The organism is Bradyrhizobium sp. Ses1 (assembly GCF_059512365.1).
Genome location: NZ_JCAMOQ010000001.1, coordinates 169,602 through 225,188, shown reverse-complemented (window position 1 = coordinate 225,188; position 55,587 = coordinate 169,602). Strand labels below are relative to the sequence as shown.

General features: G+C 63.4%; 53 protein-coding genes and 1 pseudogene (2 of these 54 running past the window's edge). 24 read left to right on the top strand and 30 right to left on the bottom strand.

Annotation, left to right across the window (positions count from 1 at the left end; translation table 11 throughout):
• Window positions 1-344, bottom strand: the 5' portion of a protein-coding gene (locus AC5ZG5_RS01045; RefSeq protein ID WP_456640750.1) for a copper chaperone PCu(A)C. Its footprint begins 124 nt before the window's first position; only the first 344 of its 468 coding nucleotides appear in the window; the start codon lies at window positions 342-344; the stop codon falls past the left edge of the window.
• A 460-nt stretch (window positions 345-804) separates the two neighbouring features.
• A pseudogene (locus AC5ZG5_RS01040) lies at window positions 805-1,501 on the bottom strand (Bug family tripartite tricarboxylate transporter substrate binding protein); the annotation flags it as partial.
• Window positions 1,502-1,538: 37 nt separating this feature from the next.
• Between AC5ZG5_RS01040 and AC5ZG5_RS01035 the strand changes: the two are divergent.
• Both AC5ZG5_RS01035 and AC5ZG5_RS01030 read left to right on the top strand, forming a co-directional pair.
• A complete protein-coding gene (locus AC5ZG5_RS01035) occupies window positions 1,539-2,156 on the top strand; it encodes an integrase core domain-containing protein (RefSeq protein ID WP_456640749.1) in 618 nt (205 codons plus the stop codon).
• 149 nt (window positions 2,157-2,305) lie between these two features.
• Window positions 2,306-2,749, top strand: coding sequence for a hypothetical protein (locus AC5ZG5_RS01030; RefSeq protein ID WP_456640748.1), 444 nt, complete (start codon window positions 2,306-2,308; stop codon window positions 2,747-2,749).
• 488 nt (window positions 2,750-3,237) lie between these two features.
• Here AC5ZG5_RS01030 and AC5ZG5_RS01025 read toward each other — a convergent pair whose 3' ends face one another.
• Complete coding sequence (locus tag AC5ZG5_RS01025; RefSeq protein ID WP_130227602.1) at window positions 3,238-4,818, bottom strand: porin; 1,581 nt, start codon at window positions 4,816-4,818, stop codon at window positions 3,238-3,240.
• Between the two features lie 370 nt (window positions 4,819-5,188).
• Here AC5ZG5_RS01025 and AC5ZG5_RS01020 point away from each other — a divergent pair, with 370 nt between their 5' ends.
• Window positions 5,189-5,671 carry a MarR family winged helix-turn-helix transcriptional regulator gene (locus AC5ZG5_RS01020; RefSeq protein WP_130227603.1) on the top strand — a complete coding sequence of 161 codons (483 nt, stop codon included), beginning with the start codon at window positions 5,189-5,191 and terminating at the stop codon, window positions 5,669-5,671.
• A 77-nt stretch (window positions 5,672-5,748) separates the two neighbouring features.
• On the opposite strand, the gene AC5ZG5_RS01015 is transcribed toward AC5ZG5_RS01020, so the two are convergent.
• The 3 genes from AC5ZG5_RS01015 to AC5ZG5_RS01005 all read right to left on the bottom strand — a co-directional run bounded on the left by AC5ZG5_RS01015 (window position 5,749) and on the right by AC5ZG5_RS01005 (window position 9,190).
• The gene (locus AC5ZG5_RS01015; RefSeq protein WP_456640747.1) at window positions 5,749-6,876 is read right to left on the bottom strand and encodes an alpha/beta hydrolase family protein; all 1,128 of its coding nucleotides are present in this window, start codon (window positions 6,874-6,876) and stop codon (window positions 5,749-5,751) included.
• A gap of 548 nt (window positions 6,877-7,424) precedes the next feature.
• Window positions 7,425-8,081 (bottom strand): pyridoxamine 5'-phosphate oxidase family protein, encoded by a 657-nt coding sequence (locus tag AC5ZG5_RS01010; RefSeq protein WP_456640746.1) that lies wholly within the window; start codon window positions 8,079-8,081, stop codon window positions 7,425-7,427.
• 8 nt (window positions 8,082-8,089) lie between these two features.
• Window positions 8,090-9,190, bottom strand: coding sequence for an Ldh family oxidoreductase (locus AC5ZG5_RS01005; protein ID WP_456640745.1), 1,101 nt, complete (start codon window positions 9,188-9,190; stop codon window positions 8,090-8,092).
• 212 nt (window positions 9,191-9,402) lie between these two features.
• Here AC5ZG5_RS01005 and AC5ZG5_RS01000 point away from each other — a divergent pair, with 212 nt between their 5' ends.
• The gene (locus tag AC5ZG5_RS01000) at window positions 9,403-10,626 is read left to right on the top strand and encodes an ABC transporter substrate-binding protein (protein ID WP_496165428.1); all 1,224 of its coding nucleotides are present in this window, start codon (window positions 9,403-9,405) and stop codon (window positions 10,624-10,626) included.
• A gap of 124 nt (window positions 10,627-10,750) precedes the next feature.
• Entirely contained in the window at window positions 10,751-11,356 is a 606-nt protein-coding gene (locus tag AC5ZG5_RS00995; protein WP_456640743.1) for a helix-turn-helix domain-containing protein, read from the top strand.
• Between the two features lie 98 nt (window positions 11,357-11,454).
• Here the strand turns inward: AC5ZG5_RS00995 and AC5ZG5_RS00990 are convergent, their stop codons facing one another.
• Window positions 11,455-11,655, bottom strand: a complete 201-nt coding sequence (locus tag AC5ZG5_RS00990) for a hypothetical protein (protein WP_165435342.1) — start codon at window positions 11,653-11,655, stop codon at window positions 11,455-11,457.
• A gap of 211 nt (window positions 11,656-11,866) precedes the next feature.
• Here AC5ZG5_RS00990 and AC5ZG5_RS00985 point away from each other — a divergent pair, with 211 nt between their 5' ends.
• From AC5ZG5_RS00985 to AC5ZG5_RS00960, 6 genes are all read left to right on the top strand, one after another.
• A complete protein-coding gene (locus AC5ZG5_RS00985; protein ID WP_130227609.1) occupies window positions 11,867-12,187 on the top strand; it encodes a helix-turn-helix domain-containing protein in 321 nt (106 codons plus the stop codon).
• Window positions 12,188-12,437: 250 nt separating this feature from the next.
• Entirely contained in the window at window positions 12,438-13,178 is a 741-nt protein-coding gene (locus AC5ZG5_RS00980; protein WP_028164404.1) for an outer membrane protein, read from the top strand.
• 257 nt (window positions 13,179-13,435) lie between these two features.
• The gene (locus AC5ZG5_RS00975) at window positions 13,436-15,580 is read left to right on the top strand and encodes a methyl-accepting chemotaxis protein (RefSeq protein WP_456640742.1); all 2,145 of its coding nucleotides are present in this window, start codon (window positions 13,436-13,438) and stop codon (window positions 15,578-15,580) included.
• Window positions 15,581-15,785: 205 nt separating this feature from the next.
• Window positions 15,786-16,847 (top strand): MBL fold metallo-hydrolase, encoded by a 1,062-nt coding sequence (locus AC5ZG5_RS00970; protein ID WP_130230471.1) that lies wholly within the window; start codon window positions 15,786-15,788, stop codon window positions 16,845-16,847.
• Window positions 16,848-17,107: 260 nt separating this feature from the next.
• Entirely contained in the window at window positions 17,108-18,337 is a 1,230-nt protein-coding gene (gene hemA, locus AC5ZG5_RS00965; protein ID WP_456640741.1) for a 5-aminolevulinate synthase, read from the top strand.
• A 118-nt stretch (window positions 18,338-18,455) separates the two neighbouring features.
• Window positions 18,456-21,965 carry a hybrid sensor histidine kinase/response regulator gene (locus tag AC5ZG5_RS00960; RefSeq protein WP_130230467.1) on the top strand — a complete coding sequence of 1,170 codons (3,510 nt, stop codon included), beginning with the start codon at window positions 18,456-18,458 and terminating at the stop codon, window positions 21,963-21,965.
• Window positions 21,966-21,977: 12 nt separating this feature from the next.
• On the opposite strand, the gene AC5ZG5_RS00955 is transcribed toward AC5ZG5_RS00960, so the two are convergent.
• Together AC5ZG5_RS00955 and AC5ZG5_RS00950 are read right to left on the bottom strand one after the other, a co-directional pair.
• On the bottom strand, window positions 21,978-22,706 hold the full coding sequence (locus AC5ZG5_RS00955; protein WP_456640740.1) for a class I SAM-dependent methyltransferase: 729 nt from the start codon (window positions 22,704-22,706) through the stop codon (window positions 21,978-21,980).
• Window positions 22,707-22,836: 130 nt separating this feature from the next.
• Entirely contained in the window at window positions 22,837-23,511 is a 675-nt protein-coding gene (locus AC5ZG5_RS00950) for a response regulator (RefSeq protein ID WP_028164398.1), read from the bottom strand.
• Window positions 23,512-23,860: 349 nt separating this feature from the next.
• Here AC5ZG5_RS00950 and AC5ZG5_RS00945 point away from each other — a divergent pair, with 349 nt between their 5' ends.
• A complete protein-coding gene (locus AC5ZG5_RS00945; RefSeq protein WP_456641008.1) occupies window positions 23,861-25,486 on the top strand; it encodes an MFS transporter in 1,626 nt (541 codons plus the stop codon).
• 238 nt (window positions 25,487-25,724) lie between these two features.
• On the opposite strand, the gene AC5ZG5_RS00940 is transcribed toward AC5ZG5_RS00945, so the two are convergent.
• The 3 genes from AC5ZG5_RS00940 to AC5ZG5_RS00930 all read right to left on the bottom strand — a co-directional run bounded on the left by AC5ZG5_RS00940 (window position 25,725) and on the right by AC5ZG5_RS00930 (window position 27,483).
• Entirely contained in the window at window positions 25,725-26,189 is a 465-nt protein-coding gene (locus AC5ZG5_RS00940) for a secondary thiamine-phosphate synthase enzyme YjbQ (protein ID WP_456640739.1), read from the bottom strand.
• Between the two features lie 115 nt (window positions 26,190-26,304).
• Window positions 26,305-26,823 (bottom strand): hypothetical protein, encoded by a 519-nt coding sequence (locus tag AC5ZG5_RS00935; protein ID WP_456640738.1) that lies wholly within the window; start codon window positions 26,821-26,823, stop codon window positions 26,305-26,307.
• 36 nt (window positions 26,824-26,859) lie between these two features.
• Window positions 26,860-27,483 carry a 2-hydroxychromene-2-carboxylate isomerase gene (locus tag AC5ZG5_RS00930; RefSeq protein WP_456640737.1) on the bottom strand — a complete coding sequence of 208 codons (624 nt, stop codon included), beginning with the start codon at window positions 27,481-27,483 and terminating at the stop codon, window positions 26,860-26,862.
• Window positions 27,484-27,755: 272 nt separating this feature from the next.
• Here AC5ZG5_RS00930 and AC5ZG5_RS00925 point away from each other — a divergent pair, with 272 nt between their 5' ends.
• The 5 genes from AC5ZG5_RS00925 (at window position 27,756) to AC5ZG5_RS00905 (ending at window position 30,343) form a co-directional block, all read left to right on the top strand.
• On the top strand, window positions 27,756-28,127 hold the full coding sequence (locus AC5ZG5_RS00925; protein ID WP_027581444.1) for an AtpZ/AtpI family protein: 372 nt from the start codon (window positions 27,756-27,758) through the stop codon (window positions 28,125-28,127).
• A gap of 71 nt (window positions 28,128-28,198) precedes the next feature.
• Window positions 28,199-28,948, top strand: a complete 750-nt coding sequence (locus tag AC5ZG5_RS00920) for a F0F1 ATP synthase subunit A (RefSeq protein WP_028164393.1) — start codon at window positions 28,199-28,201, stop codon at window positions 28,946-28,948.
• 52 nt (window positions 28,949-29,000) lie between these two features.
• A complete protein-coding gene (locus AC5ZG5_RS00915) occupies window positions 29,001-29,231 on the top strand; it encodes a F0F1 ATP synthase subunit C (RefSeq protein ID WP_027537362.1) in 231 nt (76 codons plus the stop codon).
• 57 nt (window positions 29,232-29,288) lie between these two features.
• Window positions 29,289-29,858, top strand: coding sequence for a F0F1 ATP synthase subunit B family protein (locus AC5ZG5_RS00910; RefSeq protein WP_130227298.1), 570 nt, complete (start codon window positions 29,289-29,291; stop codon window positions 29,856-29,858).
• Window positions 29,858-30,343 carry a F0F1 ATP synthase subunit B family protein gene (locus AC5ZG5_RS00905; RefSeq protein ID WP_028164391.1) on the top strand — a complete coding sequence of 162 codons (486 nt, stop codon included), beginning with the start codon at window positions 29,858-29,860 and terminating at the stop codon, window positions 30,341-30,343. Before AC5ZG5_RS00910 ends, AC5ZG5_RS00905 begins: the two co-directional genes overlap by 1 nt.
• A 252-nt stretch (window positions 30,344-30,595) precedes the next feature.
• On the opposite strand, the gene AC5ZG5_RS00900 is transcribed toward AC5ZG5_RS00905, so the two are convergent.
• The 5 genes from AC5ZG5_RS00900 to AC5ZG5_RS00880 form a co-directional block, all read right to left on the bottom strand.
• Window positions 30,596-31,261: a hypothetical protein gene (locus tag AC5ZG5_RS00900; protein WP_130227296.1), complete on the bottom strand. Its 666-nt coding sequence runs from the start codon at window positions 31,259-31,261 to the stop codon at window positions 30,596-30,598.
• Window positions 31,262-31,348: 87 nt separating this feature from the next.
• Window positions 31,349-31,936, bottom strand: coding sequence for a GNAT family N-acetyltransferase (locus AC5ZG5_RS00895; RefSeq protein WP_028167927.1), 588 nt, complete (start codon window positions 31,934-31,936; stop codon window positions 31,349-31,351).
• 152 nt (window positions 31,937-32,088) lie between these two features.
• Window positions 32,089-33,378 carry a M16 family metallopeptidase gene (locus AC5ZG5_RS00890; RefSeq protein ID WP_456640736.1) on the bottom strand — a complete coding sequence of 430 codons (1,290 nt, stop codon included), beginning with the start codon at window positions 33,376-33,378 and terminating at the stop codon, window positions 32,089-32,091.
• Window positions 33,375-34,793, bottom strand: coding sequence for a threonine synthase (gene thrC, locus AC5ZG5_RS00885; RefSeq protein ID WP_165435315.1), 1,419 nt, complete (start codon window positions 34,791-34,793; stop codon window positions 33,375-33,377). Before thrC ends, AC5ZG5_RS00890 begins: the two co-directional genes overlap by 4 nt.
• Before the next feature lie 506 nt (window positions 34,794-35,299).
• Complete coding sequence (locus AC5ZG5_RS00880; RefSeq protein ID WP_028167930.1) at window positions 35,300-35,944, bottom strand: response regulator transcription factor; 645 nt, start codon at window positions 35,942-35,944, stop codon at window positions 35,300-35,302.
• An 82-nt stretch (window positions 35,945-36,026) separates the two neighbouring features.
• Here AC5ZG5_RS00880 and AC5ZG5_RS00875 point away from each other — a divergent pair, with 82 nt between their 5' ends.
• Window positions 36,027-37,358, top strand: coding sequence for a histidine kinase (locus AC5ZG5_RS00875; RefSeq protein ID WP_456640735.1), 1,332 nt, complete (start codon window positions 36,027-36,029; stop codon window positions 37,356-37,358).
• A gap of 24 nt (window positions 37,359-37,382) precedes the next feature.
• On the opposite strand, the gene AC5ZG5_RS00870 is transcribed toward AC5ZG5_RS00875, so the two are convergent.
• From AC5ZG5_RS00870 to coxB, 8 genes are all read right to left on the bottom strand, one after another.
• A complete protein-coding gene (locus AC5ZG5_RS00870) occupies window positions 37,383-38,150 on the bottom strand; it encodes an SURF1 family protein (RefSeq protein WP_456640734.1) in 768 nt (255 codons plus the stop codon).
• Window positions 38,147-38,536: a DUF983 domain-containing protein gene (locus AC5ZG5_RS00865; protein WP_130227290.1), complete on the bottom strand. Its 390-nt coding sequence runs from the start codon at window positions 38,534-38,536 to the stop codon at window positions 38,147-38,149. The genes AC5ZG5_RS00870 and AC5ZG5_RS00865 overlap by 4 nt, the downstream gene beginning before the upstream one ends.
• 74 nt (window positions 38,537-38,610) lie before the next feature.
• Window positions 38,611-39,507 (bottom strand): cytochrome c oxidase subunit 3, encoded by an 897-nt coding sequence (locus tag AC5ZG5_RS00860; RefSeq protein ID WP_028167934.1) that lies wholly within the window; start codon window positions 39,505-39,507, stop codon window positions 38,611-38,613.
• 49 nt (window positions 39,508-39,556) lie between these two features.
• The gene (locus tag AC5ZG5_RS00855; RefSeq protein WP_456640733.1) at window positions 39,557-40,198 is read right to left on the bottom strand and encodes a cytochrome c oxidase assembly protein; all 642 of its coding nucleotides are present in this window, start codon (window positions 40,196-40,198) and stop codon (window positions 39,557-39,559) included.
• A 12-nt stretch (window positions 40,199-40,210) separates the two neighbouring features.
• Window positions 40,211-40,375 (bottom strand): cytochrome c oxidase system small membrane protein, encoded by a 165-nt coding sequence (locus tag AC5ZG5_RS00850; RefSeq protein ID WP_028167936.1) that lies wholly within the window; start codon window positions 40,373-40,375, stop codon window positions 40,211-40,213.
• 18 nt (window positions 40,376-40,393) lie between these two features.
• The gene (locus AC5ZG5_RS00845) at window positions 40,394-41,329 is read right to left on the bottom strand and encodes a heme o synthase (RefSeq protein ID WP_456640732.1); all 936 of its coding nucleotides are present in this window, start codon (window positions 41,327-41,329) and stop codon (window positions 40,394-40,396) included.
• A 68-nt stretch (window positions 41,330-41,397) separates the two neighbouring features.
• Window positions 41,398-43,008, bottom strand: a complete 1,611-nt coding sequence (ctaD, locus tag AC5ZG5_RS00840) for a cytochrome c oxidase subunit I (protein WP_456640731.1) — start codon at window positions 43,006-43,008, stop codon at window positions 41,398-41,400.
• Between the two features lie 91 nt (window positions 43,009-43,099).
• The gene (gene coxB, locus AC5ZG5_RS00835) at window positions 43,100-43,939 is read right to left on the bottom strand and encodes a cytochrome c oxidase subunit II (RefSeq protein WP_130227287.1); all 840 of its coding nucleotides are present in this window, start codon (window positions 43,937-43,939) and stop codon (window positions 43,100-43,102) included.
• A 498-nt stretch (window positions 43,940-44,437) separates the two neighbouring features.
• Here coxB and AC5ZG5_RS00830 point away from each other — a divergent pair, with 498 nt between their 5' ends.
• From AC5ZG5_RS00830 to AC5ZG5_RS00810, 5 genes are all read left to right on the top strand, one after another.
• Entirely contained in the window at window positions 44,438-44,974 is a 537-nt protein-coding gene (locus AC5ZG5_RS00830; RefSeq protein WP_028167940.1) for an invasion associated locus B family protein, read from the top strand.
• Between the two features lie 103 nt (window positions 44,975-45,077).
• Window positions 45,078-46,505: a metalloprotease TldD gene (gene tldD / locus AC5ZG5_RS00825; RefSeq protein WP_456640730.1), complete on the top strand. Its 1,428-nt coding sequence runs from the start codon at window positions 45,078-45,080 to the stop codon at window positions 46,503-46,505.
• Window positions 46,502-47,272 (top strand): signal peptidase I, encoded by a 771-nt coding sequence (lepB, locus tag AC5ZG5_RS00820; protein ID WP_130227285.1) that lies wholly within the window; start codon window positions 46,502-46,504, stop codon window positions 47,270-47,272. The genes tldD and lepB overlap by 4 nt, the downstream gene beginning before the upstream one ends.
• 120 nt (window positions 47,273-47,392) lie before the next feature.
• The gene (locus tag AC5ZG5_RS00815) at window positions 47,393-47,734 is read left to right on the top strand and encodes an MmcQ/YjbR family DNA-binding protein (protein ID WP_456640729.1); all 342 of its coding nucleotides are present in this window, start codon (window positions 47,393-47,395) and stop codon (window positions 47,732-47,734) included.
• 102 nt (window positions 47,735-47,836) lie between these two features.
• The gene (locus tag AC5ZG5_RS00810) at window positions 47,837-48,406 is read left to right on the top strand and encodes a nucleotidyltransferase family protein (protein ID WP_456640728.1); all 570 of its coding nucleotides are present in this window, start codon (window positions 47,837-47,839) and stop codon (window positions 48,404-48,406) included.
• Between the two features lie 6 nt (window positions 48,407-48,412).
• Here the strand turns inward: AC5ZG5_RS00810 and AC5ZG5_RS00805 are convergent, their stop codons facing one another.
• The 3 genes from AC5ZG5_RS00805 to AC5ZG5_RS00795 form a co-directional block, all read right to left on the bottom strand.
• A complete protein-coding gene (locus AC5ZG5_RS00805; RefSeq protein WP_028167944.1) occupies window positions 48,413-48,967 on the bottom strand; it encodes a PAN domain-containing protein in 555 nt (184 codons plus the stop codon).
• Window positions 48,968-49,151: 184 nt separating this feature from the next.
• Window positions 49,152-50,522 (bottom strand): glutamate--cysteine ligase, encoded by a 1,371-nt coding sequence (locus AC5ZG5_RS00800; RefSeq protein ID WP_456640727.1) that lies wholly within the window; start codon window positions 50,520-50,522, stop codon window positions 49,152-49,154.
• Window positions 50,523-50,618: 96 nt separating this feature from the next.
• Complete coding sequence (locus tag AC5ZG5_RS00795) at window positions 50,619-51,107, bottom strand: MarR family winged helix-turn-helix transcriptional regulator (protein ID WP_028167946.1); 489 nt, start codon at window positions 51,105-51,107, stop codon at window positions 50,619-50,621.
• A 145-nt stretch (window positions 51,108-51,252) separates the two neighbouring features.
• Here AC5ZG5_RS00795 and gstA point away from each other — a divergent pair, with 145 nt between their 5' ends.
• Window positions 51,253-51,864 carry a glutathione transferase GstA gene (gene gstA, locus AC5ZG5_RS00790; RefSeq protein WP_130227282.1) on the top strand — a complete coding sequence of 204 codons (612 nt, stop codon included), beginning with the start codon at window positions 51,253-51,255 and terminating at the stop codon, window positions 51,862-51,864.
• A 137-nt stretch (window positions 51,865-52,001) separates the two neighbouring features.
• On the opposite strand, the gene AC5ZG5_RS00785 is transcribed toward gstA, so the two are convergent.
• Together AC5ZG5_RS00785 and AC5ZG5_RS00780 are read right to left on the bottom strand one after the other, a co-directional pair.
• On the bottom strand, window positions 52,002-54,227 hold the full coding sequence (locus AC5ZG5_RS00785; RefSeq protein WP_456640726.1) for a 3-hydroxyacyl-CoA dehydrogenase NAD-binding domain-containing protein: 2,226 nt from the start codon (window positions 54,225-54,227) through the stop codon (window positions 52,002-52,004).
• Window positions 54,228-54,391: 164 nt separating this feature from the next.
• On the bottom strand, window positions 54,392-55,587 hold the 3' portion of the coding sequence (locus AC5ZG5_RS00780; protein WP_282532448.1) for an acetyl-CoA C-acetyltransferase. It continues 13 nt past the right edge of the window; 1,196 of the gene's 1,209 nt are visible here — the last part of the coding sequence; its start codon lies beyond the right edge, outside the window; the stop codon is at window positions 54,392-54,394.

The following is a 55,587-nucleotide window of genomic DNA, read 5'->3' as shown; positions in this document are numbered from 1 at the left end:
CCGTCGCGCTTGAGCTCGGTGGTCTTGTTTTCCGGAATCGGAATCGACTTGATCTCGCGCATGGCCGGCGCACCCTCGCCACGATCGACGGTGTGCTTTTCGGAGAAGTTCGCGAACGGACAGCGGACCCGCAGTATCGCGTCGGGCTCGGTCGCATCGTTCCTGATCGTCATCAGTAGCGGGAGATTAATGCCGATCTCGTCGGCTGCGGGCACGCGGGCGTTGGTCACCTGCAGCGCAACATCCGCTGCGGCGGCACCGGGTGTCAGCCAAGTTCCGACGGCAACCAACCCAATCGCAAGGATTCCCGAACTGCGGGACAACGATGTCGCTATGGCGATCATCGGCTAGGTCCTGGCGGAAGCGTGATCCTGCGAGTGCCCTGTCGGCAGCAAGCGACAGGTAATGGATGCCCAAACGAAATACTTCGTCCGACTCATCGGCGCATTCCTCCCAAGATCATTCTTTTTTCTTAGCGAGCGACGTTACGCTCGTTGCAAAAACAAATCATCCCAAAATATGGCGACGAGAGGACCGATGTCTGGAAAAGGATTCCAATGAATGATGCACTTCACGCTTTTCATTCCAACGATGCGCACAGAGACACGGCGCGATCGTGCCTGCGCGCGAGGCAGGTGTTCGTGAGTGCTCAACCAGCGCGGTGCAAGCGCACTGGTACATTGGATTCCAAGTGGGCCATGATGGCCCTGAAGCGACCCAGTACGTGTCGATCAAGCTTTGCTCAAATCACTCGAAGACTTCTTTGCACCGCAACAGCCGTGGCCGGCAAAAGCGTTGTGATCCTCATTCTCCTTTGAGGCCGGCGTCGCGGATCAACTGGCCCCATTTGCTCGTTTCCGCGTCGATGAACGTGCCGAACTCCGCGGCCGTGCTGCCGCGGACTTCCAGCCCCTGGCCGAACAGCTTTTGCTTCACGTCGGGATCGGCAAGGATGCGGACGATCTTGTCCTGCAGACGATCCACGATGGAGCGCGGCGTGGCCGCCGGCGCCATGAAGCCGTACCAGCCGGCCGCGATCACGTTGGGCAGACCTTGCTCACGCAAGGTGGGAGCGTCCGGATAGATCGGGCTGCGATCGACTGACGCCACACCCAGCACACGGAACTTGCCGCTTTGGATATAAGGCAAGGCCGTGCTGATCGCGGTCAACGTGGCATCGACGCGGCCGGCCAGCAATTCCGTGTAAGTGCGAAACACCGCCGCGGGCGCGGAATAGCCGTTGGCATTTGCCGATCCGGCTGCGCACGAAACCAAGCTGGTCGAACTCGATAGGAAGGACATCGAGCAACCGGAACACCGCCTCGGTCAATGCGAGATCGATCTCTTCGCCGGGAGCATCCGGATCCCGCGCCCGCTTCCACAACGCCGCGAGCACGCCGACCGCGCCGAACAGGCCGCCGATGGAGTCCCCGATCGGGTAGCCGGGATCGGTGGGCTCGCCATCGGCTTCGCCAGTGATGTAGGTCAGCCCGCCCATCGCCAGGGCCGGGATACCGTCGCCCTCGACCATCTACCGGGTGCTGCGGCGCTACCAGCTGGACCGCCGCACGGTGGCCATGCGCGAGGAGAAACGTCGCATTATCAAGGACAAGATCGGCGAGCTCGGCCATGTCGACCTGCACCAGTTGTGCCGCGACATGTTCCTGGTGCCGCCGCCGAGCCCTGCCTATATCGTCAGCCTCGTCGACAGCTGCTCGCGTCTGGCCTGGGCCGAGGTCCTGACCTCGAAAAAAGCGCTGCCGGTCATGTTCAAGACCTTGAAGATGATCAACACCCTCAAGGTGACCTACCGGGTTCAGTTCGCCGAAATCCTCTCCGACAACGGCGCCGAGTTCGCCTCCCGGAACACGCCCGACGAGCACCCCTTCGAGGCCATGCTGCTCGAACTCGGCATCAAGCATCGCTACACCAGGCCCTACCGCCCGCAAACCAATGGCAAGGTCGAACGCTTCTGGCGAACGTTGGACGACGACGTCATCGACGGCGCAACCTTCGACAACCTCGACCGCTTCGCAAACGAGCTCTTCGAATATCTGATCTACTACAACAACTTCAGGCCGCATCAGGCCCTGGGCGGCAAAACACCCAAGGAATTTGCTGAGGCCCAGACCCAAACCATTCGATCAGCGAATTAGTGAACATGCACAGCAATGACGACGTCGTGTGGGATTGGCCCTGTCTTTCGACGAGACGACAGCGGTGCAACGCGCGACCAGCGACGAAATAACGACGACGGAGCGAGCGTCGCGCCCAGCCAACGCGGGAATCAACACAAGGCAAATGAATGGTCGGCCGGTTTTTCCTATTCGCAGCCTGGTGCGCGCTGCTCTGGTGCCTGCAGGTCGCCCCTGGGCTTTCGCGCGATGCCGGTGCGGAAGCGGATGACATTGTCTGGACGGCGATCATTCCCGACGCTTTCCCGCACTACGTCTACACGTGGCGCATGAGTCCGGACGGCAGCTACCGCGAGGACGGGCGCGATGCCGCAAGCGGCAGGCCGATCCAGGCCACGCTTTCCGGACACTGGAGGCGCGATGGGGCGCACATGGTTCTGCGGCAGGAGGGCCACCCCTTCGTCTTCGACGGGCTGGTGGTCGGGAATGGCTATGCGGGCACGCTGCGTCTCAACGGCCGCCCCTTTTCCCGCTTCTGCGCCATCAAGGGCGAGAAGCCGCCCGAGCGCTGCGGCAGCGAGGCCGGCGTTGCGATGATGCAAAGGCAGGATTGATCGGACGATCGCGCCACAATCGTCGGAGCTTCGGTCGACCACCGCCGATACCCGAATCAGGCCGAATCAGTTGGAGCCGGGTGCGGAGCCCTGCCGCGATCGCCGTAATGAAAAACCTCCGGCAGGGCATTGCCGGAGGTTTCGGAGGTTTAGCATTAAGAGGTTCTGTCTCAGCGAGACCTAACGGGCCGACCATGCTGCGCCGACTTAAGTCCTTACTACCTTAGAAAATTACCTGAGTAAATCATATTTTTTTGATGTGCACTATGCCGAAGCTACGGAGGTGGCGAATGGCGAATGGCGAAGTGTGATGGAATGCGCGATGCCCGCTCGCATTCCCTACTCCTTGCTCCCTACTCCTTGCTCCCTACTCCCTACTCCCTACTCCCTACTCCCTATTCGCTATTCGCCACTGACCACTCACGCAAAGAAAAATCCCCGGCAGTTGCCCGCCGGGGATTCTCTAGAGATGCTTCAGATCGAGCGGATCAGAAGTTGCGCTGAACGCGGAGGTTCAGGCTGTACGTATCCTGATCCTTGTATTCGTAAAGCGTGGCCGGCTTCGGAGCGGGCACGGCGAGAACGGCACCACCAGAGAACTTCTGGTCGAGGTGGAACCACATGAATTCAGCCGAGAACGTCAGGTTCTTGACCGGGGTCCAGCGGGTGACCGTACCGAGCTGCGACACGGCGAAGTCCGGGTTGCAGCTATAGTCCGCAGTGACGACCTTGGTGCCGGTGTAGTTGGCGCAGATGAACGCCTTGGCGGTGTTGTCGTAGCTCACGGCGGCGTAGCTGCCGAACACGCTGGTCGACCAGTAGGGATCCCAGTTGTGGTTGAACGCACCACGGATACCCCAAGCCTTGGTCAGGTGGATCGAACCATCGCCACCGAACGCGGTCGGAAGATACACACCGTCAGTGGTCGCACCAAAGCCGACGCTCTGATAGGCACCGAGCCGGCTCGTGCTGCCGAACATCGCAAAGCTCGGCGAGGCCGACGAAGTCGAGATGACCTGCTTGGTGTTGCCGACGGCGTAAGTGGCGTCGATCTTGAAGTCGTCGCCGGGGCCGGTCGGGATGTTCTTGATCTGCAACGCAGCCATCACCGCACCACCCCACTTGGTGTCAGGGTGACCGGACAGTTCCGAAGCACCGGTCGGAGCCGCACCCGGCAGACCGACGCCACCGGCAGGAGCCGCAGCGGTGTTCAGCACGTTGTAGGAGCCGCTGACTTCATGCGCCGAAGCCGAAATCTGGAATAGACCCCAAGCCTGATCGATGCGGATGTTACCGACGATGTCGGGCGCATGCACGCCGGCATAGGCGTTGGAGATACCACCGGTCGCGGAGAGAGGCAGCGACAGGTTGGCAACCACGGTGCGGTTGAAGACGGTCGGATCATCGAGGCCGATGGTGCCCGAAATGCCGTTGCCGAACTGCGCGGTGTACTGGATGTTGTTCACGCCGGTGACGGTGTCATGACCGCCGAGCAGGAACGACGAGTTGTTGCCCGGATAGCCGTTCCAAGGCGTCGCGAATGCGGACGAGGACTTACCGAAGGTGAAGCCCGCGAACTGGATGAACGCATACTCGACCGCGACATAGCCGCCGCCCGGCGTGTGCAGCAGGTTGGCACCTGCGACCGGCAGGCTCTGGTTGATCGAGTTCGGGTTGTAGGTGTTGTTGCCCAGCGTATCGAACTGGAAGTCGGCCTGACCGAAGGTGCGGACGACGCCATATTCCGTTGCTGTGCGGGTATCGACCGTCAACGCCATACGAGAGCGGGCGGAGAAGTAGTCTTGATACCGGTTGCGCTGACCCGCATCACCGTTCCAGGCCGGCCCGTCGTAGATGCCGCCGTTGAACGTGGTGTCGACACGCAGATAACCACCGATCTTCATGCAGGTATCGGTGCCCGGGATGTACCAGAAACCGGCACCGTAGAGCGAACAAACCTTCACGTACTCGACCGCTTTGGCCTTGACGGGAAGATCGGCCGCCTGTGCCCCGCCCACGGCGAGCAGAGCCGCCGCTGAGCCGAGGATAAGGCTCTTTGCCACCTTCATTGTTAACCTCCAAGTAAGTGCTATGCACGAACCCCCGTGCAAAGCGGATTAGACTGCCCTCGAAAAAAACGTTGAAGATCAACGCATCTCTCAAGCCGGTGGACTGATGAGAACCACCTGAGACGAGACGGTCGGGTGCCCCCCTCCGTCGGAATGAAAGTTATGCATGTGCTATTTAGATAATCAAATTAGTTTACTCACTCATATATTGATTGCCAACGCGATGTGTCTTTTCGGCAACTGAGCGCGCCGCTACCGAAGGACCACCTGTTGCCAAATTTCCCGGGCGAATTGACATATATAACTGATTACCGGTGTCGTTTCCGCCGCACATCCGCTATGGAGTCGGAAGGGGGTGAGTACAGTGCCCATGGATGAGTCCGCCACCAAGAGCGAGAATGTCATTCGGCGATTCGCCTGGGAGATCGCGGCGATCAGCGTTCATCTCGAGGAGATTCGCTACTTCTGGGCCAAGAAGCTCGGAATCAGCGGACCGCAATGGATGATGATCGTGGCGCTTGCCGATCTCGATCAGGGCGACGGCGTGCCGGTCAACGCTGTGTCAAAAATGCTGCATGTCGATCCGTCGTTCGTCACGACCCAATCGAAGCTTCTGGAGAAGAAAGGCTTTGTCCGTCGCAAGCCGGCGAAGGAAGACGCCCGCATCGTGAAGATGTCGCTGACCGACAAGACCTATAAGCAGCTCGCTGGCCTGACCTCGCAGCAGGAAAGCCTGAACGAGTTCATTTTCGCGGAGTTCAACCCGCGCGAGCTGGATGATCTGACCAACAAACTCGCCGCCCTCAAGAGGCGGCTGGAGAAAGCCCGCCTGAAAGTGGCGGCGGATTTTTAGAGACCCGACGTCACCCGGCCTCCGTTCATCATCTCCGAAGACGCGAAGGGCGACGGCGCGCCTGCGACTAGATCCTGTTATCCTAAAGGCTGCGCCCCGATACGGGACGCGATCCAATCGAAGATGAACTCGTTGGCGAGGGTTGGATTGTCGAAGAGCCCCTGGTCTGCCGCGGTCTCCGCGCTCTCGAAGATCTCGAGCGTAATGTCCCGATCGCGCCGCCCTGCCCGCAACCGATCCGTCAGTTCGGCAACCCTGTCCGCTCTGAGTCCGCCGTGCCCGCTGGCGGCGATCAACAACGGACACCTGATGCTCCTCTGGATGCGCTCGGCTTCTAACTCAGGACACGGCTCAATGCCGAACGGCCTGTTCTGCGGATTCAGGAATGACCGTATATGCAGATCCCAAATGCCGCCGTCGCAAACGGCTGCGGCAAAGCGATGGTCGAAGGCGATACCGCGCGCGACAAAGGACGAACTCCAACCATCGGCGAGGATCGCGATCCGCTGCTCGTCGACATCGTCCCGGCCGACAAGGTAATCCATGATGGACGCAATGGCCCGCTGCGGGTTGTGGCGAAGCGATACCTCCTCGAACGACAGGCCGGTGCCATCGCCGAGGACGTCCACCGCAAGCAGCGCCATCCCGCGCTCCGAAGCGTGGCGCGCGAGCTTGAACAGGAACTCTTCCTTGTGATGTCCGGGCTCGCCGATACAGATGACCACCGGCGCACGATCGCCGCACAGGCGCGCCGGCAGATAATATCCCTGCAAGGTGAATTCGTTCAGCCAGGGTATCGAGACGACCTCGCCGACCGGCTCGCGGCAGTTGAGATAGTTCGCGGCGCATTCGCGCATCGATGCGATCGCTGACCGCCGCTTGTCCGGCGAAAGATCAAACGGACAGGTGGCGGTAAGATAATAATTGATGGCGCGAAGCCAGTTGCTCCTCGCCGTCGCCGGATGGCCCTGTGCGGCCGCGGATGAAGCCCGCTCGCGATTTGCCGCCGCGGCGGCTGTCCATTCCCGGTGCCAGGAATCGTCGCCATCGTCGCGGGTGAAATTGATGCGGCTGGCGGTGAGCCAGCATTCCGAAAAAGTCGCGCCGCCTTCCTGGACCGAAGCCAGTAGGCGCATGAACTCAAGCGAGAGATCCTCACGCTCAGGCCACCAGATCCGCCCTTGCGGGCTCAGATCAGAGTTCATGACCGGAACCGCTCCCACGCGGGAGAGATGATCGCGAGGACTGCGATCTCCATAATCGACTACCGGCAACAGCAATTAGCACGTCCCCCAAAAAGTCTCAGCCAGCGTCGACAGCCCAACAAGCGCATCACAAAGGGTTCATGCGCGCCGTTCGTTCCCCACTTCGCCCATCGAGAATGCGGCCCTTCTTTCGGCATAAATCACGATGCTGTCAAAGCAAATGGCGGGGTTGCGGCATTTTGCGACGGTTGCGGTCGATTGTGCTCACCCGTTCATCACCAAGAGAAGTTGCAATCTGCATCATGGCGGGCAGAGAGACAGCCAGCGTCAGCGATCCGGCGAGAATAGCCCGGCGAGTATGACGACAAGTTCGGCTACCGCGGCGTGTGTTGCCGTAGCAGCTTCGGGAGTCGATCAGCCGACAAATCAGACCGTGCAGCCGCGCGCGGCCTTGATGTGCACATCACTTTCACTCGCAGCGACCTGACCAACATCAATGCGCCGATCGTCATCGGCGCACGAAGCGACATACAGCTCGAATCACAGCTTCACCGGCCGCGGCGATAATTCCTCGCGTAGTCGGGTACGGCGATACCGGGTTTCAAGGACGAACAATTGCGCGGCTCGCCGGCGGTAAGCTGGAGCGGAATCACGCCCGACCAGGTGTCGAGCCGATAATCCTCTTCGGGATCCACCACGCCCTGATTCCTGATCTTGACCGAGGCTTCGGTCAGCGGAAACCGCATGAAGAGCGTGGCGGCAATTTCCTTCGGTTTCGGCGCACGCACCTGGTGGCCCGGGCAGATGTCCTCGATGAACGCCGCGACGAGGCGCTCCTTCTCGCCGGGATCGACGATCTTCTCGGCCGCCGCGAAAATCATCACGGAGCGGTAGTCCATGCTCATGCCAAACCCCGATCGTCCCGCAACGATCGAATCGATCAGGGTGACCGTGATGCAGGCGGGAGCGCCGGCGGCCAGCGCCGCGAGCGACTGATTGGCGGGGCTGCCATGGATGTAGGCGAAATCGCCGATCCTGACGATTGCGGTCGGAAGCACGCGCGGCGCGCCATCAACCACGACGCCGACGTGACAAACCAGCGCCTCGTCGAGGATGCGATACATCACCTCGCGATCATGGACGGCACGCTCCGGATGAAGCCGGACGCGGGTGCGTTCGGTCGGCGATAATGTCGAGCCTGTCATGGCTGCCCTCACATCGCGACGGCCTGACCGGCATCCTTGCGATGCGTCAGGTGATCGCCCTCATAGGCATTCCGCTCGGCTGCTTGCTTGCCTGCGATGTAAAGCTCGATCGAGTCGTGGAGCGATTTCGGCACCAACACGCCTTCGACTTCGGTGCGCTTGCGGGCCTCGTAGCGGCGATCCGAGGGCAACCGGACGCCGTCCTGTGCCAGCATCTTGCCGAACAGCAATTCGGCATGTTCGAGCTGTTTGGCGCGATCCCCGTTCGCCATGCAACGGACCGGATCGATCGCGATCACGAGTTCTCCGCCGCACGGGGCGCCCGTATTCGCCTTGTCGCGCTCGCCGGCTTCGAAGCTGAGGACATCTCCGAGCAGCGGCCCTGCCAGCAATTCCACCATCATGGCGATGTTGGAGCCCTTGAAGCCGCCGAATGGAAGCTGCGCGCCGGCCAGCGCCTGGGCCGGATCGCGGGTCGGCGTGCCGTCCGGTCCGATAGCCCAGCCGTCGGGCAATGTCTTGCCGTCGCGAAGCCGGAGCTGGATCTCGCCACGGGCGCTGGCGCTCGATGCCTGATCAAACACGACCGGAGGCTTGCCGTTTCGCGGCCAGCCGAATGCCATGGGGTTGGTGCCGAACAGCGGCCTTGTGCCGCCAGCCGGCGCGACATAGGGACTGGCAGCGACAAAGGCGAAGCCGACCAGGCCGTGCTCCGCCAGCTGCTCGACCTCCGGCCAAAGCGCGGCGACGTTGAGCGCGTTGTTCACCGCCATCGCCGCGATCCCCATCTTCTTGGCAAGGGCGGCGAGCGGCTCGGCTCCGCGCTCCAGTGCCAGCGGCGAGAAACCGTATTTCGCATCGACCTTGATGACGGCAGGCGCAAGCATGGACAGTTCGGGCTCGGCGTCGGGCGAAGCCTGACCCGCGTGCAGCCCGTTCATGTAGAAAGGCAGCCGGAACAGGCCGTGATGGCGGCACTCGTCCCGCTCGGCCATAGTCACGGTGTTCGCAATCGCATTTGCATGCGATGCACTAAATCCTTGCGCGAGCAGCGCGGCCTTGGCCGACCTGTGCACGTCAGCCAGCGACATCCGGATGGCGTCCGACATCCTCTACCTCCTATTTTCTCTTAGCTTTCCCGGCGCGGGCGGCCGGCTCGCTTAGAGAAACGGATTTTGCATATTATGCAAATTTCGTCCAGACTATTTCGTGATCAGCAAATGCCAATAATTTAACCCTGCACAAAAGTGCATGATATGCAAAACCGACTGCAAGATTTGAGCGCGCGCCGTCCCCCGAGCGAAACCAAAGGAGAAGCAAGATGCCGTCACTGATGAAATTCCTCAGCCTTGCAGCCGTGCCGATCGGCTTGGTCCTGGCCATGCAGCAGGGCCGGGCCGCCGAACCGGTGATCTCGGACGGCTTCGTCAAGATCGGCATCATGAACGACCAGTCCGGGCTCTATGCGGATCTGGCCGGTCCGGGCTCGGTGGTTGCGGCGAAAATGGCGATCGAGGAATTCGGCGGTACGGTCCTCGGCAAGAAGATCGAGCTCGTCTCCGCCGATCATCAGAACAAGGCCGACATCGGCGCGGCAAAGGCGCGCGAATGGTTCGACCGGGATGGTGTCGACATGGTCGCCGATTTCTCGAACTCGTCGGTGGGCTTTGCCGTGCAGGCCCTGGCGAAGGACAAGGACATGATCGCCATCATCATGGCGGCCTCTTCCGACTTCACCGGCAAGGCCTGCACCGCCACCTCGGCGCAATGGGTCTACACCAGCTATTCCAACGGCTACAGCCTCGCCAGGACGATGACCGACGCCGGCGACAAGAGCTGGTTTCTGCTGACGGTCGACTACGCATTCGGCCATGCGTTCGCCAACGATATCCGCAAGGCGGTGACCGAAGGCGGCGGCACCGTCGAAGGCGAAGTGCGCCACCCGCTCAATACCGCCGACCTCAGCTCTTATCTGCTGCAAGCGCAATCCTCGAAGGCCAAGGTGGTGGCGCTGGCAAGCGCCGGCGCCGACATGGCCAACGCAATCAAGCAGGCGGCGGAATTCGGCATTAACAAGAGCAAGACCTTCGTGGCGCCGATCGTCTTCATCACCGACATCCACGCAATGGGCCTCGCCAGCACCCAAGGCCTGCGCTTCGTCTCGGCCTTCTACTGGGACCGCAATCCGGAAACCCGCGCCTGGTCCGAAAAGTTCTTCAAGCTGCACAAAGCCATGCCGACGATGACGCAGGCCGGCGTCTATTCGGCGGTGCGCCATTATCTTCGCGCAATCGAAGCGACCGGTACCGATGAAGCAACCGCGGTGATGGCGAAGATGAAGGAGCTGCCGGTGAATGACATCTTCACCCACAATGGCAGGGTCCGCGAGGACGGGCTGCTCATGCACGACATGTACCTGATGCAGGTGAAGCAGCCCCAGGAATCCAAGGAGCCGTGGGACTACTACAAGATCCTAACCAGCTTGCCCGCTGACAAGGTGTTTCCACCCTTGGAAGCGAGCGCGTGCCCGCTGATCAAGAAGTGACTTGCACATTATGATATGGCGCAAGCCATAGCTTGCGCCATTTTTGCCGCTGATCTTGCGCCCGATGCAAATCACCTCTAGAGCAGGTCCCGGTAAGCCATCACGATAGCTTTCGGGAGGGGCCATGGATCAGGCGCGGCTGATCGCCCGGCAATTTGGAGCGCGAATTCGCAAAGCGCGCACGGATCGGAAGCTCACGCTGCAGGCGCTCGGCAACGATACCGGCCTCTCGGCGGCCTATCTCTCGCGGGTGGAGCGCGGCGAGGCGGCGATGTCGATCGCCAATGTGATCCTGATCGCGACCCGGCTGAACATGCCGCTCCGTGACCTGTTCGAGGATTCCGGCGACGTCCAGGCGCCCAAATACTATACGATCTCGCGCCGGCGCCAGCGCGAGACCTCTCCGCCGCACTCCGCCAACGGCTATGACTATCACTGGCTCTCGGGCGACCTCGCAGACCCCAAGCTCAGCGCCTTCGTGCTTGATTTTCCGGTCACCTCGGACCTCGACATCAAGCTGCTGTCCCACGAGGGCGAGGAAATCCTCTACGTGCTCGAGGGCAGGATCGAATTTCAGATCGGCGAGGAACGCTTCGTGCTCGACCAGGGCGATTGCGTCCATCTGTTCGGCGACCGACCGCATATGGGCCGCAATGCCGGGCTTGGACCGGCGCGATTATTGATGGTGGCCACGCCGCCCGATGTGATCGAGCATCATTCGGAAGCTTAGCCGTGATCCGGAAAAGTAGTTTTTCGAAAAATATCACGTTCAAATAGAAAACGAGGACACGAGCCGATATCCGTATGGCCGGATCATGATCCAGCCGATCAATCGGCGGCAAGCGCGCAAGACACGCAAGCGACCGCAGCCAGCGACAGCTCGTAAGCCGAGCCTTTCGTGGATCGATGGGTCATCAAGAGGCCGGCCGCAATCACCACCACTGCCATATAAAACGCGAACATGGCGCCGATCCATTTCCAGTCGATTCGGCAAGCGTCGGGTGTGAGGCTTTCAATCAAGCTGCGCATGATCTCCTCCTCATCAGGAATCGGCGTGCGGTATAACTTGCTTCCGCGATGCGCTATGTGATCTGGTTCACAAACCATCCGAATGCAGCGCCACTAAAGCGTGATGAACCGTCATTCCGCTCTATCTTTTGTGTGAGCATGATATTCCCGCAGACGCTTCGAAAGCTGGCGCCCACTTTTCCGGATCTGTTCCGGTCCCAATGAGGTATCGATGACCGGCCCAGAGCTGAAAAAGCTTCGCGAGCATCTGGGCGAGGCCATCGGCCGGCCACTCACGGTGGCCGAGATGGCGAAGCTGTGCGGACTGAAAGGGCCCGAGGGCGCCAACACCGTCCGCCGCTGGGAGGTGACGGGACCGAGCGCGCAAGTCGCCGATCTCCTGCGCGTGCTGGCGATGGCCAGCGAGCACTATCCGATCCTCGAGAAGTTCAACGTGTTCGACCGCCATGACGTCCCGGAGAAGGAACGGCCGGCGCGCAAAGCTCAGTTCCGCGAACAGATGCGCGAGGACATCAGGCGCAGGCTTGGTTAAGCAAGTCTTGGTTAAGCAAGTCTTGCCTCGTTAGGAAAGATTTCCGCAAAGGCTGCGCGCGAGGTGCAGGTTAAGCCTTCCTTCACCCTTCCTTAAGCTGCCGTTAAGCACAAAAAACAATTACCGGCCAATATGTTGGATTATCGACCGCGATCGCCCCCCGCTGACATCATTTTATTCAAATGCGGTCTTTATTCGCGCCAGGGGGCGCTGCGCGCAGCGTCTCATTTTGAATCTCCGAGGACTAGAAATGAAGAAGATCCTGCTCGCAACCGTTGCCCTCACGGCGTTCGCCGCAGCCGCGCCGGCATTCGGCGCCGACCTCGGCGCCCGCCCCTATTACAGCAAAGCCCCGGCGCCGGTTTACGCCGCGCCGATTTACAACTGGACCGGCTTCTATGTCGGCGGCCATATCGGCGGCGCCTTCACCAGCAGCGACACCTTTAACGGCTTCGCGCTCAGCGACCACAAAACCCGCTTCCTCGGCGGCGTCCAGGTGGGCGGCGACTGGCAATTCCATCCGAACTTCCTGGTCGGCGTCGAAGGTCAGTATTCCTGGCTCGGAGGCGATCAGGTCAGCGCGGCGTTCCCCGGCGGCTTCGTCTACAATAACGACCAGCGCGGGATCGGCTCGATCACCGGCCGCGTCGGCTGGACCTGGGGCCCGGGCCTGGTCTACGCGAAGGGCGGCTATGCCTATTCCGACAACAACGAGACGCTGAGGTTCGGCGGCATCCCGGTCGGATTCGCGCTGAGCGACAGGCACCGCAACGGCTTTACCGTCGGCGGCGGCATCGAATACATGTTCGCGCCAAACTGGTCGGCCAAGGCCGAGTATCAATTCTACGATTTCGGCGACAGCCGCTTCGTTGCGCCGGCCCCGCTGGTGCCGTTCGGCAGCTTCCACAATGACGAGCACACCGTGAAGGCCGGCATCAACTACCGCTTCAATTTCGGCAATTTCGGCGGGCCGGTGGCAACCGGCTACTGACCGCGATCCAAGAATCTGAACAAGAGACAAAAGGCCGGCATCTCGCCGGCCTTTTTGATTCTCGAGAGGTTGTAGGTACTGGCGTCCGGCAAGCACCGCGCGATCAATTCCGGCGTGCGGTAGAAAGCTACTTCAACGCCGCCATGCGCGCAAAAATTGCACCGCCGCGCATTCTGGTTCCCGATTTTGTTAACCCGCCATCGCGATACTGCCGCGCGAGGATTCAAGCTCAAGGACAGTGACTGCGGGGCAGGCAAATGGCGTTACGATTCCGCTTCGGTAAAATGAAACTTAAAGGCATCCGGCGCCCGCGATGGAGCGTCAGGGGCAGCCTGTTTGCGGCATTCGCCGTCATCGCCGCCATGGCGATCGTGATCAGCGCGGGCGCCGCCATGGTGTTCGAACAGCTCGGCAAGACCATGGGCGACCTTTCCGGCCGCGACATCCCGCGGCTCGCTGCGAGCCTGCAATTGTCGGCACAAAGCGCGAGCCTCGCAAGCCAGGGTCCAGCGCTGCTCGCCGCCCGCACCGAGGAGGCGCTGAACGAGCGCTCTGCCAAGATGAAGGAAACGCAGACGCAGGCGCTGCAGAAGCTCGACGAGATCATCAAGCTCGGTGCCGACAAGGCGATCGGGAAGGCGTTGACCGAGACGGTCAAGAACATCGACGACGTGATCGAGAGCCTCGGCTCGGCCGCGCGCGAGCGGCTCGAGACGGCGGCGTTGCACGACAAGCTGTATGAAACGCTGCGCAAGGCGCAGGCCGAGTTCGTCGCGGCCTCGGCGCCGGCGATGATGGACGCGCAGAGCCAGCTCCATGCCATCCTCGGCGCGGCCGAGCCGTCGTCCGACGACGCGAGCAGCGCCGCACGCGTCGTAGAGCAGCTCGGCGATGTGATCGCCAGCGGCAACCTGTTGGCCTCCAACATGGCCGCAGCGCTGTCGGCGACCAACAGCGACACGCTGGAAGCGATCGAGAAGGATTTCAAGCGGGTGCTCTCGCAGACGATTTCCAATCTGGAGATGCTGCCTAAGAATTCGAGCACAAAGACGCTAGCCGACGCCGCCACAAAGCTGCAGACGCTCGGCCAGGGCAAGACCGGCGTGTTCAAGGTCCGCCAGAAGGAATTGGACGCCACCGATTTCGGCGAGACCATCCTGGAGGAGACCCGCAAGCTCAATATCGGCCTCGGCATCAGCGTGCAGCAGCTCGTCGACGGCGTGCGGAAGGCGACCGACGCGTCCACCAGCCAGGCGCAACGGGAGATTTCGTTTGCGACCATGGTGATGCTCGCGCTCGGCATCGGCACCCTGATCGGCTCGATCCTGTTCGTCTGGCTCTATGTCGGCCGCAGCATTCTCAAGCGGCTCAAGGGCCTGCAGGACTCGATGCAGCGGCTGTCGGCCGGCGATCTCGACACCGAGATCCCTCAGAGCCGCCAGGACGACGAGATCGCCGCGATGGCTGGCGCGCTGAAGGTGTTCCGCGAAAGCATGATCGAAGGCCGCGCGCTCTCGGCCGAGCAGGACAAGGACCGCATCGCCAAGGCGGAGCGTGCTTCGCGCATGGAAGCCCATATCGTCGAATTCGAGTCCACCGTCCGCAGCGCGCTCGACAGCCTGCAGAACGCGGCCAATTCGATGCAGTCCACGGCGCAGAGCATGTCGGCGACCGCCGACCAGTCCAGCGCGCTGGCAAACACGGTCGCTTCCGCAGCGGAGGAAACCTCAGTCAACGTGCAGACGGTATCCGCGGGCACCGAGGAGCTCTCTTCCTCGATCGCCGAGATCGGGCGGCAGGTCGTGACCTCGGCCGAGATCGCGCGCAAAGCGGTGGACGAAGCCGGCCAGACCGACGTCACCATGCAGGGTCTCGCCGAGAAAGCCGGCCGCATCAGCGTGGTGGTCGACCTGATCCAGACCATCGCCTCGCAGACCAACCTGCTCGCGCTCAACGCCACCATCGAGGCGGCACGCGCCGGCGAAGCCGGCCGCGGCTTTGCCGTGGTCGCCTCCGAGGTGAAGAGCCTTGCCAACCAGACCGCGAAAGCGACCGACGAGATCCGCCAGCAGATCGTCAGCATGCAGGAAGTGACGACGACGGCGGTTTCCGCGATCCGCAATATCAGCACGACGATCGGCGAGATCAATGACGTCACCACCGCGATCGCCGCCGCGGTCGAGGAACAGGGCGCGGCGACGCGCGAGATCGCCCGCAACATCCAGCACGCAGCCGGCGGCACCAGCGAAGTCTCGAGCAATATCGTCGGCGTCAGCAGCGCTTCGGCGGAAGCCGGCACGGCCGCCGGCGACGTGCTGAGCGCTTCCAGCGAACTGCGCCGGGAGGCCGAGGTGCTGCGCGCCGAAATCGACGCGTTCCTGTCGAATATCCGCGCGGCGTAGAAACACCGTCATTCCGGGGCGCCTCGAAGAGGCGAACCCGGAATCCATCGGGCGACAAATCCTGCTGGAGAAATGGATTCCGGGTTCGATGCTTACGCATCGCCCCGGAATGACGTTCCCACGGCCAATCCATGCCCATTATCCGAACCGGCATCTGCTTTTTTGAGCTAGCGCCGGGCGGCCGGTACCGCTAAGCCGATAGACGATGCATTCGAAAACAGACAGCGTGCAGTCCTCGGCTGAGGCACTGCGATACCCCCTCGAAAATCACCCCGGCCCGGACCAGGTCGTGGAAGTGATGCCGGGCGTGCTCTGGGCGCGGCTGAAACTGCCGTTCCGCCTCAACCACGTGAACATCTATCTGCTCGCCGATGGCGACGGCTGGACCATGATCGATTCCGGCTTCGGCAACGAGGAATCGATCGCAGCCTGGACCACGCTGTTCGAAGGCCCACTCAAGGGCATGACCATCACGCGCCTGATCGTGACCCATTCGCATCCCGATCATGTCGGGCTCGCCGGATGGATCATCGAGCGGTTCGGCTGCCCGCTATACATGTCACAGGTCGAATACCTGCAGTCGGTCTATCATCAGAACCGCGGCACCGCCGAGCGATTGACCGCGCAACGTCTGTTCTTCCGCCGTCACGGCATGGACGAGGATCTGACCGACAAGCTGCTCGGCCGCGGCCAGGATTATCTGAAGCGGGTCTCGGTGCTGCCGGCGTCCTATCGCCGGCTGACCCATGGCGACGAGGTCGTGATCGGCACGCGGCGCTTCAAGGTCATCACCGGCGGTGGACATGCGCTCGACCAGGTGATGCTGTATTGCGCCGCCGACAAGCTGTTCCTCTCCGCCGACCAGGTGTTGAGCAAGATCTCGCCCAATGTCAGTGTCTGGGCCGTCGAGCCGGAACAGAATTCGCTCGGCGAATATCTGGCCTCGCTGGCGAGCCTGACCACCACGCTGCCCTACGACGCGCTGGTGCTGCCCGGCCATGGCGTGCCGTTCTACGGCCTGAAGACACGGATCAAGCAGCTCGCCGATCATCACGAGGAGCGCTGCGGGCTGATCGCCGAGGCCTGCCGGGAGACCGCCAAGACCTCCAAGGAGCTGGTGCCGGTCGTATTCCACAAGCACGTGCTGGACGCGCACCAGATGGGATTCGCCGCCGGCGAACTGATCGCCCACGTCAACTACATGCTGGTCGAGGGCCGGCTGACGGCCGAGGCAATCGACGGCGTGCTGCGTTTCCGCACCACCTGACGCTATACACTCCGGTTCGGCTGATCCGGACAATTACGGGCATCGTGCGATCGCGCAACGATGCGGCCCGAGGAGCTATCGGCCCGCATTCCGGCGACAGGTCTAGGTCGTTGATCCACATCAATATTTGCCGCGCTTCCATGGACAATCTGTCCAATGTCTGGCGCATGCCCGAACGTGGGATAGCGGATAGACATTAGAGATTGAAAAGCTCTAAGAAGAGTTGGCCGCCCCGGCCGGGTCCTGCTCCAGGTTTGCCGATGGATTACAGCCAGTTTTTCAGCGCCGCCCTCAACCGCCTCCATGACGAGCGGCGCTACCGCGTATTTGCCGACCTCGAGCGGATTGCGGGCCGCTTCCCGCACGCGATCTGGCACTCGCCGAAGGGCCAGCGCAATGTCGTGATCTGGTGCTCCAACGACTATCTCGGCATGGGCCAGCATCCCAAGGTCGTCGGCGCCATGGTCGAGACCGCGACCCGCGTCGGCACCGGCGCCGGCGGCACCCGCAATATCGCCGGCACCCATCATCCCCTGGTGCAGCTCGAAGCCGAACTCGCCGACCTCCACGGCAAGGAAGCCGCGCTCCTGTTCACCTCCGGCTATGTCTCGAACCAGACCGGCATCGCGACGATCGCAAAGCTGATCCCGAATTGCCTGATCCTGTCGGACGCGCTGAATCACAATTCGATGATCGAAGGCATCCGCCAGGGCGGCTGCGAGCGGAAAGTTTTCCGCCACAGCGACCTCGCGCATCTGGAAGAGCTGTTGCGCGAGGCCGGTCCCGACCGGCCGAAGCTGATCGCCTGCGAAAGCCTCTATTCAATGGACGGTGACGTCGCGCCACTCGAGCAGATCTGCGACCTCGCCGAGCGCTATGGCGCCATGACCTATGTCGATGAGGTCCATGCGGTCGGCATGTACGGGCCGCGTGGCGGCGGCATCGCCGAGCGCGACGGCGTCATGCACCGTATCGATGTGCTCGAAGGCACGCTGGCGAAGGCGTTCGGCTGCCTCGGCGGCTATATCGCCGCCAAAGCCGAGATCATCGATGCCGTGCGTTCCTATGCGCCCGGTTTCATCTTCACGACCGCCCTGCCGCCGGCGATCTGCTCGGCCGCGACCGCTGCGATCCGCCACCTCAAGACCTCGAATTGGGAGCGCGAACGCCACCAGGAACGCGCCGCCCGCCTCAAGGCGATCCTGAACGCGGCCGGCCTGCCCGTGATGTCGAGCGACACCCATATCGTGCCGCTTTTCGTCGGCGACCCCGAAAAGTGCAAGCGCGCGACCGACATCCTGCTCGAGGAGCACGGCATCTATATCCAGCCGATCAACTACCCGACCGTCCCCAAGGGCACCGAGCGGCTGCGGATCACCCCGTCGCCCTACCACGACGACGGCCTGATGGACGGCCTCGCCGAGGCGCTGCTGCAGGTCTGGGAGCGGCTTGGGCTGCCGCTCCGCAAGCGGTCGATGGCGGCAGAATAACCCTAACGACGCGACATCCGGGATCGGAACGGCGGCGCACGGTGCGCCATCCGCCTGATCCCGCTATACTCTCTCCCGTCACGGCCCGCTCTGAGGCCGGGAAGGGAGATCAGCAGCGATGCTGCACGACTGGGGCGTCATCGCCGCCGCGTTCGGCTATATCGGGTTCCTGTTCTTTGTCGCCAGCCGCGGCGATCGTTCGCTGCCGACGAAGCGCGGTCGCGCGGGCATGGTGATCTACCCGCTGTCGCTCGCGATCTACTGCACCTCCTGGACCTTCTTCGGCTCGGTCGGATTTGCGACCCGCACCAGCGTCGACTTCCTGGCGATCTATGTCGGGCCGGTCCTCATGATCGGCTTGTGTACGCCGCTGCTCCGCCGCGTGATCGGGCTTGCCAAGTCGCAGAACATCACGTCGATCGCCGACTTCATCGCCGCGCGCTACGGCAAGAGCCAGGCGGTGGCCGCCACCGTGGCTTTGATCGCGATCATCGGCTCGGTGCCCTATATCGCGCTCCAGCTCAAGGCGATCGCCTCCTCGCTGGAAACGATCCTGAGCGAGGACAGGGCGTTTTCCTCGGTCCCCATCCTCGGCGACATCGCGCTGGTGGTGATGCTCGCGATGGCCGTATTCGCGGTGCTGTTCGGCACCCGGCAGGCTGATGCCACCGAACATCAGCACGGCCTGATGCTGGCGGTCGCGACCGAATCCATCGTCAAGCTGGTGGCGTTCCTCGCCGCGGGCATCTTCGTCACCTTCTGGATGTTCTCACCGACCGAACTGATCGAGCGCGCGATGAAGACGCCGGAAGCGGTGCGGGCGATCGAATATGTGCCGTCGGTCGGCAATTTCCTGACCATGACGCTATTGTCGTTCTGCGCAATCATGCTTTTGCCGCGCCAGTTCCATGTCAGCGTGGTCGAGAATTCAGGCCAGGAGGAGGTCGGGCGCGCGCGCTGGCTGTTCCCGCTTTATCTCGTCGCGATCAACCTGTTCGTGATCCCGATCGCGATCGCGGGGCTCGTGACCTTCCCGTTCGGCGCCGTCGACAGCGACATGTATGTGCTGGCGCTGCCGATGGAGGCCAACGCATCGCTGCTCAGCGTCGCCGTCTTCATCGGCGGGCTGTCGGCGGGCACCGCGATGGTGATCGTGGAATGCGTGGCGCTGTCGATCATGGTCTCCAACGACATCGTGCTGCCGATGGTGCTGCAGCGAAGCCGCGAAGCGCTCGCCGGGCAGAAGGATTTCAGCGACTTCCTGCTGAGCGTGCGCCGCTTTGCGATTTTCGGCATCATGGTGATGGCCTATTTCTATTATCGCGCGCTCGGCAACACTCAGCTCGCCGCGATCGGACTGTTGTCGTTCGCGGCGATCACCCAGCTTGCGCCCGCCTTCTTCGGTGGGCTGTTGTGGCGGCGGGCGACCGCGCGCGGTGCTATGGCCGGCATGGTGGTCGGCTTTGCCGTGTGGATCTACACGCTGTTCCTGCCGAGCTTCCTGGAGAGCAGCACCACGGGGCTGATGCTGCTGCAGCACGGCCCCTTCGGCATCGAGGCGCTGCGGCCACAGGCGCTGCTCGGCACCGACCTGCCGCCGCTGCTGCATGGTGTGCTGTGGAGCCTGTCGCTGAACATCTTCACCTACCTCGTGTTCTCGCTGGCGCGCGAGCCGACCTCGATCGAACGGCTGCAGGCCGACCTGTTCGTGCCCCACACCTTCACGCCGATCGCACCGAGTTTCCGGCGCTGGCGCAGCACGGTGACGGTGCAGGACATCCAGAGCACGGTGGCGCAATATCTCGGGCCCGAGCGCGCCGGCCACGCCTTCGAGGCGTTTGCGGCCGAGCGTGGCGGCGCGCTCAACGCATCGGCGCCCGCCGGCCTCGAATTGCTGCAGCATGCCGAGCGCCTGATCGCATCCTCGATCGGCGCCGCCTCCTCGCGGCTCGTGATGTCGCTGTTGCTCCGCAAGCGCACGGTTTCGGCGAAGGCTGCGCTCAAGCTGCTCGACGATTCCCATGCGGCGCTGCATTTCAACCGCGAGATCCTGCAAACCGCGCTCAACCATGTGCGCCAGGGCATCGCGGTGTTCGACGCCAATCTGCAACTGATCTGCTCGAACCGGCAATTCGCCGAGATCCTGGCACTGCCGGCGCATCTGGTTCAACTCGGCATCCCCTTGTCGGAAATCCTCGAGTTCATGGGCGCGGTCAATCCGTCAGGCTCGGGCGACGCGCAGATCATGCTGGAGAAGCGGCTCGCCGCCTACACCACCGAGGGCGAGCCTTACCTGGAGCGGCTGCCCGACCGCCACATGGTGATCGAGGTCCGCACCAACCGGATGCCCGGCGCCGGCTTCGTCATCACCTTCTCCGACGTGACGCCGAGCTTCGAGGCGGCCGAGGCGCTGGAGCGCGCCAATGCGACGCTGGAAAAGCGCGTGCGCGACCGCACCGAGGAACTCACCCGCCTCAATTCCGAGCTGGCGCTGGCCAAGAGCGCCGCCGAAGATGCCAATATTTCCAAGACGCGATTTCTCGCCGCCGCCAGTCACGACATCCTGCAGCCCTTGAACGCGGCGCGGCTTTACGTCACGAGCATGGTGGAGCGCCAGCAGGGCGGCGAGGATTCCCGCCTGGTCGAGAACATCGACGACTCCCTGGAAGCGATCGAGGAGATTCTCGGCGCGCTGCTCGACATTTCGCGGCTCGATGCCGGCGCCATGACGCCATCGATCAGCCGCTTCAAGATCGGCGATCTCATGCGCTCGCTGGAAATCGAGTTTGCGCCGATCGCGCGCGCCAAGGGGCTGGAGCTGGCCTTCGTGCCGTCTTCGCTGGCAGTCGAGTCCGACCGTTCGCTGCTCAGGCGGCTATTGCAGAACTTCATCTCCAATGCGATCAAATATACGCCGCGCGGCCGCGTGCTGGTAGGTTGCCGCCGTCGCGGACAGTCGCTCAAGATCTGCGTCTACGACACCGGCGTCGGCATTCCCGTGCTCAAGCGCCGCGAGATCTTCAAGGAGTTCCATCGTCTCGAACAGGGCGCGCGGATCGCGCGCGGCCTGGGATTGGGGCTGTCGATCGTCGAGCGGCTGGCGCGCGTGCTCAACCACGGCATCGCGCTCGATGGCAATGCCGGTGGCGGCTCGATGTTCTCCGTGACCGTGCCGATCGCGAAGGTGATCAATCATACAGGGCCCGTGACCAGCGCAACGCCGCTCGCCAAGACCCCGATCAGAGGCGCACTGATTGTCTGCATCGAGAACGACCTGGCGATCCTCGATGGCATGAGGACGCTCTTGACGGCCTGGGGCGCCGAGGTGATCGCGGTCGCCGATCCCGAAAGCGCGATCGGCGCGATCGAGGCCGCGGGCGGGCGCGTCACCGGCCTCCTGGTCGACTATCATCTCGACCGCGGCAACGGCGTCGCCGCGATCCGCGACATCCGCCGCCGCTTCGGCGAGGGCCTGCCCGCGATCCTCATCACCGCCGACCGCAGCCCCAATGTCCGCGCCGCCGCACGCGAGGAGAACATCGCGGTGCTCAACAAGCCGGTGAAGCCGGCGTCATTGCGGGCGCTGCTGGGGCAATGGCGCACGCAGCAGATGGTGGCGGCGGAGTAGATCTCAGCGGGCCTACCGCTGGGCTGCGACGATCAACATCATCGGCCGCTCCAGCTCCTCGGCAAGATCGCGCATTGCGGCAATCTGATCGGGTGTCGGAGCAAATTCCTCGACGTGCCGGATCTCAAATCCGACGCCGATCAGCATATTCAGTGTCGTTCCGATCCTGCGATGATACTTGATCACGCCATCCGCAAACCAGTTCGTCTTGCGTGGCCCCTCAAGCGCGTATGCATCGACTGGCCACGTCTTGCGCCCCTCCTGATCAGTGCGCCAGCCCGGCTTTCTCGAAGCCATATAGATTGGATGCTCTATGGTGAAGACGAAACGCCCGCCCGGCCGCAGCGCGTGATAGACGCTGCGCACGAGCCTCTCGAAATCCTCGATGTAGTGTAGGGCCAGCGAGCTATAGGCGAGGTCGACCGAGGACGGCGGAAACTCGACCCGTTCGAGATCGGCGATCCTGTACTCAATGCCGGCATCGTGGGTATTCAGCCTCGCGCGACCGATCATGTTCTCGGAGAGATCGAGCCCAAGCACATGTGCAGCTCCCTGCGCGCGGGCCCATCTCGCAAACCAGCCGAAGCCGCAGCCGAGATCGAGGACGCGCTTGCCGGCCAGATCGGGGAGTTGCGCGCGGACCGCCGGCCATTCTGGCGCGCCGTCAAGCCCGCGGACGGACCGCGGCAAAGTGGTGTAACCGGCAAAAAAGACAGGATCGTCGTAGATGTTTTGGGCCAACAGGCTCTCCATCGATGCCGCCGGGCAGACGCGTAGGGTGGTCAAAGCGAAGCGTGCCCACCATCAAGGATCCCGCCCGTGGTGGTGGGCACGCTTCGCTTTGCCCACCCTTCAATTCAGCGGTGGCTGATCACACCTGCGGCGTGCCCTGGCGCCATTGGCCGCCGGCGATCTTGGCGGCGGCGATCACGGCCTGGGTGCGGCTTTCGACCCCGAGTTTTTGCAGGATCGCGGATACATGCGCCTTGATGGTGGCCTCGGAGACGCCGAGCTCGTAGGCGATCTGCTTGTTGAGCAAACCCTCCGACAGCATCATCAGGACGCGCACCTGTTGCGGCGTCAGCGTCACCAGCCGGTCGCGCAGCCGCGCCATCTCGGGATCGCCGGCGGATGACAGATCGGTGTCGGCGGGAACCCAGACGTCGCCGTCCATCACCTTCATGATGGCATCGCGCAGCGTATCGACGCCGAAGCGCTTCGGGATGAAACCTGACGCGCCGAAGTCGAGCGAGCGGCGGATCGTGGTGGCATCATCGCTGGCTGATACGATCACCACCGGAATCGCCGGATATTGCGCGCGCAGATAGATCAGGCCGGAGAAGCCGCTGATCCCCGGCATGGTCAGATCGAGCAGAATCAGGTCAACGTCGGCGTCCTTCTCGAGCAAGGCGGTGAGCTCGTCGAACGAACCTGCTTCGGTGATGGCAGCCGAACTGACGACGCTCGCGACTGCCTGCCGCAGCGCATCACGGAACAGCGGATGGTCATCGGCGATGACAAGATGAGTCTGGACAGCAGCAGTCATCGGTATCTCTTGAGCGGGTCGCCGCCCCCTTTTTTCCCTTGTCCTCCGAGCGAAGGCTGCGTGCAAGCCGTAATTCTACCGTCTGTCGAAGCAGTTAATGCGCGCTTGTGCGTCGCAACACGCCGGCCGAAGTCCGGATCGGAGACCGCACGGCCGGTGTGCTCCTCGCGGCACGAAAGGTCGTGAAGAGAGCCGAAAGTCGTATTGGGGCGGCTTTTGCCGCGATGTTACCCTCTTTCCAAGCCCGTAGCTCATCCGGCCGAACGCGGCAGGCGAGTTTAGCAGCAATAATTTGGGGGGAATGATCCAGATGTCCACAATGACTGCAAGTTCGGCGCGCCGCGCCGGGATGACGAAGGATGAACGTTTCGTCATCCTTGCGTCCTCGCTCGGCACTGTGTTCGAGTGGTACGATTTCTACCTTTACGGATCGCTGGCCAGCATCATCGGCGCGCAGTTCTTCTCCGCCTATCCGCCGGCGACCCGCGACATCTTCGCCCTGCTTGCCTTCGCCGCCGGCTTCCTGGTGCGTCCGTTCGGCGCCATCGTGTTCGGCCGCGTCGGTGACATCGTCGGCCGCAAATACACATTCCTAGTGACCATCCTGATCATGGGCCTGTCGACGTTCATCGTCGGCCTGTTGCCCAACGCCGCCACCATCGGCATCGCCGCACCGATCATCCTGATCGCGTTGCGCCTGCTGCAGGGCCTTGCGCTCGGCGGCGAATATGGCGGTGCAGCAACCTATGTCGCCGAGCACTCCCCGCAGGGCAAGCGCGGCTACTACACCTCCTTCATCCAGACCACCGCCACGCTCGGCCTGTTCCTGTCGCTCCTGGTGATCCTGTTCACGCGCACAATGACCGGCGAACAGGCCTTTGCGGAATGGGGCTGGCGCATTCCGTTCCTGGTGTCGGTGTTGCTGCTCGGCATCTCCGTCTGGATCCGGCTGCGGTTGAACGAATCGCCGGTGTTCCAGCGCATGAAGGACGAGGGCAAGAGCTCCAAGGCGCCGCTGACGGAAGCCTTCGCCAACTGGTCCAATGCCAAGATCGTGCTGCTCGCCTTGTTCGGCGCCGTGATGGGACAGGGCGTCGTCTGGTACACCGGCCAGTTCTACGCACTGTTCTTCCTGCAATCGATCCTGAAGGTCGACGGCTACACCTCGAACCTTCTGATCGCCTGGTCGCTCCTGCTCGGCACCGGCTTCTTCATTGTGTTCGGCTGGCTGTCCGACAGGATCGGCCGCAAGCCGATCATCCTCGCCGGCTGCGCGATCGCAGCGCTGACTTTCATCCCGATCTTCAAGATGATCACCACCAACGCCAACCCGGCGCTGGAGAAGGCGATCGAATCCACCAAGGTCGAAGTGGTGGCCGATCCCGCGGGCTGCGGCGACCTGTTCAACCCAGTCGGCACCCGCGTCTTCACCGCGCCGTGCGACACTGCCCGTGCCTACCTCGCGCAGTCGTCGGTGAAGTACGCGACGACACCAGGCCCGGCCGGCTCCGGCGTCAAGGTCGTGGTCAATGGCAAGGAAGTGCCTTATGCCGACGCCAAGACTTCCAATCCGGCGGTGCTGGCGGCGATCCAGGCGGCGGGCTATCCGAAGACGGGTGACGCCGGCATCGTGAAGATGTCGAATCCGTTCGACATCTTCCGTCCGCAGGTCGCGGCCGTGATCGGGTTGTTGTTCATCCTGGTGATCTTCGTCACCATGGTCTACGGCCCGATCGCCGCCATGCTGGTCGAACTGTTCCCGACGCGCATCCGCTACACCTCGATGTCGCTGCCCTATCACATCGGCAACGGTTGGTTCGGCGGCCTGCTGCCCGCAACCGCGTTCGCGATCGTGGCCTCCACCGGCGACATCTATGCCGGCCTCTGGTATCCGATCATCTTCGCGGCGATCACCGCGGTGGTCGGCTTCCTGTTCCTGCCGGAGACCAAGGACGTCGATATCAGCAAGACCTGAGACGAAGCGCACTTTCCAGCGCCTGCTCGATCGGCCGCGGAGCGATCCGCGGCCGATTTTGTTTGGATCGAATTGCATCCCCGATCGATGCTGCGCTCCCTCTCCCGCTTGCGGGGGAGGGCTGGGGTGGGGGTGCCTCCGCATTGGGACTGCCGGTGGGGAGAGAACCCTCACCCGGCGCTGACGCGCCGACCTCTCCCGCAAGCGGGAGAGGTGAACCAGCCAGACCGCGTCGCCTCTACTTGATGCTGCCGATGAACTGCAGCACGACCTCGCGCCGGTGCGGTCTGGCGCGATGCTCGATCAGGTAGATCGCCTGCCAGGTGCCGAGCGCGAGTTCGCCATCCAGCACCGGAATCTGGAGTGAGGTCGACGTCAGCATGGTCTTGATATGCGCCGGCATGTCGTCGGGACCTTCGGTGTCATGGCGCCATCCGCCATTCTCCGGCGCCAGGCGGCGCAGCACGGTGAGGAGATCCTCGAGCACGGTCGGATCGGCATTCTCCTGGATGGTGAGCGATGCCGAGGTGTGGCGGATGAACAGCGTCACTTGCCCCTCCGCCCCGCGCGCCTCGCGCAGGAATTTTGCGACTTCCGAGGTGAGGTCGGTGAAGCCGACGCCCGACGTGTGTACGGTCAGTAGCGATGACACGACGGTGGTGGCACTGACGGTTGATGGAGCGCTGCGCGAGAGAGAGGTCATGAACAAAGCCGTCGTAGGAGTACGTAGGATGGGTAGAGCGAAGCGAAACCCATCAACCTTGGTCATTGTGGAGCGATGATGGGTTTCGCTTCGCTCTACCCATCCTACAAAGGAACTAAATCTTGCCCGACGTGTCGCGCTGCACACGGTTGGCCATCTCGACCAGGCGGCGCCAGGCGCGTTCGAGGAAGGACATCACGCGATCCATATCCTGATCGCTCGGCAACGGGATTTCGATCCTGCGCCCGCCCTCGGTGACCTTCGGTTCGCTTTTCTTCAGCGAATCCGATTTCGGCAGCGCCTCGTCGGTCTTGCCGGTGGCGGCCTGATCGCGCTGCGCGAGCTCGGCCTTGAGCGTCTCGTTCTCGGCCTGCAGCCGGCCGATTTCCGCGTCCATCGCGGCGCGCTCGTCGGGCACGGCATAGCAGGCCCAGCCCGTACCCGAATTATTGTTGCAGGTTGAGACCGTGCCATTCCGCGTGTCGAGCCGCAGCACGCCATCGGCGGTGGTCGACAACGCGTAGCGGCCGTTCTCGGTATCCGGCCGGGATTGAGCAAAGGCTGCGCCGCTCAGGCTCAACACTACGACCGCGAGGACGGCGGGGACTCTTGATGAAGACGTCGCGTGGCGCATCGGCGTGCTCCCGACTCAGAAAAGAATGCCGCGCCCCTATATATCCGACGTATAGGGCGGCCTGCCCGACTTCAATGCATCGGCGAGCAAATCCAACCGGTCCTGCCCCCAAAACACCTCGCCATCGAGCACATAGGCGGGCGAGCCGAATACATCGGCCGTTATCGCATCCTGACGGTTCTGCTCATAGGTGGCGCTGATCGCCTCCGAGGTGGAACGTTCCACCAGCTTGCTGCCGGGCAGGCCCGCTTCGTCGGCGAGCCGCGCCACCGTCGCGGGATCGGCGAGATCGAGCTGATCCTCCCAGACCGCGACAAAACCGCGCTTCAGGAAAGCATCGGGATCGAGCCCCAGCTCAATCGCAGCGATAACCGCGCCGTCGGCAAGGCGGGCATTGAACGGCCAGTGCGCGGGCCTCAGATGAAACTGCAATCCGCGCCGGTCCCGCCAGCGCTGCAATTCCACTATCCGATAACGTTGCCGCACCGGATGGCGCTTGAGCAGCGGCAAGCCGCCGGTCTCCGAGAACAGGTCGACCAGCACCACCGGCTTGTAGTTCACCTTGAGATCAAAGCCAGTGACGAGATCGCGGAACGGCCGGTCGCCGATATAGGCCCAGGGAGATTGAAACGAGAAGTAGTAGTCGACCTGGCGCGACATGGCGGCTCCGAGCGGGATTGGTGCGACGATGCGCCCATCCCAACAGAGCGTCCCGACCGGTGCAAGACCGCCGCGGCCTGAATGTCGGCTGTTGCGTTGCGATGACAGGTCGCAGACATCTGGAATATCTCCAAAGAAGTGCAATCGAATCAATGCGCTAACTGGTTGTTACGCAATCTTGACTTGATCGGACACGGTAAGTATGGTCCGCGCGGCTTTTGAGGGTGGCGGCGCAATTTCCATCAACCGCAGCATCGTTTAGTGTCTGCCGCATGGCGGAAAACAAAAACGACAACGCAAGTGGAAATCGCGACCAGTCGTCGTCCGACGAAGCTGCGCTTTCCGCAAGGCTCGGAAGTCTGGATCATCGGTTGTCCGAAATTCGCGACAGCCGCAAAATCAGGACTGATCAATCCGGAACTGAAAGCGGAGACGGTGCCGCCAGAGCTTCGGCGATGGCGCTCGGCTTCCGCCTTTCCTCGGAATTGGTCGCGGGCGTTGTCGTCGGGGCGGCGATTGGCTGGGGATTCGACCGTCTACTGTCGACATCGCCGTTCGGTCTCATCGTGTTCCTGCTGCTCGGCTTCACGGCCGGCGTGGTCAACGTGGTGAGGTCTGCAGGCGTGGCCTCAGGCAAGCGCTGAGTTCTGGCGGAAGTCACGACATCTGTAATTCGATTGCCGGCGGATAAGCCGGGGGACCAAGAGCCGCGCGGATGAAAATCGATCCGATCCACCAGTTCAATATCGAGCCCCTCTTCACGATCGGCCATATCGGCAATCACACGATCGCCTTCACCAATTCGACGCTCTACATGTTCGTGGCGGTGGCGTTGATCTCGGTGCTGATGCTGGCGAGCGGCCGGCAACTGGTTCCGGGGCGCCTGCAGTCGGTCGCCGAAATCTCTTACGAGTTCGTCGCCAGCACCATCCGCAGCACCGCCGGCGCGGAAGGCATGAAGTTCTTCCCGCTGATCTTCTCGTTGTTCATGTTCATCTGCGTCTCGAACCTCGTGGGCATCATCCCCTACACGTTCACGATTTCGAGCCACCTGATCGTCACCGCCGCGCTCGCGCTGCTGGTGTTCTTCACCGTCCTGATCTACGGCGTCTACAAGAACGGGCTGAAGTTCTTCAAGATTTTCGTGCCGTCCGGCGTGCCGATCTACATCCTGCCGCTGGTCATGTTCATCGAGATCCTGTCGTTCTTCCTGCGGCCGGTCTCGCACAGCGTGCGTCTGTTCGCCAACATGCTGGCCGGCCATATCGCGCTGAAGGTGTTCGCGGGTTTCGTCGCGATGCTCGGCGTCTCGCTCGGCGCCGTCGGTTGGCTCGGCGGCGTGATGCCGCTCGCCCTCACGGTCGCATTGACCGCCCTCGAATTGCTGGTCGCTTTCCTGCAAGCCTATGTGTTTGCGATCCTGACCTGCATCTACCTCAACGACGCCATTCATCCGGGACACTGAGCGGTCCGGGGAATTTCCACCCACATCTGTCTTTCTCTCCAAGGAGCAAACTATGGAACCGGCAGCAGCTAAACTTATCGGCGCGGGCATCGCGTGCATCGGCATGGGCGGTGCGGGCGTCGGCGTGGGCGTCATCTTCGGCAACTACCTTGCCGCCGCGGTGCGCAATCCGTCCGCCGCCCAGGGCCAGTTCGGCAACCTGATCTTCGGCTTCGCCGTGACCGAAGCGCTCGGCATCTTCTCGCTGCTGATCGCGCTGCTCTTGCTGTTCGTTCCGCTCTGAGCGGTACACTCTTGCGCCGCCTGCGGGCGGCGTCCGTGACAGCTACAGGAGAACTCCATGGCTGAGAGTCATGGCGAAAAATCAGGCCAGAAGGCCGGCGCCCACACCGAAGCCGATGGCGGCCACGGCGGAGGTTTCCCTCCGTTCGATTCGTCCACCTTCGCCTCGCAACTGGTGTCGCTGGCGATCGCCTTTGTCGCGCTCTACATTATCGTGTCGCGTTTCGCTCTGCCGCGTGTCGGCGGCGTGATCGAAGCGCGCCAGAACATGATCGAGGGCGATTTGGCGGACGCGCAGAAGCTCAAGGATGAGTCCGCCGCTGCGCTGAAGGCCTATGAGAACGACCTGGCGGCCGCGCGCTCCCGCGCTCAGGCCATCAGCAACGAGACCCGCGAGAAGCTGAACGCGGCCTCCGAAGCCGAACGCAAGGTGCTGGAGGACAAGCTTACGGCCAAGCTCCACGACGCCGAGAAAACCATCGCGGCGACACGGGCGACGGCGATGAGCAATGTCCGCGGCATTGCGGCGGATGCGGCGACCGCGATCGTGCAGCGGCTGACCGGCGCGGCGCCGGATGGCGCTGCGGTGAACAGCGCTGTCGACGCCTCGCTGAAGGGACAAGCCTGATGTTGACCGAGCCGGAAACCTGGGTTGCGATCGCCTTCGTCATCCTGATGGTGGTGTTTGCCTATCTTGGCATCCATCGCACGGTGCTGAAGGCGCTGGACAACCGCAGCGAACGCATCAAGGCCGAACTCGATGACGCTCGCCGTCTGAAGGAAGAGGCCGCAAAGCTGCTCGCCGAATACAAGGCCAAGCGCACGACTGCCGAGCGCGAGGCGGAGGAAATCGTCGCGAGCGCCAAGGCGGACGCCGAACGCATCGCGGCTGAAACCAAGACGAAGATGGAAGATTTTGTCGCGCGGCGGACCAAGACCGCCGAGAACAAGATCGCGCTCGCCGAAGCCCAGGCTCTGGCGGATGTCCGTGCTGCTGCGGCGGATGCCGCGGTGACGGCGGCGTCCACCATCCTGTCGCAGTCGGTCAAGGGCCCCATTGCCGACGACCTCCTCGCCAAGGGGATCGCCGAGGTTCGTTCCAAGCTGAACTGAGCGGCTTCAACGCCAATCAAAAAGCCGGCGCGAGATGATCGCGCCGGCTTTTTTTGTTGTCTTGCTCGTTTGTTGTGCCGCGCTCTCGTCATCGCCCGCCACCGGGTCGGCCGAAGGGCCGCCCGATGACAGGCTCCGGCGGGCGATCCAGTACTCCGCGGCGTCTCGACCAAGCTACGAACGCTGTCGTGTACTGGATACGCCGCCTTCGCGGGGTATACGGGCTCCGCGTGCCGGCCGCGCAACCTTCCGCTACTTCTTCCGCGCCGCCTTCGGCTTTGGCTCGGGCTTCAGGGCCTGCGGGTCGAAGCCGATGTAGAAGATGTAGTTCTCGGCAACGTCGGCTGACGGCGCCGGAAAGGTCAGATCCTCAGCCACCAGCGTAAAGGGCTCGCTGCCGCTTTCGCCCATCGTCACTGTGGTCTGATAGGCCTTGGTCGCGATCGTCTTTTCCGAGACGCCGCCCTGCACCACGGCGACGCGCAGCGGCACCTGAACGGTCGGCGGGGCGCCGGCAGGACCGACGATGATCCGGCCCTGGATGCCGATCCGCGCCGTGATGTCGCCGCCATTGAGCGCGCATTCGCGGGCGGTGCGGGTGATCGTCGCCTGGAACCTGAGGTCGCTGCCGACCGGTTCCTTGCCGGGCGCCCCCACCGCGTAAGTCGAGGCACCGGAACGGATCGCCACCGGCGGACAGAGGACGTCCGATTCGTTGCTCTGGCTCCCGGCGGGCGCCGGCGGCTTCTCAGCCGGCTGCTCCTCGGACTTGCCGCCGCCGAACAGGCTCTTGAAGCGATCGGTCAATGACTGTGCCGCCGCCGGCGCGGCCAGGGTGCCGCAACCAAGCGCAGTCGCCACCACAGAGGCGATCGCGGCCCTGATCACACGATGTCTTGCCATGAGAATCCCTGCCATCCCATTTCCCGCGGCGTTATAGCAGCGCAATGGCGGCGAACCCAAGGCGCTAACAAAGGCGCGACCGAGGCGCCAGGAACCCGAGGGCTAGCCCCGGAAATCCTCATGCAAGAGGCCAAACAGCAGGTGATCCTGCCAGATGCCGTTGATGCAGAGATAGCGCCGCGCCAGGCCCTCGCGGGTGAAGCCGCATTTCTCCAGCACGCGGATCGAGGGCGCGTTGGAGGGGATGCAGGCGGCCTCGATCCGGTGCAGATTGAGCTCGCCGAACAGCGAAGGCAACAGCACCCGCAGCGCCGTGGTCATGTAGCCGCGATGCGCATAGGGCTCGCCGACCCAATAGCCGATGGTGCCGGCCTGCACGATGCCGCGGCGGACATTGGCGAGCGTGATGCCGCCGACCATCACGCCGTCCACTTCGCGGAAGATGATGAAGGGATAGGAGCGGTCGGCGGCGATATCCTCGGCGTAGCGGCGCAGGCGGCGGCGGAAGCCGGAACGGGTCAAATCATCGGACGGCCAGATCGGCTCCCAAGGCGTGAGATAGGCGCGGCTCGATTCGCGTAGCTGCGCCCATTGCGGAAAGTCAGCCATTTGCGGCGCGCGTAGCAGCAGGCCATGACCGCGCGGCATCAGTGCAGCCGGTCCGCTGGATGGCAAACGAAACAGGGCCATGCCCTTGAACTCCCCTGCCCGCTAGCGGGCTGCCGGTCTATCTTTTAGGGCATGATCTTTTCGGAAAACCGGTCTCCACTTTTCCGGATCATGCCCTTCCGTTTGGGCATGATCTCTTCGGAAAACCGGAGACCACTTTTCCGGATCATGCCCTAGTGCAGGAGCGTCTTCGCCTTCGACTGGGTTAATCCTTCCGCAAAAGCCACCGCGGTGTCCAGACCTCTACCGCTGCCGAGCGCCACCACCGCCGGCCGGCTGCGCGCGAGCAGCGCACGGGCGGCATTGCGGGTCGATTCGACACTCACCGAATCGATCCGGCTGACCAGTTCGTCCACCGTCAGCGGCCTGCCATAGGCTAGCACATGGCGTGCCAGTTGCTCGGCGCGGGAGGAACAGCTCTCCAGCGCCATCAGCAGCCCCGCCTTCATCTGCGCCTTGGCGCGCGCGATCTCGGCCTCGGTCAGAGTCTCCACGGCCTCGTTCATCACGTCCACGATCACCTCCATCATTTCCGGCGCATCCGACGGGTCGGTGCCGGTGTAGAGGCCGAAGAAGCCGGTGTCGCTATAGGGGGCATGGAAGGTGTAGATCGAGTAGCACAGTCCTCGCTTCTCCCGCACCTCCTGGAACAGCCGCGACGACATCCCGCCGCCGAGCGTGTTGGTGAACACCTGCAGCGAGAACAGCGACAGGTCGGTCTGCGGCACGCCTTCCAGCGCCAGCGTCAGATGCGCCTGTTCGAGGTCGCGGTGCACGACGCGGGAACCGCCCTTGCCGAACATCGCCGCCTGCGGCTTCGGCGCGGGCGCCGCGTCGAAATTTGCGAACTTCTGCGTTGCCTCTTCGACGATCCGCTTGTGGTCCACCGCGCCGGCAGCGGAGATCACCATATCGGGCCCGCGGTAATGCGTTGCGAGGTAGCTGCGCAGCATGTCGCGGTCGAACCCCTTCAGCGTCTTGGCGGTGCCGAGCAGGGAGCGGCCCATCGGCTGGTCGGGGTAGCAGAGCTCGTTCAGGTGCTCGAACACGACGTCGTCGGGCGTATCCTGCGCCGCACCGATCTCCTGCACGATGACGCTCTTCTCGCGCTCAAGCTCATCCGGCACGAAAGAGGGATTGGCGAGGATGTCGGCGAGCACGTCGAGCGCCAGCGGCACGTCCGCCTTCATCACGCGCGCGTAATAGGCCGTCGTCTCGGTCGAGGTGCCGGCGTTGAGATCGCCGCCCACGGCCTCGATCTCCTCGACGATCTCGCGGGAGGAGCGGCGCGTCGTGCCCTTGAACGCCATGTGTTCGAGCAAATGGGAGATCCCGTGCTCGTTCGGCTTCTCGTCGCGTCCGCCGACGCCGGCCCACACGCCGAGCGCGGCCGTCTCCAGATGCGGCATGGTGTCGGTGACCACGGTCAATCCGGACGGCAGCTTGGTGATCTCAACGCTCATCCGGTTACTCCCTGCTTGGCGGCGCGGCTCACCGACAATACGAACTTTTCGACTTCCGCCTGATCGCTTTTCATCACCTTGAGGTGTTCGGGTTTGGTCATCAATCCGTCGAGCCAGGCCGGCAATTGCGGTCGCACCCCGCAGGCGGCCTCGACCGCATCGGGGAACTTGGCCGCATGCGCGGTCGACAGCACGATATTTGGAATCCTCGAATCGGCGCTATCGCGGTCGGCAACCGCCAGCGCCACCGCGGTGTGGGGATCGACCAGATCCCCGGCCTCGCGCCAGGCGGCACGGATCGCGGCCGCAGTCTCGGTCTCGTCCGCCTTGCCTGCGTCGAACTCCTCGCGGATCGCAGCTAACATCGCAGCCGGCAACACGAAGCGGCCGGACTGCTTCAGCGAATCCATCAGCCGCCGCACACTGTCAGCGTCGCGCCGGCTTGCCTCGAACAACAGCCGCTCGAAATTCGAGGACACCTGGATGTCCATCGACGGCGAGGTCGTGGCGTGAACCTCGCGGACCTCGTAGATGCCCGTCTTCAGCGTGCGCGGCAGGATGTCGTTGACGTTGGCCGCGATCCGCAAGGATCGGATCGGCAAGCCCATGCGCTTGGCGACATAGCCCGCAAAGATGTCGCCGAAATTCCCGGTCGGCACGGTGAAGTCCACCGTCCGCTCCGGCGCGCCGAGCGCGACCGCCGAGGTGAAATAGTAAACCACCTGCGCCACGACCCGCGCCCAGTTGATCGAGTTCACGCCCGACAGCGACACCGCATCGCGGAAGTCGTGATGGTTGAACAGCCCCTTCACGATCGCCTGGCAATCGTCGAAGGTGCCTTCGATCGCCAGCGCATGGATGTTGGCGGCGCCGGTCGTCGTCATCATCCGCCGCTGCACCTCGGAGATGCGCCCTTGCGGGAACAACACGACGAGGTCGACATTTTCGAGATTGGCAAAGGCCTCGACCGCGGCGCCGCCGGTATCGCCTGATGTCGCGACCACGATCGTGGTGCGCTGTGAACGTTTCGCCAGCACGTGATCCATCAGCCGCGAGATCAACTGCATCGCGACGTCCTTGAACGCCAGCGTCGGGCCGTGGAACAGCTCCAGCAGGAATTGATTCGGGCCGATCTGGTCGAGCGGCACGACGGCGGGATGGCGGAACGTCGCGTAGGCTTCGTTCGCCATGCGACCGAGATCGGGATCGGAAATCTCGCCGCCCGCGAACGGCCTGATGACGTCGACCGCGACTTCCCAATAGGGCCGTCCGAAGAAGCCGGCGATGGTTTCGCGCGACAGGACCGGCCAGCTTTCGGGCACGTACAGGCCGCCGTCGCGGGCAAGCCCGGTCAGCATCACATCACAGAAACCAAGAACCGGGGCCTCTCCCCGGGTCGAAACATACCGCGTCAAACCGCCCTCCAAAGGCTCAAGCCTTTACCTTAAGCCCTTGATATCATGGAATTTATCGAGTTCTCGCTGCGCGGACCCGAAGCGCCACCATAAAGGGTTTTCGTGCCAAGGGGAAAGCGCTTCTTGTGCGGCGCTGCCGCAAAGCACGGCAGGCTAGACGGAGGTGCGCCGTCAAGCGCGCTGGGATGCGCTAGTCCATCGCTGGCGCGGTGCGGTTCTTTCTTTCTCGCACCTTTCTACAGTCCCGTGGTGCACGACCGGCAAGACTCGATCGCTCGCCGATCTCTGGCGCGTCGGAACCATTGCCGTTTCTTCCCGTTTATGTCCGCCATTGAGGCCAGCGCAGCAGGGATCAGCGGCGCGGCCGACGCTCCGGCACATTGGATCAGAAGCTCTAGGAATCGCCTGTATCGCCCTGCTGTTCCCGAATTGCCCCGGCAGAAGCGAATGCAAGCGATGGGAACGGTCGCGCCTTCGGGCGCGACCAGTTCCGCAGGCGGTGAGGATCAGCCCAACGCCATTTCGACGGCGATACGGATCAGGTCGGAATGGCTCTTGGCGCCCAGCTTCTGCTTCAGAAGCGAAGTGGTGTTGGCGACGGTCTTGTAGGAGATGTTGAGCGCCGCGGCGACCTCGCCGATCTTGTCGCCCCGGCCAAGCAGCCGCAGGATTTCCAGTTCGCGCGGCGACATCAGCGAGGCCGGATTGGCCTTGATGGCGGCGCCCGAAAAGGTCACGGCTTCGGCAAGGTGCGGCGATATGTAATTGTCCCCTGCCGCGACCTTGCGGACGGCTTTCACGAACACCCTGGGATCGTCGGTCTTTGAAACATAGCCCTGGGCGCCTGCTTCCACCGCGCGGACGACGAAGGCCGGATCGTCGTTCATGCTGAACATGATGATCCTGGCCTCTGGATCCTCCTTGCGGATCCGGCGCATCAACTCGAACCCGGAAACATCCGGGAGGTTGATGTCGATGACGGTAACATCAGGCTTCTTGCTGACATAGGCGCGGTGTCCCGACTTGGCGTCGGTGGCTTCCTCGATCTTCACCGAGCTGTCGGAAGCGAACAGCGACCGGCACCCGGACAAGACTACCGGGTGGTCATCGACAATCAATATTCTTGTGGCCGGTTTCGGCGTATCTTGCATCACTTGCATTCTGTATCCAGAACATAGGTCCCCGGGAACCGGTGAAAAGAAAAAACCACCGGAGCGAATTAGAATTATCCAAATGTGGAAAAAATGTTCGCTCCGAACGCGGTTCTTCCTTCCGCTCGGTATCATGTTCGTGGCGGCGCTCCTGATCGGAGCGGTTTCGCTGCAGCTTTTCGTGCCGGAGCAACTGTCGGACGAGAGCGCACCGGCCGCACGTTCGGCCAGGATGGTTGCCGACGCGCTCAACAGCGCGCTTCGGACCTCGGCCAATCCGCAAGCGACGCTGGATGCCTTTGCGCAGGCGCTCGGCACCTCCGAAGCCATCCGCTTCCAACCCGACGGTGCAAGCCACCCGCCGCCGCGGGTCGAGGTGCAAACCCCGATCGGACGGGTGCCGCGATGGTTCGTGGACCTGCTCACGATACCGGAGGTGGGCGCATCGTTCCCCGTCCGGATCGAAGGCAAGCAGGTCGGTGAGATCATTTTCTCGCCCGACCTGTCGGCCGATATTTTCGAGAAATGGATCGGCTTTGTTGCGATCGCATTCTCCGTGGTTGCGCTGACGCTGCTCACCGGCGCTATCGCTTATTTCACCTCCGGCGCCGTGCTGCGTCCCCTGCAGGATCTCGGCGAAGGCCTCACCCGCATGCGCGGGGGTGATTATAAGCAGCTCATCCCCCCGTCGGGCCCGCCGGAGATCCGCCGAAGCGCCGAGGAAGCCAACGAACTTGCCCGCACGCTGAGCTTACTGAGCCAGGACAATCGAGGTTTGCTGCGCCGGATCGTCTCGCTGCAGGACGACGAGCGGCGCGATATGGCGCGCGAACTGCACGACGAGCTCGGACCGCTGTTGTTCGGCATTCGCGCCAAAGCGGTTGCGCTGCTCGAAGCTCTCCCGCATGGCAACCTGCAACTTGCGGCCTCCGTCGACGGCATCCTGCAATCGGTCGAAGCGCTGCAGCAGGCCAACCGCCGCATCCTCGACCGGCTGCGGCCGCTCTACATCCAGGACTTGGGGCTGGAAAAAAGCATCGAGACCTTACTGCAATATGCGCGCGCGCAAGCGCCCGGGCTCAAGCTCGTCTCGCATATCGACGGCAGGCTGAATGCGATCGAGGGTCTGCTCTCGCAGACCGTCTATCGCGTGATCCAGGAGAGCATCACCAACGTGCTGCGCCATGCCCGAGCCCGCTCGGTCACCGTGGAGGCTTCGATGAAGGCGGCGGAGCTGATCGTGGAGGTATCGGACGACGGCATCGGCCTTTCCAAGGACTCTGTCTTCGGCCGCGGGCTGACCGGGATGCAGGAACGGGCCCGCGCCCTGAGCGGCACGCTCGAGCTGGTGCGCGAGGACGGACGGACCATCGTGCGCTGCCTCCTGCCGGTCGGCGACAGCGCGCTTGGCTGATCGCCGCGCTCGGCGCGGCATGATCTACGCGCGACGTTGGCCGCGAAACCACAATGCGAAGACGATCAACACCGCCACGGCGAGCGTGAACCAGGTGATGGCGTATTGCATGTGGTCGTCCTTGAGATTGACCTTCAGCGGTCCCGGCTTGGGAATGCCGCTGTCGGGCACGGGCGACTCGAGATCGATGTAGAAGGGCGCGACAGCCTTGCCGCCCTCGCCCCAGCCGAGCGCGCTCGCCATCGCGAGATGATTGCGGACGAACCACAGGCGTTTTGCCGGATTTTCCTTCGGCGTCAGCGAGCCGCCCCCCTCGGGAAAGCGGAGATAGCCGCTCAGCTTGACCGGTTCGCCCGTGATCAGCGGCGCGACCGCGCGATCCTCTTGCGCACGATCCTGCATCGTGTTCTGCACAAAGCCGGCATTGATCACGACGATCTCGCCGTCAGGCAGGCGCGCCGGGAGAAACGCCCAGGTGCCGGGACCGGAAATGTCGTCACGGACCGCGGAGCCAGAACTGAATACCATCGCATCCGGCAGCTTCGCATAGGTCGCAGTGAAAGTGACGCGGCGGAATTCGTCGCTCACCGGACGTAGCGCGGCCCATTGCGAAGGCTGCGGCAGCGCTTCGGGCGCCGCTGCCAGGCGCTCGTTGAGGGCCGCGATCAGCGCATGCTTCTCGACCCGGCGCTGCAACTGCCAGATCCCGAGGCCCGTGAACACCACCACCAGGATCAACGTGAAAATGCCGAAGCCAGCGGCGCCGCGCCGTTGCGTGGATGCTGCGGTCATTTCTGCTCGCGCTTGATCAGCCGGCCCTCCGCCGCCTTGTGGTGGAACTGGAGTGCGATCAAAAGCGATTTCATCGAACGCAGCGGCAGCAACGTGACGACGACGATGAGCGGCAGCCAGAGCACCGCATGCACCCAGAACGGCGGCTGGTACTTGACCTCCACAATCAGCGCACAGGCAACGACGATCGCGCCGGCCAGCATGATGATGAAGATCGCCGGCCCATCGCCGGAATCGATGAAGGCATAATCCAGCCCGCAACTCTCGCAGCGCGGAGCCAGCGTGAGGAAGCCCGCATAGAGCTTGCCCTTGCCGCAGCGCGGACAGCGGCAGGCGATGCCGCGGAGGGCGCTCTCGGTGACCGTCGGGGGAGTGTCGGCTGGCATTAAGTCGTTCGATCTCTACTCGCGAAAGCAAAAGGGCGGCCATCTGGCCGCCCCTTGTAGCACGTCACGGCGGGTTAGTGCGCGGCGTGCGCCATGGTTTCGGCGCCGCGGCCCCACACGTAGATGCAGATGAACAGGAACAGCCAGACCACGTCGACGAAGTGCCAGTACCAGGCGGCGAACTCGAAGCCGAGGTGCTGCTTCGGCGTGAAGTGGCCGGCATAGGCGCGGAATAGGCAGACCAGGAGGAAGATGGTGCCGATGATCACGTGGGCGCCATGGAAGCCGGTCGCCATGAAGAACACGGAGCCGTAGACATTGCCGCCGAACGAGAACGTCGCGTGGGCGTACTCATAGGCCTGCACGCAGGTGAAGGCCGCGCCGAGCAGCACGGTGAGGATCAGGCCGTATTTGAGGCCCTGGCGATCGTTTTCCAAGAGCGCATGGTGGGCCCAGGTCACCGTGGTGCCGGAGGTGAGCAGCAAGAGCGTGTTGAGCAGCGGCAGGTGCCAGGGATCGAAGGTCTCGATGCCGTGCGGCGGCCAGGTGCCCGGCACGGCGCAGGCGCCGGCGGCGGTGCCGGCGCCGCAACCGAAAATCGCGTCGCGGGCGGCATGGACCGGATCGGCCGGGAACAGCGCGGCGTTGAAGAACGCCCAGAACCAGGCGACGAAGAACATCACCTCGGAGGCGATGAACAGGATCATGCCGTAGCGGTGATGGAGCTGCACCACGCGGGTGTGGTCGCCCTTGTACTGGGCCTCGCGGATCACATCGCCCCACCAGCTCGCCATGGTGTAGAGCACGCCGATCACGCCGATGCCGAACACGATCGGCGCGCCCGTGAACATGTGATGCATCCAGCCGATGGCGCCGAAGCACATGATGAAGGCCGAGATCGAGCCGACCACCGGCCAGGGGCTCGGATCGACGAGATGGTAATCGTGATGCTTGACGTGCGCCTCAGCCATTGCAGTCTCTCCGTTCGCGTGCCGTCAGGCACGTATTCGTCTCAGAAATTCAAAGATTGCCCTTGCGCTTGTCCTGCTCGCCGGAGGCCACTGGCTTCGGGACCGGATCGCGCACGGAATAGAAAGTGTAGGACAGGGTGATCGATTTCAGGCTGTCGTTCTCGCGGTCGGCGACCAGCGCCGGATCGACATAGAACACGACAGGCATCTCCCGCTTCTCGCCCGGCGCCAGGGTCTGCTCGGTGAAGCAGAAGCAGTTGATCTTCTGGAAATAGGCCCCGACCGTCAGCGGCGCGACATTGTAAGCCGCCTGGGCCGTCGTCGCCCGCGCCGACTGGTTGGTCACCGTGTAGAAGACGGTGACGACCTCGCCGATCCTGACTTCGATCTCGTTCTGCTCAGGCTCGAACTTCCAGGGCAGGCCCGGCGCGACATTGGCATCGAAGCGAACCTCGATTTTGCGAGCGAGCGGCCCCTCCGCCGGCGCAGAGGTCGCAACCTGGGTGGTGCCGTTGAAGCCGGTGGCGCGGCAGAACCAGTTGTAAAAGGGCACCGCCGCATAGGACGCGCCGACCATCAGCACGACGACGAAGCCGCAGATCGAGGCAACCACCGCGTCACGCGTCAGCGTGCGGCGGGACGCCTTTTGGCTCGTGCCGGACTGCTTGGGCGTGGTCGTCTCTTGCGCCATCTCGATCACATCTCAGATCGGCCGCACCAGGACGGCCGGGCCCTTGACCAGGGTGACCGCGAAGAACAGCACGACCAGGACACCGAGCGCGAGCGCAATGGCGATCGAGCGCTGGCGGCGGCTCCTGAGCTGCGCCTCGGTAAGGACAATTCCTTCTTGCTCGCGTTTGTCATCCATTGCGTGTTCATGCGCTCCCTACCCGACCCATGATGCAACGGTGCGGAAGGCAACCTCGATCAGCAAGGTCGCAAACAGCGCGAACAAATAGAAAATGGAGAACGCAAACAATTTGCGGCAGGCGCGATTGGCTTCCTTGCCCTCACGGCGGCGATAGACCTCGACCGCGAGCCACAGCATGCCCGACCCGAGCAGGAGCGAGGCCACGCCATAGACCGCATCGAAATAGCCGAGCGGCCACGGCGCCACCGCGATCGCGACAAGCACGATCGTGTAAAGCAGGATCTGCAGCCGGGTCGCGTCGGGACCGGCGACCACGGGCAGCATCGGCACGCCGGCGCGGGCGTAGTCGTCGCTGCGGAACAGCGCCAGGGCCCAGAAATGCGGCGGGGTCCAGAAGAAGATGATCAGGAACAACAGCACGGGCTCGATCGACAACGAGCCGGTTGCCGCCGCCCAGGCCACCACCGGCGGCAGCGCGCCAGCGGCGCCGCCGATCACGATGTTCTGCGCAGTCCAGCGCTTCAGCCAGATCGTGTAGATCACGACATAGAAGAAGATCGTGAAGGCCAGCAGCGCGCCCGCGACCCAGTTGACGAGGATGCCGAGCGTCATCACCGAGAAGAACGCCAGCGTCAGGCCGAAGGCGGTGGCTTCTCCACTTGTGATGCGGCCGCGTGGGATCGGCCGGTTGGCAGTGCGCGTCATCAACGCGTCGATATCGCCTTCATAGGCCATGTTCAGCGCGCCGGAGGCGCCGGCGCCGACCGCGATGCAGAGGATCGAGGTGAAGGCCAGCACCGGATGGACGTGACCAGGCGCGATCATCAGGCCGACCAGCGCGGTGAAGATCACGAGCGACATCACCCGCGGCTTCAGAAGCGCGATGTAGTCGCCGACCTCGGCCTCGGAGATCCGCGGCAACTCGATGGCATTGTGATCGACAACCGACACGATGGTCTCGTTCCCCTAAAATCAAGCAGAGAGCGTGACGCGCCCCTAAGGGCGCATCACTGTTTCCTTTACTGCACGCGCGGCAGCACTTCGAACTGGTGGAAGGGCGGCGGCGAGGACAGCGTCCATTCCAGCGTGGTGGCGCCGGCGCCCCACGGGTTGGCGGCCGCCTGCTCCTTGCGGACGAAGGCGTCGATCACGCCGTAGATGAAGATCAGCACGCCGAAGCCGGAGATGTAGGAGCCGACCGAGGAGACCAGGTTCCAGCCGGCGAACGCGTCCGGATAGTCGACATAGCGGCGCGGCATGCCCGACAGACCGAGGAAGTGCTGCGGGAAGAACACCAGGTTCACGCCGATGAAGGTGAACCAGAAGTGCAGCTTGCCGATGGTCTCGCTGTACATGTAGCCGAACATCTTCGGGAACCAGTAGTACCAGCCAGCGAAGATGCCGAACACGGCGCCCAGCGACAGCACGTAGTGGAAGTGGGCCACCACGTAGTAGGTGTCCTGCAGCACGCGGTCGACGCCGGCATTCGCCAGCACGACGCCGGTGACACCGCCGACCGTGAACAGGAAGATAAAGCCGATCGCCCAGATCATCGGCACCTTGAACTCGATCGAGCCGCCCCACATCGTGGCGATCCAGGAGAAGATCTTCACGCCAGTCGGGACCGCGATCACCATGGTGGCGGCGACGAAGTAGGCCTGCGTCGCAGACGACATGCCGACCGTGTACATGTGGTGCGCCCACACCACGAAGCCGATGCCGCCGATCGCGACCATCGCGTAGGCCATGCCGAGATAGCCGAACACCGGTTTGCGCGAGAAAGTCGAGACGATCTGGCTGATCATGCCGAAGGCCGGCAGGATCAGGATGTACACTTCAGGATGGCCGAAGAACCAGAACAGGTGCTGGAACAGCACCGGGTCGCCGCCGGCATCGGGCGCGAAGAAGGCGGTGCCGAAGTTACGGTCGGTGAGCAGCATGGTGATGGCGCCGGCGAGCACCGGCAGCGACAGCAAGAGCAGGAACACCGTCACCAGGATCGACCACACGAACAGCGGCATCTTGTGCAGCGTCATGCCCGGTGCGCGCATGTTGAAGATCGTGGTGATGAAGTTGATCGCGCCCAGGATCGAGGAGGCACCGGCGAGGTGCAGCGACAGGATCGCAAAGTCGACCGCCGGCCCCGGATGGCCCGAGGTCGACAGCGGCGCGTACATGGTCCAGCCGGCGCCGACGCCGTTGGCGCCCGGCTCGCCCTCGACGAAGGTCGAGATCAGGAGCAGCGCGAAAGAGGCCGGCAACAGCCAGAACGAGATGTTGTTCATGCGCGGGAACGCCATGTCGGGCGCGCCGATCATCAGCGGCACGAACCAGTTGCCGAACCCGCCGATCATCGCCGGCATGACCATGAAGAAGATCATGATCAGGCCGTGCGAGGTCACGAACACGTTGTAGGTATGGGACTCGTGGAAGATCTGCACGCCCGGATACATCAGCTCGGCGCGGATCGCGATCGACATCGCAGCCCCGATGATGCCCGCAATGACCGCGAAGATAAGGTACATCGTGCCGATGTCCTTATGGTTCGTGGAGTAGAGATAGCGGCGCCATCCGGTCGGATGGCCGTGACCATCATGGGCGTGATCGTGTGTCGCTGCGCCTGTTGCCATGTCCTAGATCCTTAAGCCAATTCCCTTTTGGACCTTTGCGGTCCCATCGCCCTTATTCTTCCGATGCGCGCCCGCCCCCGGGCTTGCAGCCTTACCGCGACGCCTGACCAATCGAGGCGTATGAATTCGCCGGGCTGCTGGCAAATTTCTTCTTCGCGGCGTCCACCCAACTCGCGAATTCCTGATCCTCCACGACCCGCACCGCGATCGGCATGAACGCATGATCCTTGCCGCACAGCTCGGAGCACTGGCCGTAATACATGCCGGTCTTGGTGGCCTTGAACCAGGTCTCGTTGAGACGGCCCGGGATCGAGTCGATCTTGATGCCGAAGGCCGGCACCGCAAACGAGTGGATAACGTCCGCGCCGGTGGTCTGGATCCGGATCACCTTGTTGACCGGCACCACCATCTCATTGTCGACGCCGAGCAGCCGCGGCTGCTTGTCCTGGGCAAGCAGCGAGTCGAACTCGAACTTGCCGTTATCCGGGTAGGCGTAGGACCAATACCACTGCTTGCCGGTGACCTTGATGGTCAGGTCGGACTTCGGCACGTCGAGCTGCAGGAACAGGAGGCGGAACGACGGCACCGCAATGCCGACCAAGATCAGCACCGGAACCAGCGTCCAGGCCACCTCGATCAGCGTGTTGTGGGTGGTCCTGGAGGGGACCGGATTCGCGCGCGCGTTGAACTTCATCACCACCATGACGAGCAGCGCCAGCACGAACAGCGTGATCACAGTGATGACCACCAGCAGGAAGTTATGAAACCAGACGATGTTCTCCATCACCGGGGAGGCCGCCTGCTGCAGGGTGACTTCCCAGGGCGCCGGCTGCCCCAATTCGGCGAATGCCGTCCCGCCGGCCGCGAGCGCCATGCCCGCTACCGCACCCCCCAGCAACCGCCGGCCCATCAGGCCCATCGACATCCTCATGCCGCTCGCGCTCCCTATGATTTATCCCCTTAGCACCCCCGCCACACGGCGTGGATGCAGCACGATCCGCCCTCACAAACGGCCTGCCGGACGCACTTTCGGAAAGTACAGGGGCCAGATCGTTAGAACGCGTCGAAATCTAGCCTCTCAAACCATAATTCGCAGGCGCTCGCAATGCAGTAGTAGGGCCCCAGGCCATGCGCGATCGGCTATTCCCGTGATGTGACATTTTCTCGATAAATCAGGCGATAGCGCCACTTCCGCGGGCAACGCCGCTTGACAGGGCGATTGCTGGATGTACCCACAGGCTGGGCGCTCCGCAGGAACCTGATTCGCGCGAAGCGTCCCCACCGCGGCGCGAGATTTGCTTGGGGATCGCCTTCAAGGCGCCGTCATTGCGGTATCAGTCGTTTGCGTGCCGCCGGCAGCCGGGCAATGCACCCGACCTTGGCCGGGGAAACCAAGCCGGCATGGCCGGCCATCAAAGGATCGACCCGGATGGGCGCTTTGAAACATCACAGCGGACGTAGCTGGAGTGCCGCCAACTGGCTGGGCGGCCTGCTGGCGCTCGTGTTCATGTTGGGCCTGCTGCAAGCGGCCCACGCCCAGGGGGCGGTCCGCTCGGTCCATGGCGATTGGCAGATCCGCTGCGACACCCCGCCGGGCGCCCAGAGCGAGCAATGCGCGCTGATTCAGAGCGTGGTCGCCGAGGACCGTTCCAATGCCGGCCTCACCGTGATCGTGCTGAAGACCGCCGACCAGAAAAGCCGCCTGATGCGCGTGGTCGCGCCGCTCGGCGTCCTGCTTCCCTCCGGGCTCGGGTTGAAGCTCGACAACCAGGACGTCGGCCGCGCCGGTTTCGTCCGCTGCCTGCCCAACGGCTGCGTCGCCGAAGTTGTGATGGACGACAAGCTGCTCGGCCAGCTCAGGGGCGCCAAGACCGCGACGTTCATCATCTTCGAGACCCCCGAAGAGGGCATCGGCTTTCCGCTCAGCTTGAACGGGCTGGCAGAGGGGTATGACAAGTTGCCGTGAGGCGACCTCTCCCGAATTGCTGCAACAGCGCCTATCTTGAACGATGATGTCCCGGCCAAGCCAAACATGAACGGGATGTAATTGCGTTGAATTCGGAGTCGTCATGACCAGTCCCGCCACAACCTCCCTGCTCGACCGCGCCAATCTCGACCGCGATGCCGTGCGCCGCGAGGTCGCGCGCGGGCTCCAGGGGGCGGACGACGGCGAATTGTTCCTGGAATTCGGACAGACCGAGGCCCTGGTGTTCGACAACGGGCGCTTGAAGCAGGCGACCTATGACACCAGCCAGGGGTTCGGCCTGCGCGCGGTGAAGGACGACGCGGTCGGGTACGCGCATTCCTCCGACGTCTCGCTGCCGGCGCTGATTCGCGCCGCCGATGCGGTGCATGCGGTGCGCGGTGGCTATTCCGGCAGCTTCGCCGCGGCGCCCGCGCACACGAATGTGAAGCTTTACGGCGACGAGAACCCGCTGGATGCGCCCGGCTTCGAGGCCAAGGTCAAGCTGCTCGGTGAGATCGACGCCTATATCCGCGACAAGGACCCGCGGGTGCGGCAGGTTTCGGCCAGCCTGACTGCGACCTGGCAGGTGGTGGAAATCGTCCGGCCGGACGGCGAGAGCTATCGCGACATCCGGCCGCTGGTGCGGGTCAACATTTCCGTCGTTGCGGGTCAGGGCGACCGGCAGGAGAGCGGCAGCAAGGGTTATGGCGGCCGCGAGGGTTACGCCCGTTTCATCGAGACCAAAGCCTGGCGCGACGCCGCCGACGGCGCGCTGCGCGAGGCGCTGGTCAACCTGGAATCGGTGCCGGCGCCGGCCGGCGAGATGGACGTGGTGCTGGGCGCCGGCTGGCCCGGCGTGATGCTGCATGAAGCCGTCGGCCACGGGCTCGAGGGCGATTTCAACCGCAAGAAGACTTCGGCCTTCGCGGGCCTGATGGGCCAGCAGGTCGCCGCCAAGGGCGTCACCGTGGTCGACGACGGCACCATGGCCTCGCGCCGCGGCTCGCTCTCGATCGACGACGAGGGCACGCCGACCAACCGCACCGTGCTGATCGAGGACGGCGTTCTGGTCGGCTACATGCAGGACCGCCAGAACGCGCGGCTCATGAACATGAAGCCGACCGGCAATGGCCGGCGACAGAGCTATGCCCACGTGCCGATGCCGCGCATGACCAATACCTACATGCTGGCTGGCAACAGCGATCCCGCGGAGATCCTCGCCTCGGTGAAGAACGGCATCTATGCCGCCAATTTCGGCGGCGGTCAGGTCGACATCACCTCGGGCAAATATGTGTTCCAGTGCACCGAGGCCTACAAGATCGAGAACGGCAAGCTGGGAGCGCCGCTGAAGGGCGCGATGCTGATCGGCAACGGCCCGACCGACCTCAACCGCATCACCATGATCGGCAACGATCTCGCGCTCGACACCGGCATCGGCACTTGCGGCAAGAACGGCCAGGGCGTGCCCGTGGGGGTCGGCCAGCCGACGCTGCGCATGGAGCGGATCACCGTAGGAGGAACCGGCGAGTGAGCAACAACGAAGTGGCGGTCAGCAAGCCGACAAGCTGGCGTTCGCAAGCAGCGCAACTCGCGGCGATCGTCGCTGTCGTGTTCCTCGCCAAGGGCGCGATCGCCGAGCCGTTCTACGTGCCGTCAGGCTCGATGGAGCCGACGCTTCTGATCGGCGATGCGCTGGTCGCGTCGAAATACCCTTACGGTTACGGGACAGCCTCGCTGCCGATCCAGATCACGCTGCCGGAGTCGAGCGGCCGGCTGTTCGGCGAGCCGCCGCAGCGCGGCGACGTCGTGGTGTTCCGCTGGCCCGGCGACCGCTCTCAGGCGTGGGTCAAGCGCGTGGTCGGCCTGCCCGGCGATCGCATCCAGATGCGGCAGGGCCAGCTCTTCATCAACGACCATCCCGCGACGTTGAAGCCCGACGGCATCGGCGAAGCCGAGGACGACCGCGGCCACACCGAGACCGCCTATCGCTATATCGAGACGCTGCCGAACGGCGTCAGCCACGCGATCTTCAAGATGCGCGACAATGGCCGCCTCGACAACACGCCTGAGGTCACCGTGCCGCCGGGAGAACTGTTCGTGCTTGGCGACAACAGGGACAATTCCGCCGACAGCCGTGTCTCCGTGCGCGACGGCGGCGTCGGACTGCTGCCGGTCAACAATCTGATCGGCCGCGCCGACGCAGTGGTCGGCTCATGGGACATGGGCATGCGCAGCCAGCCGGTCTGGACCTGGCCGTCAGGCTTTCGGTTCGCGCGGTTCTTTACCTCGGTGCACTGAAACCTGCTTCCGTCATGGCCGGGCTTGACCCGGCCATCCACGACTTTCTTGCTGTCCGACCGTTGAGGCGTGGATGCCCGGGAGAAGCCCGGGCATGACGACCGAGAGAGTGACGGAGAAATGACCTTCGACGACGTCAGGAAAATCGCGCTGGCGTGGCCGGAGGTCGAGGACGGCACCTCCTACGGCACGCCGGCATTGAAAGTGCGCAACAAGATGCTCGTGCGCCTGAAGGAAGACGGCGACAGCCTGGTCATGCCTGCCGTGCCGCAGGACGAGCGTGACATGCTCATCGAGAGCCGGCCGAAGATATTCTACTTCACCGATCATTATCGCGACTATCCGATCGTGCTGATCCGACTGTCGAAGGCGAGCCGCAGCATCGTCGAGCCGCTGTTGCGCCGCCACTGGCGCACGCTGGCATCGAAGGCTGCGGTGAAAGCTCACGATGTTAATTCGTAGGGTAGGGCAAAGCGACGCGTGCCCACCATCCCGAGCAGAGTGCTGGTGGTGGGCACGCGTCGCGTTGCCCACCCTACGGGACTACCCATCCTACGGAGCCTCATGAATCGAGACGAATTCCTCGCGACGGCGCTGCGCAATCCCGCCAATGCCGCCATCGCCGATGAGCTGCTGCGGCTGGCACTGCCCGACGCGTGGCTCGTGGCGGGGTGCCTGGCGCAGACGGTCTGGAACGTCAGGACGCATCGTGCGGTCGACTACGGCATCAGCGACTACGACATTTTCTATTTCGATCTCGATACATCCTGGCAAGCCGAGGACCGGATCATCAAACGCGTGCATGATGCGGTTCGGCACCTCGGCGTCGCCGTCGAAGTGCGCAACCAGGCGCGCGTCCATCTCTGGTATCCCGAAAAGCACGGCCTGCCCTACCCGCCATTGACACGCTCGACCGATGGCATCGACCGGTTTCTTACCAAGAACACCCAGATCGGAATCCGCCGCACGGCGGAAGGCTATGAGGTCTATGCGCCGCACGGATTCGATGACGCCGCCAACATGATCGTGCGGCCGAACCCGGGAGCGAATTTTTCGGCGGCGAATTACGAGAAGAAGGCGGCGAGGTGGAAGGCGCTGTGGCCGGAGATCAGGGTATTGCCGGCAAACCATTGACAAGAATTACCGCACCACGCCCGAGGTGAATCCGGCCTTGCGTCGCGGCGGCTTAATGTCCTTCTTCAGGAAGCAGTGCGGCTCGCGGCCGGCATAGCCGGGGCGCGCAAAGGTCCAGGCGCGACACTTGTTGTCGGCGGCGCAGGCGGCCTTGCAGATCTCGTCGCCCTCGCCTGCTTTCAGGTCGAAGCTCTTGTAGTCGCCGCCGAAACGATCGATCGAGGTCTCGACCGTGCCGTTGCGCGGCTCGACGACGCCGGCGCCGCGCACGCCGGCGACGCAGCAATTATTCTGCGCGCGCTGCGGCACGCTGTTCTTGAGCCAGCACACCGCGCCAGTGGTGATGTCGGTCGGATAGTTGAAGCTCCAGGCCCGGCAGCGGCGATCGCGCTCGCACAACAGCGCGCAATCGGCCGGGTCGCCCGAGGCAACGGGCGAACTGAGGTAATCTCCGCCGGGGCGATCGAAGTTGACCTGCGCCTGCGCCGGCCGCGACGTCGCTACGGCCGCCAACAAGGCGAACGTCACCACACTCGCCCAGAAGAGGCGGCCAATTCTCATATCCAACGCTTTCGACTGTCCCCCGCGCTCACCGCGGGTGGTCATTTGAGCGCCGCCAACCTGTACGCTGGATGAACGGCTCAAAAATGCGGCAAGCTGGCACACCAGTTGCTGTGACTGCCGGCCTGCGTGTGGCGTGAACGCCACGCAGGCAAAGAACATGCATCAAAACAAGCGGATAGGGTTAGAACGCGCATTCATCATAGGCCGGCTCGACGGAGCCGTTCCAGGCGCCGTTGAACTTGTCCAGCAGCTCTTCCGCCGGCGTCCGGCCACAATCGATGATCCGCTCCAGCGGCTTGAGATAGCGGCTCTCGTCGCGGCCGATCTGGTCGATGCGGTTACGCCGCCGCAAACCGGCATGTGACAGTTTGAGACACTCTTTAGCGATCTCGAACAGATAGCGGTCCTTGATCCGCGCCTTGAAGCCGAAGCGCGGCACGTCGTCGCGCAGCGCCTGCCGCTCCCGCGCGGTCCAGTTCCGCACCAGATCCCAGGCCGCATCCAGCGTGTCGTTGTCATAGAGCAGCCCGACCCAGAATGCCGGCAATGCCGGCAGCCGCCCCCATGGCGCGCCATCGGCGCCGCGCATTTCCAGATAGCGCTTGAGCCGCACCTCCGGAAAGATCGTCGAGAGATGATTGGCCCAGTCCGACAGGGTTGGACGCTCGCCGGGCAATGCAGGATTCTTGCCCTCGAAGAAATCGCGGAACGAGGTGCCGGAGACGTCAAGATAGTCGTCGCCGCGCTTGACGAAATACATCGGCACGTCGAGGGCATAATCGACCCAGCGCTCGAACCCCATGCCGTCCTCGAACGCCCATGGCAGCATGCCCGAGCGCGCATTGTCGGTGTCGCGCCAGATCTCGGACCGGAACGACAGGAAGCCGTTCGGCTTGCCTTCCGTGAACGGCGAGTTGGCGAACAGCGCGGTCGCGATCGGCTGCAAGGCAAGCGATACGCGCAGCTTCTTCACCATGTCCGCTTCAGAGGAGAAGTCGAGATTGGTCTGCACCGTGCAGGTGCGGTACATCATGTCGATGCCGTATTTGCCGACCTTCGGCATGTAGCCGGTCATGATCTTGTAGCGGCCCTTGGGCATCACCGGGATCTCTGCCCGAGACCAGGACGGCGTCATGCCGAGGCCGAGAAAGCCGATACCGAGCGGCGTTGCGATCTCGCGCACCTGCGCCAGATGCGCCATCAATTCGCTCTGGGTCTGATGCACGGTCTCGACCGGCGCGCCCGACAATTCGAATTGGCCGCCCGGCTCGAGCGAGATCGCGCCGCCCCCGGTGACGTCGTAGAGGCCGATGATGTTGCCGTTCTCCACGATCGGCTCCCAGCCGAGCAGGAGCTTCATGCCGTCGAGCAAGGCGCCGATGCCGCGCGCCCCTTCGTACGGCACGGGCTGATGGCCCTGCAGCGTGAACGGCGTCTTCTCATGCTCGGTCCCGATCCGGAAATCGGCAGGATCCTTCACGCCCGCCTCGATCCACGCGACCAGTTCGTCGCGCGATTGGAGTGGCGTCATATCGATCTGGTCACGCGCCATACGAATTCCGATACTGAAGCGCTTCGATCGAATGCGCGCGGTGGCAGGGGCATCCACGAACCAGGCGGCCCGCGGATGCTGGTGGCAACAATGATATCATCGGGCAGTCACGCCGTCTCTTATCGCAGGCGACTTGGCGTCGCTGCAGGAACATCCCAGCCGGTCCAGAAGCGCGCAGAGCTTGACCGCGTCGACGTCAGACAGTTTCGACCCGACATGCTTCTCGATCGCCGCCGAATAGGCGCCCCACATCCGCTTCTGCAATTCACGTCCCGCCTCGGTAATCTCGACGAATTGGCCGCGCTTGTCGACCTTGCATTCGCGCCTCGCCGCCAGCCCCTCGTCCACCAAGCGATCGATCAGCCGCGACGTCGAATATTGCGGCAGCAGCATCTGCCGCTCCAATTCCACCGGCCGCAACTCCCCCGACGGCGCGCGCGACAACTCGAGCAGGGCATCGTACCAGGCGAGCGGCGGAAAGCCGGCCTTCTTCAGGTCTTGCTCGACGGCGTCGAGCACCCGGCTCTGCACCCGCATCAGGCGGATCCAGGCGGCGGTCGCCTCGGTCGATGGTTTGCGTTTCATGGTCTGGTCCGTCATCGTCGGTACAAAGTCTACCGTACTGAATGCACCTGCATCAATCTTGACTGTTCATGCAGGTGCATTTAGTCGGTCCGACGCCCAAGGCCAACAACAAAAAGGCCTACAAGAATTCGAGAGGAGATCTCCGATGAAATTATACTATTCGCCCGGCGCCTGCTCGCTTTCGCCCCATATCGCGCTCCTGGAAGCCGGCCTGCCCTACGAGCTGGTCAAGGTCGATGTGCGCGCCAAGAAGCTGGAAAATGGCGACGATTTCCTGAAAGTGAACCCCAAGGGCCAGGTGCCGGCACTGGCGCTCGATTCCGGCGAACTGGTCACCGAGGGGCCCGTGATCGTGCAGATCATCGCCGACCGTGCCGCGGCCAAGAACCTGGCGCCGGCCCATGGCAGCGCCGAGCGCTACAAGCTGCTCGAGTGGCTCAATTTCATTACCACCGAGCTGCACAAGAATTTCAGCCCGCTGTTCGCGCCGGTCCTGTCCGACGACACCAAGGCGTTCTTCAAGGACCGCCTGATGGGCAAGCTGAAATATATCGACGGCCAGCTTGCCGGGCGCGACTACCTCCTCGGCAGCCAGTTCACCGTCGCCGACGGCTATCTGTTCACGATGCTGGCCTGGGCCGACCGGATGAAGTTCGACCTGTCGGGCCTGCCCAACCTCACCGCCTACAAGGCCCGCATCGCCGCCCGGCCCAAGGTGCAGGAAGCGCTCACCAAGGAAGGGCTGCTGAAGGCGTAAGCTGTCGTCCCGGCGAAAGCCGGGACCCATAACCCCAGGGCGTCATTGTTGCGCTTGATGGGCCCCCAGCCTGCCCAACAACGCAGTCCGGTGGTTATGGGTCCCGGGTCGCGCTTCCGCTTGCGCGGGACGACGAGTCACTCGGCCGCCTGCGCCACCGGCTTCTTCGGCGGGAAGCGGCCGTAGAAGGTCTCGCCCTTGGCGGCCATCTCGACCAGGAGCTTCGGCGGGGTGAAGCGGGAGCCGTACTTGGCCTCGAATTTGTGGCAGAGCTCGACGAATTTCTTTGTGCCCATGAAGTCGATATAGGACAGCGTGCCGCCGGTGAACGGTGCGAAGCCGAACCCCAGGATCGAGCCGACATCGGCCTCGCGCACGTCGGTGATGACGTGATCCTCGACGGTGCGGGCGGCTTCGACCGCCTGCACCACCAGGAAGCGCTGCTTCAACTCCTCGACATCAAGCGTATCCGGATCGAGGTGCTTCGGCTGCAGCCCGGCAAGCCCGGACCACAGGCTCTTCTGGCCCTTGCCCTTCTCCGGGTAGTCGTAGAAACCCTTGGCATTCTTGCGGCCGAAGCGGCCCTGCTTCTCGACCATTTCAACCATCAGCTTCTTGTGATCCTGGTTGATGGCGTTGGGGCCGAGATCGGCCTCGGTCGCTTTCATGATCTTCAGGCCGAGGTCCAGCGCAACCTCGTCCGACAGCGACAGCGGCCCGACCGGCATGCCGGCCATCTTGGCGGTGTTCTCGATCATCGCCGGCGGCACGCCTTCGAGGAACATCTCGTTGCCTTCCGCGATGTAGCGCATCACGCAGCGGTTGGCGAAGAAGCCGCGGGAGTCATTGACCACGATCGGCGTCTTGCCGATGGTGCGGACATAGTCCAGCGCGGTGGCGAGCGCGACGTCGCCGGTGTTCTTGCCGAGGATGATCTCGACCAGCATCATCTTCTCGACCGGCGAGAAGAACTGGATGCCGATGAACTTGCCCTGGTCCTTGAATTCCTCGGCCAGGGAATTGATCGGCAGCGTCGAGGTGTTGGACGCGAAGATCGCGTCGCCCTTCAAGAGCGGCTGCGCCTTGGCATAGGTGTCCGCCTTGACCTTGCGGTCCTCGAACACCGCCTCGATGACGAGGTCGCAGTCCTTCAAAACGTTGTAGTCGGCGGTCGCGGTGATGCGCGACAGCAGCGCATCGCGCTCGGCCTCCTTCGCCCGGCCCTTGGCGACGAGACCGTCGATCACGCTCTTGGCGTGCGCCTTGCCCTTGTCGGCGCTCTCCTGATCGCGATCAACAAGCACTACGTCGATCCCGGCCTTGGCTGAGACGTAGCCGACGCTGGCGCCCATAAAGCCGGCGCCGATCACGGCGAGCTTCTTGACCTTGGTCGGCGGCACGCCGGCGGGGCGGCGGGCGCCCTTGTTCAGTTCCTGCATCGACAGGAACAGCGAGCGGATCATTGCCGCCGCTTCCTTGGAGCGCAGCACTTGCGTGAAGTAGCGGGACTCGACGCGCAGCGCGGCGTCGATCGGCAACTGCAGGCCTTCGTAGACGCAGCTCATGATGGCGCGCGCCGCCGGATAATTGTCGTAGGTCTCGCGGCGGTAGATCGCATTGCCCGCCGGGAACATCTGCATGCCCATCTTCGAGAAGACAGGGCCGCCGGGCAGCTTGAAGCCCTTCTCGTCCCACGGCGCGACCGCCTTGCCGCCGCCCTTGATCCAGTCCTTGGCGGCCTTGATCAGGTCGGCAGGCGGCACGATCGCGTGGATCAGGTTGAGCTGCTTGGCCCTTGCGAGGTTGATCGCCTCACCCTTCAACAGGAGCTGCATCGCATCCTGCGGCGCCACGATGCGCGGCACGCGCTGGGTGCCGCCGGCGCCCGGGAACAGGCCGACCTTGATCTCGGGCAGGCCGAGCCGGGTCTTCGGATTTTCCGCGGCGACGCGATAGTGGCAGGACAGCGTGATCTCGAAGCCACCGCCGAGCGCGAGCCCGTTGATCGCCGCGACCCACGGCTTGCCCGAGGTCTCGATCGAGCGGAACACCTGCGAGAAACGGCGGCTCTGCTCGAACAGCACCTGGTTGGCCGCGACCTCGCCCTTCTCCTGCAACAGCTGCGCATAGGTCCGGCTCATGCCCTCGAGCATCGACAGGTCCGCGCCGGCGCAGAATGCGTCCTTGCTGGATGTAATGACGACGCCCTTGATCGCGGCATCGGCCGTGGTCTGCTTGACGATCTCCTCGAGCTCGAGGACCGAGGTCTCGTCCAGCACGTTCATCGAACGTCCCGGAATATCCCAGGTGACGAGCGCGATGCCGTCGGCATCGGTTTCGAATTTGAAATTCTTGAAGGCCATGTGGTGCTCCCTCGATGCCGGCTGCCGGTAAGGCGCTGGCGGTGGTTGTCCTAACGCTCGGATCGTAGGGTGGGCAAAGGCGCACTTGCGCCGTGCCCACCATCACTTGCTGAGAATTCGATGGTGGGCACGCTTCGCTTTGCCCACCCTACAACGATGTCGCCTTAAACCCGCTCGATGATCGTCGCGGTGCCCATGCCGCCGCCGATGCAAAGCGTCACCAGCGCGGTCGACTTGTCGGTGCGCTCGAGCTCGTCGAGCACGGTGCCCAAAATCATTGCGCCGGTCGCGCCAAGCGGATGGCCGAGCGCGATCGCGCCGCCATTGACGTTGATCTTGGCGTTGTCGATGTCGAACGCCTGGATGTAGCGCAGCACCACCGAGGCGAAGGCTTCGTTGAGCTCAAACAGATCGATGTCCGACTTCTTCATGCCGGAACGCGCGAACAGCTTTTCGGTGACGTCGACCGGCCCGGTCAGCATCATCGCGGGCTCCGAGCCGATATTGGCAAAGGCCCGGATCTTGGCCCGCGGCTTCCGGCCGAGCTTCGCGCCCGCTTCCTTGCTGCCGAGCAGCACCGCGCCGGCGCCGTCGACAATCCCCGAGGAATTGCCGGCGTGGTGCACATAATTGACCTTCTCGATCTCCGGATGCGACTGCACCGCCACCGCATCGAAACCCGCCATCGCGGCCATGGCCGCGAAGGACGGTTGGAGCTGCGCCAGCGACTGCATCGTCGTCGTGGGCCGCATATGCTCGTCCTTGGCGAGGATGGTGAGGCCGTTGACGTCCTTCACCGGCACGACCGATTTGTCGAACCGGCCTTCGTCCCAGGACTTCGCCGCGCGCTGCTGGCTCTGCACCGCGTAGGCATCGACGTCGTCACGGGAGAAGCCGTATTTGGTCGCAATCAGGTCGGCCGAGATGCCCTGCGGCATGAAATAGGCCGGCACCGCCATCGAGGGGTCCATCGGCCAGGCGCCGCCGGACGCGCCGATGCCGACACGGCTCATGGATTCCGCGCCGCCGCCGATCACGAGCTCATGCTGCCCGCTCATGATCTGGGCCGCGGCAAAGTTCACAGCATCAAGGCCCGAAGCGCAGAAGCGGCTGATCTGCACACCCGGCACCTTCTCGCCGAGGCCGGACTTCAGCGCCGCGAAGCGGGCCATGTCGGAGCCGGCCTCGCCGACGGGATCGACGATGCCGAGCACGACGTCGTCGACGACGTCCTCGGCAATGTTGTTGCGCTCCTTCAGCGCCTTTAGCGGCACCGTGGCGAGCGCCAGCGCGGTGACTTCGTGCAGCGCGCCGTCAGGCTTGCCGCGGCCGCGCGGGGTGCGAACGTGATCGTAGATAT

Excerpts from the sequence above, each read along its gene's own strand:
- AC5ZG5_RS01030 (WP_456640748.1), top strand. The coding sequence starts at position 2,306 with ATGGTCGGCCGGTTTTTCCTATTCGCAGCCTGGTGCGCGCTGCTCTGG.
- AC5ZG5_RS01025 (WP_130227602.1), bottom strand. The coding sequence starts at position 4,818 with ATGAAGGTGGCAAAGAGCCTTATCCTCGGCTCAGCGGCGGCTCTGCTC.
- AC5ZG5_RS01020 (WP_130227603.1), top strand. The coding sequence starts at position 5,189 with ATGGATGAGTCCGCCACCAAGAGCGAGAATGTCATTCGGCGATTCGCC.
- AC5ZG5_RS01015 (WP_456640747.1), bottom strand. The coding sequence starts at position 6,876 with ATGAACTCTGATCTGAGCCCGCAAGGGCGGATCTGGTGGCCTGAGCGT.
- AC5ZG5_RS01010 (WP_456640746.1), bottom strand. The coding sequence starts at position 8,081 with ATGACAGGCTCGACATTATCGCCGACCGAACGCACCCGCGTCCGGCTT.
- AC5ZG5_RS01005 (WP_456640745.1), bottom strand. The coding sequence starts at position 9,190 with ATGTCGGACGCCATCCGGATGTCGCTGGCTGACGTGCACAGGTCGGCC.
- AC5ZG5_RS01000 (WP_496165428.1), top strand. The coding sequence starts at position 9,403 with ATGCCGTCACTGATGAAATTCCTCAGCCTTGCAGCCGTGCCGATCGGC.
- AC5ZG5_RS00995 (WP_456640743.1), top strand. The coding sequence starts at position 10,751 with ATGGATCAGGCGCGGCTGATCGCCCGGCAATTTGGAGCGCGAATTCGC.
- AC5ZG5_RS00990 (WP_165435342.1), bottom strand. The coding sequence starts at position 11,655 with ATGCGCAGCTTGATTGAAAGCCTCACACCCGACGCTTGCCGAATCGAC.
- AC5ZG5_RS00985 (WP_130227609.1), top strand. The coding sequence starts at position 11,867 with ATGACCGGCCCAGAGCTGAAAAAGCTTCGCGAGCATCTGGGCGAGGCC.
- AC5ZG5_RS00980 (WP_028164404.1), top strand. The coding sequence starts at position 12,438 with ATGAAGAAGATCCTGCTCGCAACCGTTGCCCTCACGGCGTTCGCCGCA.
- AC5ZG5_RS00975 (WP_456640742.1), top strand. The coding sequence starts at position 13,436 with ATGGCGTTACGATTCCGCTTCGGTAAAATGAAACTTAAAGGCATCCGG.
- AC5ZG5_RS00970 (WP_130230471.1), top strand. The coding sequence starts at position 15,786 with ATGCATTCGAAAACAGACAGCGTGCAGTCCTCGGCTGAGGCACTGCGA.
- hemA (WP_456640741.1), top strand. The coding sequence starts at position 17,108 with ATGGATTACAGCCAGTTTTTCAGCGCCGCCCTCAACCGCCTCCATGAC.
- AC5ZG5_RS00960 (WP_130230467.1), top strand. The coding sequence starts at position 18,456 with ATGCTGCACGACTGGGGCGTCATCGCCGCCGCGTTCGGCTATATCGGG.
- AC5ZG5_RS00950 (WP_028164398.1), bottom strand. The coding sequence starts at position 23,511 with ATGACTGCTGCTGTCCAGACTCATCTTGTCATCGCCGATGACCATCCG.
- AC5ZG5_RS00945 (WP_456641008.1), top strand. The coding sequence starts at position 23,861 with ATGACGAAGGATGAACGTTTCGTCATCCTTGCGTCCTCGCTCGGCACT.
- AC5ZG5_RS00940 (WP_456640739.1), bottom strand. The coding sequence starts at position 26,189 with ATGACCTCTCTCTCGCGCAGCGCTCCATCAACCGTCAGTGCCACCACC.
- AC5ZG5_RS00935 (WP_456640738.1), bottom strand. The coding sequence starts at position 26,823 with ATGCGCCACGCGACGTCTTCATCAAGAGTCCCCGCCGTCCTCGCGGTC.
- AC5ZG5_RS00930 (WP_456640737.1), bottom strand. The coding sequence starts at position 27,483 with ATGTCGCGCCAGGTCGACTACTACTTCTCGTTTCAATCTCCCTGGGCC.
- AC5ZG5_RS00925 (WP_027581444.1), top strand. The coding sequence starts at position 27,756 with ATGGCGGAAAACAAAAACGACAACGCAAGTGGAAATCGCGACCAGTCG.
- AC5ZG5_RS00920 (WP_028164393.1), top strand. The coding sequence starts at position 28,199 with ATGAAAATCGATCCGATCCACCAGTTCAATATCGAGCCCCTCTTCACG.
- AC5ZG5_RS00915 (WP_027537362.1), top strand. The coding sequence starts at position 29,001 with ATGGAACCGGCAGCAGCTAAACTTATCGGCGCGGGCATCGCGTGCATC.
- AC5ZG5_RS00910 (WP_130227298.1), top strand. The coding sequence starts at position 29,289 with ATGGCTGAGAGTCATGGCGAAAAATCAGGCCAGAAGGCCGGCGCCCAC.
- AC5ZG5_RS00905 (WP_028164391.1), top strand. The coding sequence starts at position 29,858 with ATGTTGACCGAGCCGGAAACCTGGGTTGCGATCGCCTTCGTCATCCTG.
- AC5ZG5_RS00900 (WP_130227296.1), bottom strand. The coding sequence starts at position 31,261 with ATGGCAGGGATTCTCATGGCAAGACATCGTGTGATCAGGGCCGCGATC.
- AC5ZG5_RS00895 (WP_028167927.1), bottom strand. The coding sequence starts at position 31,936 with ATGGCCCTGTTTCGTTTGCCATCCAGCGGACCGGCTGCACTGATGCCG.
- AC5ZG5_RS00890 (WP_456640736.1), bottom strand. The coding sequence starts at position 33,378 with ATGAGCGTTGAGATCACCAAGCTGCCGTCCGGATTGACCGTGGTCACC.
- AC5ZG5_RS00880 (WP_028167930.1), bottom strand. The coding sequence starts at position 35,944 with ATGCAAGATACGCCGAAACCGGCCACAAGAATATTGATTGTCGATGAC.
- AC5ZG5_RS00875 (WP_456640735.1), top strand. The coding sequence starts at position 36,027 with ATGTGGAAAAAATGTTCGCTCCGAACGCGGTTCTTCCTTCCGCTCGGT.
- AC5ZG5_RS00870 (WP_456640734.1), bottom strand. The coding sequence starts at position 38,150 with ATGACCGCAGCATCCACGCAACGGCGCGGCGCCGCTGGCTTCGGCATT.
- AC5ZG5_RS00865 (WP_130227290.1), bottom strand. The coding sequence starts at position 38,536 with ATGCCAGCCGACACTCCCCCGACGGTCACCGAGAGCGCCCTCCGCGGC.
- AC5ZG5_RS00860 (WP_028167934.1), bottom strand. The coding sequence starts at position 39,507 with ATGGCTGAGGCGCACGTCAAGCATCACGATTACCATCTCGTCGATCCG.
- AC5ZG5_RS00855 (WP_456640733.1), bottom strand. The coding sequence starts at position 40,198 with ATGGCGCAAGAGACGACCACGCCCAAGCAGTCCGGCACGAGCCAAAAG.
- AC5ZG5_RS00850 (WP_028167936.1), bottom strand. The coding sequence starts at position 40,375 with ATGGATGACAAACGCGAGCAAGAAGGAATTGTCCTTACCGAGGCGCAG.
- ctaD (WP_456640731.1), bottom strand. The coding sequence starts at position 43,008 with ATGGCAACAGGCGCAGCGACACACGATCACGCCCATGATGGTCACGGC.
- coxB (WP_130227287.1), bottom strand. The coding sequence starts at position 43,939 with ATGAGGATGTCGATGGGCCTGATGGGCCGGCGGTTGCTGGGGGGTGCG.
- AC5ZG5_RS00830 (WP_028167940.1), top strand. The coding sequence starts at position 44,438 with ATGGGCGCTTTGAAACATCACAGCGGACGTAGCTGGAGTGCCGCCAAC.
- tldD (WP_456640730.1), top strand. The coding sequence starts at position 45,078 with ATGACCAGTCCCGCCACAACCTCCCTGCTCGACCGCGCCAATCTCGAC.
- AC5ZG5_RS00815 (WP_456640729.1), top strand. The coding sequence starts at position 47,393 with ATGACCTTCGACGACGTCAGGAAAATCGCGCTGGCGTGGCCGGAGGTC.
- AC5ZG5_RS00810 (WP_456640728.1), top strand. The coding sequence starts at position 47,837 with ATGAATCGAGACGAATTCCTCGCGACGGCGCTGCGCAATCCCGCCAAT.
- AC5ZG5_RS00805 (WP_028167944.1), bottom strand. The coding sequence starts at position 48,967 with ATGAGAATTGGCCGCCTCTTCTGGGCGAGTGTGGTGACGTTCGCCTTG.
- AC5ZG5_RS00800 (WP_456640727.1), bottom strand. The coding sequence starts at position 50,522 with ATGGCGCGTGACCAGATCGATATGACGCCACTCCAATCGCGCGACGAA.
- AC5ZG5_RS00795 (WP_028167946.1), bottom strand. The coding sequence starts at position 51,107 with ATGAAACGCAAACCATCGACCGAGGCGACCGCCGCCTGGATCCGCCTG.
- gstA (WP_130227282.1), top strand. The coding sequence starts at position 51,253 with ATGAAATTATACTATTCGCCCGGCGCCTGCTCGCTTTCGCCCCATATC.
- AC5ZG5_RS00785 (WP_456640726.1), bottom strand. The coding sequence starts at position 54,227 with ATGGCCTTCAAGAATTTCAAATTCGAAACCGATGCCGACGGCATCGCG.